Consider the following 57,671-nt stretch of genomic DNA (forward strand, 5'->3'; position numbering starts at 1 on the left):
GCTGTTCGGCCAGCTTTAAATTCGTGCGCAGCCTGCTCCGGTTTTCGTCGTTCAATTCCTTGGTATTCGGCGTTTCAACAAAGAGCGCGGTAAACGCCGCGTGAAAAGCGTTGGCCATACGGGCAGCCGTCCGGATCACCTTTGCGTTTGAAGGGGAACTGGAAAGGCAGATAAGGATATGCTCGCCCGTATAATATTCACCGCTTTTTGCCGGCAGCCGGTTCTGTTCCGCCACCCGGTTCACCCGGTCGGCGGTGCGGCGCAGGGCAATTTCACGAAGCGCGACCAGATTATCCCGCGCAAAAAAGTTTCCGAGCGCCCTTTGTGCCTGGGTTCGCTCATAAATTTTTCCTTCATTCAGGCGGGTAATCAGTTCATCGGGTTCAATATCAACCAGTTCCACATGTTCCGCATTGTCAAAAATGCGGTCCGGAATCCTTTCCTTTACGACAACCTGCGTAATGGAGGCGACAATATCGTTCAGGCTTTCCAGGTGCTGAATGTTTATGGTTGTGTAAACGTCGATGCCTGCCATTAAAAGCTCTTCCACGTCATTGTACCGTTTGGTATTGCGGCAGCCGACGGCGTTTGTGTGGGCCAGCTCGTCGACAATCATCAACTGGGGCTTTCTTGCAAGCGCGGCGTCCAGATCAAACTCGTTCAGGATAATTCCCTTATAATCCACTTTAAGGGGCCGGAGAATCTCCAGTCCCTTTAATAAAGCAGACGTGTCGGGTCGCTGATGGGGCTCCACATAGCCGACGACCACGTCAATTCCTAATTTTTTTGCGGTATGCGCGGCGTCAAGCATGGCGTATGTTTTTCCGACGCCCGCGGCATAACCGAGAAAGATTTTCAGCTTGCCTTTTTCCTTCTTTTTCTCGGTATGGCTTATTTTGGCAAGCAGTTCGTCCGGATTGGGCCGATTTCCCTCCATGCCTTACCCTCCGTTCATTTCAGGATCCCGTCCAGCGCAAGATTTACCTGCAAAACGTTGACGGTATCTTCTCCGAATATTCCGAATAGTTTCCTGTTGGTATATTGTAGCACGATTTCATGTACCTTGTCAGCAGAAATTCCGCGCGCTTTTGCAATACGGCTGATTTGGTAATCGGCGGCGGCGGGGGATATGTGCGGGTCCAGCCCGCTTCCGGAACAGGTTACCAGATCTTCCGGGATCGGCGTGTTTGCTTTATCGGGGTCCGCCGCTTTTATTTTTGCAACGCGGCCAGCGATAAGCTTTTTGTATTCGTCGCTCGCGGGGCTCAGGTTGGAGGGAGTGGCGTAGAGCAAAGTTTTTCCATCCTTGCTTTGAAACGTTTTTGTATCGAGATTCATCACGCGTCCCCACATATACTGATTTCCGGTGAACTGCTGCGCCAGCAGTTCGCTGCCGTATTTTGTCCCGTTTATTTCAATAATACTGCCGTTTGCCTGTTTCGGAAAGAGCAGCTGGGAGATGCCCGTTACAAACAGCGGGTAAATAACGCCGCAGAGCAGGGTAATCAGCAGAAGAAAAGCAAGCGCCTTCGGCGCAAGGGATTTCACCATTTTTGTCATGTTCAGCCGTCCTTTCCGTTATACAATACCAATTGCGACGATCAGAAGATCAATCAGCTTTACCGCGATAAACGGTGCGGCAATGCCGCCTAGGCCGTACACCAGCAGATTGCGCGAAAGAAGCTGGCTCGCCGTTACTTCCCGGTATTTTACGCCCCGCAAAGCCAGAGGAATCAGGGCTACGATAATCAGGGCATTATAAATGATTGCCGAAAAGATCGCGCTGTCCGCGCTGTGCAGTCCCATGATATTCAGCGCCGCCAAGCCCGGGTAAACGCTCATAAACAATGCCGGAATAATGGCAAAATATTTTGCAAGGTCGTTCGCAATGCTGAAGGTGGTGAGCGAGCCTCGGGTCATCAAAAGCTGCTTGCCGATGCGGACGATGTCAATCAGCTTGGTGGGGGAGGAATCCAGGTCAACCATGTTTCCCGCTTCTTTTGCCGCCTGTGTTCCGGTGTTCATCGCAACCGCCACGTCCGCCTGCGCAAGCGCCGGGGCGTCGTTCGTGCCGTCGCCGGTCATGGCGACCAGATGGCCCTGCTGCTGGAATTCGCGGATCATTTTTAATTTCCCTTCCGGAGTGGCTTCCGCCAAAAAGTCGTCCACGCCCGCTTCCGCGGCGATGGCGGCGGCAGTAAGCGGGTTATCGCCTGTAATCATAATGGTTTTGATTCCCATTTTGCGAAGGTCGGCGAATTTTTCCTTAACGCCGTCTTTAATGATATCTTTTAAGTGGATAACTCCCAATACTTTGCCGTTCTTTGCAACCACAAGGGGCGTTCCGCCGTGATTGGAAATCCGTTTAACGGCATCTTCGCAGCTTGCGCTGTAAACGCCGCCCTTTTCAAGAATATATTCTTTTACCGCTTCGGCGGCGCCCTTGCGGATTTCGTTTCCCATAAAATCCACGCCGCTCATTCTTGTTTTTGCGGTGAAGGGAATGAACTGCGCGTTCATCCCGCTTAAATTCCGGCCGCGGATTCCAAACTGTTGTTTTGCGAGAACCACCACGCTTCTGCCTTCCGGCGTCTCGTCGGCAAGGGAGGAAAGCTGCGCGGCATCCGCAAGTTCTTTGATATCGACTCCGTCGACGGGTACGAATTCACAGGCTTGACGGTTTCCAAGCGTTATGGTTCCTGTTTTATCCAGCATTAAGATATCTACGTCGCCCGCCGCCTCAATCGCCCTGCCGCTCATCGCCAGCACGTTCGCCTGATTCAGACGGCTCATGCCGGCAATGCCGATGGAGGAGAGCAGTGCGCCGATGGTGGTGGGGGCGAGGCAGACAAGCAGCGCCACAAGGGACGTAACGGAAGTCTGGTTCGCTTTTCCTGCCTGCGAGGCGGCAAAGGCGGAATAAGGATACAGCGCAAGGGTAACTAATAAAAAGATAATGGTGAGTGCCACCAAAAAAATCTGCAAAGCAATTTCATTCGGTGTTTTTTTACGCGAAGCGCCTTCCACCATGGCGATCATTTTATCGAGAAAGCTTTCGCCCGCCTCGCTGGTTACCTGAATGACAAGCCAGTCGGAAATGACGGTCGTTCCGCCCGTTACCGCGCTGCGGTCGCCGCCGCTTTCCCGGATAACCGGGGCGGATTCGCCGGTAATGGCGCTTTCGTCAACGGAAGCCGCGCCGTCCAGAACCTCGCCGTCGGCGGGAATCTGTTCCCCCGCGTTAACGATAACCAGATCGCCTTTTTTCAGCTGGGCGGAAGAAATTTTTGTAATTTGATTGCGCTCCGTTAAAGACGGAATCCGGTTTGCCTCAACGTCCTTTTTCGCCGCGCGAAGCGCGTCCGCCTGCGCTTTTCCGCGTCCTTCGGCGATTGCTTCCGCAAAATTTCCGAACAGTACGGTAAACCATAAGATTAGGGCAATGCCAAAGATAAACGCGGGCTTTGCGTCGCGGATGCCGAAAAGAGAGAGGATAAAAAGCCCCGTTGTGAGGATCGCGGAGATATATACCAAAAACATAACCGGGTTTTGCAGCTGCGTTTTCGGATTCAGCTTTACAAAAGAATCTTTAATCGCACGCGACAGCATTTGTTTGTTTGCAAAACCATCGTTCTTTTTTTTATTAGTAGACATGATTCATTCCTCCTATCCCAGCATCTGGAAGTACTCTGCAATCGGACCGAGCGCCAGTGCGGGGAAAAAGCTGAGCGCGCCAATCAGAAGTACCACGAAAATCAAAAGACCCACGAACATGGCGTTGTGCGTCGGTAAAGTACCGGCGCTGACGGCAACCCTTTTCTTCTGCACAAGGGAGCCTGCAATTGCCAGCGTTGCCAGCATGGGAACAAAGCGGACAAAAAGCATAATCAGACCGATGGATACGTTTCCGAATACCGTGTTGGCGTTAAATCCGGCGAAAGCGGAACCGTTGTTCCCGCCCGCGGAAGAATAGGCGTACAGAATTTCTGAAAATCCGTGCGCGCCTTTGTTGCTAAGGCTTTGAACGGTCTGGGGCAGTGCCGCCGCAAGCCCGCTTCCGATCAAAATGGCAACCGGTGTTGCAAGGCAGACCAGAACCGCCATGCGCATTTCATACGGCTCTATTTTTTTGCCCAGATATTCCGGTGTGCGGCCGACCATCAGACCGGCGATAAAAACAGCCAGAATGGCAAAACCGATCATACCGTAAAGGCCGCATCCGACTCCGCCGAACACAACTTCGCCAAGCTGCATTAAGAGCATGGGGATCATACCGCCCAGCGGCGTATAGCTGTCATGCATGGAGTTTACGGAGCCGTTCGAAGCGGCGGTTGTAAAGGCCGCCCAGGTGCTGGAGGCGGCAATGCCGAAGCGCGTTTCCTTTCCTTCCATGTTGCCGCCCGCCTGCCCGACGGAGGAGACGTTAACGGCGCCGTTCTGCGCAAGCTGCGGCGACGCGCCGGATTCACTCGCGGCGATAACGGCAAGCGCGGAACAAAGAAGAATAAACATGGCAAGGAAAATCGCAACCCCCTGCCGTTTGTCTTTTACGTTCCGGCCAAAGGTAAAGCATAAAGCCGCCGGTATCAGTAAGATGGAGAGCATTTCAATGAGGTTGGAAAACGGCGTCGGGTTTTCCAGCGGATGCGCGGAGTTCGTTCCCATGTAGCCGCCCCCGTTGGTACCCAGCTGTTTAATGGCAATCTGGCTTGCGGCCGGGCCCTGCGGCACAACCTCCTGCGTGATTTTCGTGCCGTCCTGCAAAGTAACCGGCTGTACGAGCGTAACGGTTTGGTAAGAGGAAAAGTTCTGTATAACGCCCTGTGAGACCAGCGCGATGGAAATCACCAAAGAGAGGGGAAGCAAAATATAAAGAATCGTTCTGGTGGTATCCACCCAGAAGCTGCCGAGCCCGGTTTCTTTTACTTTGATAAAACCGCGGATCAGGGCAAACAAAACGGCAATACCGACAGCCGCCGAGGCAAAATTCTGAACGGTAAGTCCCAGCATTTGGGTGAAATAGCTCAATGTGCTTTCACCGGAATACGACTGCCAGTTGGTGTTCGTAACAAAGCTGGAAGTGTTATTAAAGGCAAGATGCCAGGAAGTGCCCGGCAAGGATTCCGGGTTAAGGGGCAGAACGCCCTGAAGCAGATGTAAAAGGAATAAAACAAGAAAGCTGAAAACACTGAATAAAATGACGCTGATTGAATATTTTTTTGCCGTCATCTGTTCTTCTTTCTCAATTTTCAGCATACGGTAGGTTGCGTTTTCAATTGGCAGAATGACTTTGGATAAAAAAACGGGTTCTCCGTTCATCACCTTTCCGATGTATGTACCTAACGGTACGGCAAGCAGAATCAAAACGGCAAGATACAGAATGCATTCCATAGCCGTGTTCATTTTTCGTCCCTCCTGAATAAAATCGTAAATAAATAGATAAGCAGCAAAATGGCTGTTACTCCTATGATTCCAATAACAAGCCGCATTTATGATCATCCTTTCTCAATATGTGACACCCATTTTAACACAGCGAAAATAAGGATGGTGTTAGAGGATTTCAAAGCGTATTAAGATTGCATTAAGAAGGAAAACATAGAAAAGACAATCGCATTTTTTATTTGCCGGAATATCATAGTGTTAGAAATGGGGGATGGCATGCAAAAGGTAATGATTCGCTTTTTTAATAAAGAGCTTGGCTATGAGGCGGCTAAATTTTTAAAGAATCTGGGCTATCAGGTGAGCACGATCGGGAAGACGTACTGGATCGATGAATACCCGATTATTTCATGCCTGATCCTCGAAGTCGACTACGAATAGCGGCTGCCCGAACCATCGTGGAAAATGTTAACAAATGGCGTTTGCGCTTGCTTCTTGCCACTTTTTGGGTTATAATCGAACCAGCATTTTTAATAAATGGATTTGTCAGGAAATGAACGAAAACGAATGATTATAAATGGAGTGGTATGGATTGAAATATAAGACAAAGAAAATTGTTACGGCAGCGATTTCTTTTGTTTGTACCGCTGCGGTTACGGTGAGCCTTGTACCCACGATTGCGGTGACGGCTGCGGTAACGGCAAAGACAACCGATTTTTTAAACCTTCGTGAAGGTGCGGGTTCGGATAAAAAAGTAATTTTAACCCTCGGCAAAGACGTTTCGGTTACAATACTGGATAATTCCAACGCAGCGTGGGCGAAGGTGCAAACCGTAAGCGGCAAGCAGGGGTATTGCAGCAAGCAATATTTAAGCGTGTCGGGTTCCGGGGCGATTGAAACCCCTTCTTTTTCAGGAACGGCTTCTACCGCGGTTACAACAGACCGCGTAAATCTCCGTGCGGGAGCGGGGACCTCCAGTAAAATTCTTGCAACGCTTTCCAAGGGAACAAGCTTAAAGGTAATGGACGCCTCCAATCCCGCGTGGGTCAAAGTGCAGACCCCGGACGGCAGGCAGGGGTATTGCAGTAAACAATATATACATATGTCGGATTCCTCTTCCGGCTCCTCTTCTTCCGGAACGACGGCGAAACCCGGTTCCTCTTCCGCAACAGCGGTCACGACGGATTATCTGAATTTACGTCAGGGCGCCGGTACGAATTTTAAGGTGCTGGTGACGATCAGCAAGGGAGTAACGCTTACCGTTTTGGATAATTCCAACGCATCGTGGACGAAGGTGCAGACTTCGGACGGCAAGCAGGGCTATTGCAGTAAGCAGTATTTGAAATTTACAGGCAACAGCTCGTCCGGTACTCCATCCAATTCCGGTTCTTCCTCGAATTCCGGTGCTTCCAATACGACTACAGCCAAGACGACCTCAAACCTGAATGTGCGCAGCGGCGCGGGAACCGGTTTCAGTATCGTTACGACGCTGTCCAGCGGCGCATCCGTCACGGTTATGGACAGTTCCAATGCCCGGTGGGCAAAAATTAAAACCAGTGATGGCAAAACAGGATATTGCAGCAAGGAATTTCTCAAAATTACCGAAACACCCGGCTCCAATACGAATACCAATACAAACCCGGACACGGGTACCAATACGGATACGGAAACAGACACCGATACGGGAAACGATACCTCAACCGATACCGGTACCGACCAAAACAGCGGGTCGGATTCCCATACGATTACGGGCGCCGGCGTTACGGCGGACATGCTTCGGCTGCGCCAGACCCCGGATACGAACGGAAAGATTCTTGCCAATCTGCCGAGGGGAACCAGTCTGAAGGTTCTCGACACGTCGAATTCTTCCTGGACAAAGGTGCAAACCTCCAGCGGGCAGACCGGTTACGTCAGCTCGGAATTTATTCAGATTCATTATTCGGACGAGGCGTCCAATGCCTCCGCGCTTTCCCTGTCAACTTCCTCCCAGAGCATTCCGGCGGGGAAGACGCTCTACATAAAAGCGAATATTTCGCCGAGCGGAACCTATATCAACTGGACAAGCAGCAACAACAATGTTGCAACCGTTTCCAACGGATATGTTTATGCCGTTTCCAACGGAACAGCCGTGATTACGGCCAGCGCGGGTTCTTACAAAGCAACCTGCAATATTACCGTTACCAATTCGGAACCGGTTAAAACGGCTTTTGCTTCGCCGAATATCGCCAGTACGGGCGCAGCCGTCACGCTGACAGCCGTTACCGATACCAGCCGGGACGGTGTTCAGTTTGTCATCCGTAATCCGGATGGCACAACCCATACGGTCAGCGCGGATTCCTGCACGAATGAATCCTGCCAGAACACCGCCACGAAGAAATGGACGGCAACGACTGCCTTCGACTCCGCGGGAACCTATACGTTTACCGCACTGTCGTCACGCAACGGCAGCATGAGCTCAACAGGCTTCACTTCCAATGCGTATGTATCCTGTCAGCAGGATTTTTCAACCACTACGAGCGAGCAGCGCCGCGCCAGCGATCAGATTATATCCCTGATTGCCAAGTGGGAGGGCTACAGTTCCACGGTTTACGCGGATCAGCTTACCGCCAATCAGGTGCCTACCATCGGCTACGGCTGTACTTTCGGAGCGAATGCAATTTTTTACAACAATATGACCCAGACGGAAGCATGGTCGCTTTTGGTCAATAAAATCAATAACTCCTCTTATACATCCGAATTAAATAAAATGATTCAGAATTACCATTTCCTGATGAGCCAGAATCAGGCTGACTGTCTGATCAGTTTCGCCTATAATGTGGGCGCGGGCTATTTCAACAGCAGTTCCCAGATGGATTTCCGCACGATCATGCAGAACGCGGTCGTACCGCCCATGATTTCCGGTTCGCTGGCGGCGACCGTAACGAGGGATACCATCGTGCGCGGAGACCCGAGCATCACCGGCTCCGAGGTCTGCGGCATCTCGAACGGAACCTCGGTGGATGTTACCGACACCGGTTTTTCGAATCCGAAAGACGGCTGGTATAAGGTAAGGACTTCCGACGGTAATGAAGGGTGGATTAACTCCGGCTATGTGAGCCTTTCCAATTCCGATTCCCTGACGCATGACCTGAACTATACGAACGCCTATGCAATGGGTACGGAAATGATCCGCTGGAGCCAGGCGGGCGGCAAATTCTATACCGGCCTGTTCTACCGGAGGCTTGGCGAAGTCAATATCTACAATTACGGCGATTATGACGCCGTGCGGTATAACAAATACAACTACACCTACCCCAGCGGCGCGGCCGGTCTGAACTAAATAAAATCGAATCAAAAACGCGCCCTCTGTCACGTACAGAGGGCGTTCCGTATATTCGATAAAATTCTATTGATCTCCGAAATCAAGCCGCCGCCCAAAAGGGGAGAATGGAAATATTTCTCTCTCATTTTACAAAAAAATTAAAAAATTTTAAAAAAATATCATAAATATATTTATTTACTATTAAGTATTCGAAAAATAGGCCGAAATATGTAGTGTAAGCAAAAAACACTTACCTGCAAACTTTGTTTTCGTTTCTGCCGCGATAGGGCCCATCGGGCGGGGATGAAAATGTAGCAAGCCATCGCAGAGAACATGGACGTTCTTTAAAAACAGGCGTGGCGGGTTACCGCACGTACTTAAAAATTTCAGGAGGAAAAAATTATGCGTATTCAACACAATATTGCTGCTTTAAATGCAAACAGACAATTAGGTATCAACAATAATAACGTGAGCAAGAACCTCGAGAAACTGTCTTCCGGTTACAAAATCAACCGTGCAGGCGACGACGCTGCAGGCCTTGCAATTTCCGAAAAAATGCGCGGCCAGATTCGCGGACTTGATCAGGCTACCAACAACGCGAACGACGGTATTTCGCTCGTACAGACCGCTGAGGGCGCACTGAACGAGACCGCTTCCATTCTGCAGAGAATGAAGGAACTGGCAACACAGTCTTCCAACGGTACATACCAGAACGCAGTTGACCGTGAAAACATCAGCAAGGAAGTTGATTCTCTCCAGAAAGAAATTGACAGAATTTCCACTTCCACAAACTTCAATAAGATTAATCTGTTGGATGGTACGCTGGGTAAAGAAACCATTGAGTCTTCTTCTGCTAACGCTACAGTTGAAACCGTTGCAGCCGCAAAAGGAACATTTACAACTGCTGCAGCCGCTGCAGCCGGAGATGCTAATCCCATAAATTACAGCGTTACCTATCTCGATGCCAGTGGCAAAAAGCAGACTACAGTCGTTAGCTATAAAGATACTGCTGGCACTCCTGACGCAAAAACCACTGGAGCAGCAATTGCCGCTGCATTGAATGCTAACAGCGATATCTCTGCTAATTTTGACGTAAAGGCAGACGCTGGCACCGGTGCTCTTACTTTTACGGCAAAAACAGCTGGCAAAGACGGAGCCAGTGTTCTGTCTGCTAAAAATGCCGCTACCGATATTGCCATTACAGATGCGGGCACTGCTAAAGATGAATCCTCCACAATTACTTTTGCAGCTAAAGGTACTGCGGGCGACACGATTACAGTTGGCGGTCGTACCTATGAACTTCAGGCAGCTGGAGATATTTCCAAGGTCAAGGCTGGTCACATTGCTGTCGTGATTGGAGCTGATCAAACTGCAACGGCGGATAATTTTGCAGCTACTTTGGTGAATAATGGCGTTACGTCTGCAAGTGCTGCAGCTGGTAAAGTTACCATTTCCGACTTGAAGGAAGTCGGTGGAAAAGGCCTTACGCTTCAAATTGGGGCTACCTCAGCTTCCGATCAGCAAGTATCATTAAATATTGGTGATATGAGTTCCAAGGGCTTGGGTATCAATGCTATTTCTGTTGCAACACAGGATGATGCAACAAAGGCTCTTCAGACAGTTGCCGACGCAATCGACAAGGTTTCCGGCACAAGAGCTGATCTCGGCGCACTGCAGAACAGACTTGAGCACACCGTTAACAACCTCGGTGTAACAAGTGAAAACCTGACCTCCGCTGAGAGCCGTATCCGCGACGTTGACATGGCGAAGGAAATGATGGAAATGACCAAGAACAACGTTCTTGCTCAGGCCGCACAGTCCATGCTTGCCCAGGCAAATCAGCAGCCGCAGAACGTTCTGAAACTCTTACAGTAATCTGTTTACTGTTTAAACTGCATTTAGAAATCCCCTGCCGGTTTATCCGGCAGGGGATTTTCTTTCGTAAGATTTCGATGTTTCCGATTGGATTGAAAAGGCCAATAAGCGTCTCTCTATCAGGGTACGAACAGAAATGTCCGATACTCTTTATTTTAACAGCTTTTTCAGTTTGTCTAACGTTTGTTTTTGCGGAATAACGCTTGCTTCTTCGTTCAGACTGCGTGTTTCCACAAGTTCCTTACGGATAATCGGAATTTCCTTTGGCGCGCTGATGCAGATTTTCGCACGGTCGCCGCTGATTTCAGACAACATGATTTCAATATTGTCCCCGATGAGAATGGATTCGGAGACTTTTCGGCTGATCACTAACACCGGAAATTCCTCCTATTCTTTCTCCTGAAACAATTTATACCGTATCGGATAATCCGAATTTTCCAGAATAATCTGCTTCGCTTTTTTGCTGTTCACGTCAATTACAATCGGTGCTTTCAGGTTGATTACCGAATCCTTTAAATCCGGTTTAATGACGGCCACAACCAGCACGCAAAGATTTTCCGCATCCGTCTCGCCGAAATAGCGCAGATCGTCCGGGGTAAGCTCCGGGCTGTAGTTGCTCACGATCGGATAGGGATCAATTACAACAAAAGACGGAATCTCAGAATTTGCGGCCTGCAGATTCCAAATGATGCCATCATCGTCCTCGTGGTAAAGAAGGTAGTCTTTAATTTCTTCAAAACCGGGGATACCTTCCTCAAAATGTATAATATTTTGCTTTGTTTGCTTTTCCAATTGATTATCCATATGAACCTCCTGCTTGCAGTTAGAGTGATTGTAAAAAAAGCAGCCTCCGGTATGGTGGCTGCGTTATTTGTTCAGGCCGTGGCGTCCAGTTTGGGCGGTTTATAATCCGGGCTTGCCGAAGGCGGAACATATTGAGGCTTGCCAAGATACGTAAACTCAACATGGGCATAGCCTTTGATAACATATTCGATACTGGCAGGGATAAACTTCAGCTTCGTCTTATTCTCCGATAGCCAGTCGTAAGTCTGCCGATCGGATTCATACTGGCTTGAAACCTGCTGCGAATCCCAATTGAAGTCACAAGGGCAAGAGGGAATACCGATTGCACTTTGCAGGGTCGGCTGCGCATGCTGCATCGCAAGGCTGACCAGAGAACTGGTTTTTTCCTGCGCACTCATGAGCAAACTTCCTTTCTTTGTATAATCCGCAGTATCTGTCATAGAGGAAAGTATTTTATATTCAGTTGTACTGTTTGCGTATGGGTAAGAATCCGCTTTCGTATTTGCCTGAACCTTATTATGATATCCGAAAGTATTTATAAAGAGATGGTCGGTATAGGGTATTAAATAATTGGAGTCCATCGGGTCCCGCCGCGAAGGCTGAAAGGACGTATCCACTTCAAGCTTCGCATGATGGACAATCGTTTCAATGGAAATAGGAACGATTTTCATGTCCAGTAATTGTTCCATCTTGATTCACCTCTTGCAGGTACTTATTTCATAAAATCAAGGAATGTCGGCAGCAGCATCTGGTTGCCGATTTTTAAAGCAGCGTTGTAAGCATATGCCTGCATCGTGTAATTCAAATAGGCCGTTTCAAAATCAACGTGTTCGACTGCATCGTCCTCATCCGATAATTTATCGCCTACAGCTACCAGATTTGATTGTGTCGCTTTTAAAAAGCTGAAATTTGCATCGGTTTGTGTCATTTTTGCGGTAACCATATTTTGCTGGCTTTGTAAATAATTGATAGGCTCCTGCAAATCATTAAAGGAATAAGAATTTTTATCTTCCAGTCTGTCGGCAATTTTCCCGATCAGATTGTAAAGGTTATTGGGCATTCCTGTGGCAGTACCGTCCGACGTACCGAAACCAACGATAGAAATACCGGGAATGGCGGTATTAAAAACGCTTTGCTCGTTTATTGCATTTCCGTCCGCACCTACCGTCGTTTTTTCACTTAAGCCTAGCCCAATATTACAGTATACCTGCTCATTCGCAAGCTTTTTTAATCCTGCGAGGCCAATGGTGTCCGTCGCGGTATTCGTCTGCGCATTAATATCGACCGGGCGATTCTGGTCACCGGAAAGAGCGACTTTCGAAAGATCAAAGGTAACGGAATTATCGGTGCTTTTAAGGGGCTGACTCGCTTTTAATGCGGCGAGCACATCGCTGTTTTTTGCACCGGTTGGAAGGTTTACGGTGAGTACTTTATTGGTTACGTCGGCGGATACGGCAGGGGTTGCCCCGTCGGCGGTATTCACCTGAATTTTATAACCGTTAAATTGACTGTCCCCTAAAGTAATCTGTGCTCCGTTGTAGCTTAAAGTGGAACCCGCCTCGATTTTTCCCGTGTTCACATCAATGCCGCGGTAAAGCAGATTATGATTCGCCCCAATGCTGAAGGGAGGGTTTGATGTATCGGCGCCCCCGAAAACATATTTGTCGCCGAATTTTGAATTTAACTGGGATAAAAGAGTCTGCTGAATTCCGCGCAGCTTTTTTGAGATCGTGTCAAGAATGTCAGCATCCTTGTTTGAACCGTTGAGCGCCCGGAGGCATTCTCCGGATGTTGCATCCGTAACCGTTGAATTCATAGATAAAATGATACTGTGCGAAAAGTCAAACAAATCCGCAGCGGACGCTACTTCGCTTTGGTAACTTTGATTTTCGGCGTATTGCTGCCGGAGACGGGTGGCTTTCGCGGCGGAAAACGGATCTTCCGATGCCTTGTCGTATCTGCGGGTAGTTTGTTCCCTGTCGCTTGCGGTCATCCAGTCCTGAAAAGATTTGTTCAGCCCGTTTGCGTATTGTCTCATTGCCATGCTCATTGTAACTCTCATGGTTCATTACCTCCTTCTATTGAATTATCTGCCTACGATACCCATGTTATTGATAATTGTATCCAGCGCCTGATCCATTGTGGTCATAAATCGGGAGGATGCGGTCAGCGCCTGGTTATACATAATCAGATTAATGCCTTCTTCATTAACATCCACGGAAGAAACAGCAGAACGTTTCGTATCAATTTCATTCAGCGTAGAATTGAATGTGGTGTCTTTACGGTCCACATCATTTTTTTGAAGCGCCAAAATAGAGACCGATATATTGGATATATAGGATTGGATGGAAGCATTAAAAAGGGTGGTTCCCCCAACATTATCATCGTTCGTGGTAAAAGTTTTCGTGTCGGAAAGTTTTTTTACCATGGATAATATATTTTCATTGTGGTTTGGATCATCCGGCCCGCTGGAAGAAGTTTGTTTGGTCGCTGTTATGTAGCGGTCCGTCGCCTTCGCCCACGCCTCGGAAAGACTGATGTTCGCCGCTGTGATGCCGGTGGTCGTAGTGCCGTCCGACTGGGTAAATAAAGGTTTATTGATGTCGCTCGTGGTACTGTTCGCGGCGTTCATGGTATCGGCGAAATAAGAAGCTAATTTATCAAGCACTTTTTGATAATAGCCGATGCCGCGTTCGCTTCCGCCGGCAGCGTCGAATTCTCCATTTTCGTTCAGCATGGTGAGATATCCCGCAAAAGAACCTTCGGTAATATCCTTATTGCTGAGAATGTTCGTGCCGTCGTATGTTACATCTTTTCCTTTGGAATCCGTCAGCGTCAGGTTAATTGTGCCGTCCGCAGCTGTGGCGGTGCCGAAAGTGTTGTGGCTGTCGTCCGATACCAGATTGAATTTTTTGCCGTCGGAAACCAGATCAATATGCAGCTCAGAGACGGAGCGTCCGGAGCCAACATCGACCGATTGAGAGGATACCTCAATGTTTACATACTGGGATAACTCATCAATCGCGGAATTGCGTTTATCCATTAATTCCAAAGCGGGGCTGCCGGAAACATCTGCGGCCTTGATTTCTTTATTCAGGTTTGCGATGGTATCCAATAAACCGTTCACCTTGGGAATGGCGGTATCCTTAAATTGCTTGGTCTGCGTGTCACGGATTCCGGATAATTGCGCGGCGGCATTGCGAAACGCCGATACCAGAAGACGGGCCGATCCCTTTACGCTGTCTTCATTATAACTGGTCGTGGTTGAGGCCAGAGAATTCAGCTGTTTTATAAAGTCCTGAAACTGAACGGTAATTCCGTCTTTTTTCGTTTCATCGTAAATGTTTTCCAAATCATTCAAAATATCGGAAACGGTTCCTGTGTTTCCTGCTTCGGCGTTTTTCATTCGATACTGGATATCCAGATAGGGATCACGTAATTGACTTACACCGTCGCAGTTGACGCCCCAGCCGATTCCGATTTCGCTGCTTGCATAACGCATGTTGCTTCCGCAGGGGCCGACTGTGGAGGTATCCACACGCTGTCTTGTATAGCCGGGAGTATTTACATTTGTCATATTCTGGCCGGTGATCTGTAAATTCGAGCGGGCGGCCTGAATTCCGCTTCTGGCAACATAATATCCTGAAAAAGTTGATGACATCTTAAAAGCTCCTCCTTAAATCTTCATCGAAAGGACGCTGGGAGGGGTGTTTCCCTCCTGTGCTTTTGCATTGTATACATTTTGCAGTTCCGGATTGTTTTTGATCTTATTGAGATCCACCGTAATGTTATGTAATTTAATTTCCGTAAGATAATTGCAGCGATGGTTCATTTCCCTTAAATCCAGCAATACATCGGAGAGTTCATCGTATATCGATTTCATTTTTGCTCGGTACGGTTCTTCAAACAGGGGAATCAGCTCGCGAAAAGTGGTTTTCGGGTCGCCTGTTTGTCCGACCAGCTTTTCGCGTTCTATTTCCAAACCCTTTAATTTCAATAAATAAGCTTGTTCCTTCTTAACCCGCTCATCCAGGGTTTGGAGGTTATTTTGGGACATATCTTCGAATTTTTCCGTTTCGAGTACAAGAAAGTCCTTATAAAATAGAAGATAATTCTGAAAAAAATGCAGAAGCTCTTCTGAAAGTTGTTTATTTATCATAAATTTTCACCCGCCAATTGCAATTAATCATTAAAAACCTATATTTGGTATGCTATAATTATTTATTACCATTTATCAGCATTATTTTTGCCAATTCGGCAGGATTTATAGTATACTGATTATTGTTCAATTGCATTTTCAGATTTTCAAGATATTCCTGCTCTTTATCCGCCTTTAAATCCGAAATAATTTTATCCCGCGTTTCGGATAAAGAAGGGCAACTTTCCGCATTGCGCTTGGAAAGATTTATGGTATCCACCTTATAGGCGTTTGAAGCTTTGTTTAAATCATTGCTGAAGGACGAACTTGCATTATTCTGCACGGAATCTGCTTTCTCCAGTTTTCTGCCGGAATATGGGTTGGATATATAATTTAATTTAGAATCAATATTCTTAATAACCATATCTAACTCACCTCGATTTATATATCGGCAATTCGAAAAAAATCTTTAGGTCATGATTTTCAATTTAACTTAAATCCATAATTTTAAAAAAAAAATTTGTACAAATATGGGTTTTTTTATTGACATTTGACTTAATTTGTATAATAATTATGTAAATATTACTAAACAATATATAAATATTGACCTATTTTTTTATAGGTCACAAAAACTTTTTAGTATATTTATTATAACTAAAAAGACAAATGAAATGAGATTAATTGATTTCTACTGGAAAGAAGGTGTTAAAGTGGATTGGTTTAACAATGTATCCACAAGCTTATTAAGCAAAGACCTGGACGGCCTTTGGGTAAGGCAAAAGGAAATTTCCAATAATCTGTCCAATCTTGAGACCCCGGGGTTTAAAAGCCGCACGGTGAACTTTGAAGATCAGCTGCGAAATCTTATGTCGGATTCCTATACAACCGACAGCGAGCAGGTAAACGACATCAGCAGCGTGCAGCCGCGGACAACGATATCCGAAGAACAATCACTGAGATTAGACGGGAATAATGTCGATGTGGAAAAAGAAAATATTGAATTAGCCCGAACGCAGCTCAATTATGAGTACTCCTTAAGAGAACTTTCGGACTATTTTGCGCGCCTTAAAACAGCGATCGATGCTAAATAATAAGCCTGCTTATTATTTAGCAATCAAATACAGGGAGGAATATGCATGTCTTTTCTAAGTTCATTGGACATCAGCGGGTCCGGCCTTACCGCAAGCAGGCTGAGGATGGATGTTATTTCTGAAAATATTGCCAATTCTACCACCACCCGGACGGAGAACGGGGGGCCTTACCGCAGAAAACTGGTTGTTTACGAACCCGCGCAGCAATCGTCTTTTCAGCATATACTTACGTCAAAGCTGCAAGAGGGCGGGGAGCAAATGGGGGTAAAGGTTTCGAAAATCGCAGAGGACCCGAGTGATTTTACTCCCGTATACGACCCGAGTAACCCGGATGCAAACGCGCAGGGCTATGTAATGATGCCGAATGTCGATCCAATTAAGGAGACCATTGATATGATGTCGGTTACGAGGGCTTATGATGCAAATTTGACCGCCTTTAATGCTGTAAAGGGCATGGCTGTTAAAGCATTGGAATTAGGGAGGTAACAGGAATTGACGATTACACCGATTGAAAGTTTAAAATCGATTGCAAATTTAAATGATCTCAGTAAGATATCCACTTCCCAGTCGTCCGGCATACCGTTTCAGTCGCTTTTTCAGGACGCTGTTCAAAATGTTAAAGATACGGACGCAAATTTAAATCAGGAACTTGTCAAGCTGACAACCGGACAATCGGATAATTTGCACGATGCTGTGATCGCATCAACAAAAGCCAGCCTTTCCGTCCAAATGCTTGTTCAACTTCGCAATAAAGCTTTAGATGCTTATAATGAGGTTATGAGAATGAGCGTATAAGCGCGAGCATAAAGAAAAAGGATGATTGCAGGTTGAATGAATGAATATTCAAATTAACAAATACATAGAACCGATTAAGAACTATTGGGGTTCTTTAACAAAAAAGAAAAAAATAATAGCATTCAGTATTTTGGGCGGAATTGTTCTTATTTCGGTTATTGCCGGAATTCTGTTGAATACACAGCCCTATGTCGTTCTTTATCCGGGTTTGGACCATTCGGAAGCAGTCGAGGTTATGAACGAACTCAAGGATCGGAACGTAAGCTATAAGGAAGACAATGGTACGATCTATGTGCCGAAAGATCAGGAAAATGCGCTTCGGATGGACCTTTCCAATGAGGGACATCCAAAAACGGCGCCGAATTATGATTTCTTTACGAAAAATGTCGGAATCATGTCAACTGATTTTGAAAAGAAAACCATTGAGCAATATCAGCTGAACCAGCGTTTGGAAGCGGTTATCAAAACCATTGACAGCATTAAAAACGCAAATGTAACGATTAGTATCCCCGACAGCAGCGGATACGCTTTGGACGATAATGCGGAAACACCGACGGCTTCCGTCACGGTTACCCTGGATTATGGAAAATCCTTATCGTCTTCACAGGTAAATGGAATTAAGCAGCTGGTTTCAAAAAGTGTGCCGAACATGAAAGCGGACGACGTTGCCGTAATAGACACGGCGACGGGAAATGAATTAAGCAGCAATTCGGAAAATGGAACGCAAATCAATATATCCCAGTTTAAACTCCAAATTGAAAAAGAATATGAACAAGATATTGAAAAAAATATACTGAAGGTTTTAACCCCGCTTTTCGGAACGAATAATGTGAAAGTTACCGCAAAAAGCATAATGGACGTCGATAAGAAGGTACAGGAAATTATTACCTATAATCCTTCAAAAGACAGTTCCGGGAACACAACGGGAAAAGGTGTGCTCAGCGATTCCCATACTACAAAGGAGCAGGAAGCAAACGGGAAAACGACCGGCGGAACCGCCGGGGCCGAATCCAATACCGAAACGACTACTTATCCGGGCGTTACCGTTAACGGAAATGTGATCTATACAAAGGACGACCAGACTTACAAATATCTGGTCAGTCAGGTGAAACAGCAGATTCAGGGCGACGCCGCCAGCGTTCAGGATATGACCATTTCCGTCGTAATCAATAAAGAAGGGATGGCGGATGTTCAAAAGCAGCAAATTGCCCAGCTGGTTGCAAATGCAGCGGCTGTTAAGCCGGAGAAGGTTGCCATTTATAACAGCGCATTCTCAAATCCGGCGCAGCCTACCCAGACACAGCCGTCCGGAACGCTGCCTTTGAGTACGATTGTGATAATCGGAGGAGTCGTGCTCCTTACACTGATCATCGTAGGACTGATTATTTTCTTCGTGGCACGCAGCCGGAAAAAGAAAGAATTAGCCGCCCTTGCATTGGCGGAAGGAGAGAATCCTGAAGATAATACGCCTCTGAAAGACCGTCTGGCAGAAGAAACTTCCGAGGAAAAGACGGAAAAGGAGGAAATCTTTGTGCCTGCAATCGAAGATGCGCGTGCACAGAATGCAACGAAGGAAGAAGCGCTGACCAAGGAAATACAGGAATTTACTTCTCAAAATCCTGAAATTGCGGCTCAACTGATTCGATCCTGGCTGAGAGGAGACGAAAGCGATGGCAAGTAATCAACTGACCGGGCAGCAGAAAGCCGCCGCAGTCATTATATCCATTGGTGCGGAGAACGCCTCCCAGATTTATAAGTATTTAAAGGAAGACGAAGTTGAGCAATTAACCTATGAAATTGCAAGAATGTCGCATATGTCCACGGGACAGCAGGAGGACATTCTGGAAAACTTCTACCAGGTATGCCTGACGCAGAAGGTTATTACGGAAGGCGGCATGGAGTACGCAAAAAACGTTCTTGAAAAGGCGTATGGCGCACAGACGGCGGCGTCTCTTCTGGAACGTGTTACGAAATCGCTGCGCACCAAGGCGTTCGAATTCATCCGCAAAACGGATTATAAGAACCTCATGACAATGATTCAAAACGAGCATCCGCAGACCATCGCGCTGATTTTATCTTACGCAAGGGCGGATCAGGCAGCCATGATCATTGCGGAGCTGCCGAAGGAAATCCGGCTCGAGGTAGTGGAACGTATTGCGAATATGGACCGGACTTCTCCTGAAATTATCCATATCGTTGAAAGTAATTTGGAAAACAAATTCTCATCCCTCATGTCCCTGGACTTCATGGAATTCGGCGGCGTAAACTATATTGCCGATATCATGAACAATATGGACCGCGCGAACGAGAAATATATCTTCGACGAACTGGCTCACAAGGATGCGGAGCTTTGCGACGAGATCAAAAAGCGGATGTTTGTCTTCGAGGATATCACCTGCCTGGACGATATGTCCATTCAGCGTTTCCTGCGCGAAGTCGATTCCAAGGATCTGGTGTTCGCACTCAAAGGAGCAAACAAGGAAGTCTCCGATGTTATCTTCAAAAATATGTCCAACCGTACTACGGAAACAATCAAATCCGATCTCGAATTTACGCACAATGTCCGTCTTAGAGATGTCGAAGAAGCGCAGCAGCGCATTGTGGGCGTTATCCGGCGTCTCGAAAGCGAGGGCGAGCTAGTCATCACGAAGGGCGGAAAGGATGAGGTTATTGCCTAAAATCATTAAAGCGTCCGAATATGTCACCATCAAAAACGGCAATGCCTTTCCTTCCAATAACCCTTCTCTCAGTCCTTCGGTAAAGAAATCAGATGAAAGAATGCAATCGGACCCCGAAGAAGAGCACCGGGCGATCTTGAATCAGGCTTTCCAAAAAGCGCAGCAGATCATGGAAGCGGCGCAGAATTACAGTGCGAATAAGGTAAAGGAATCCACGCAGCGTATGAATGGGGAAGCCGCTCTGGTAATGGCGCAAAGCCGGGAAGAAGGATACCGGAAAGGGTTTGCCCAAGGGAAGAAAGACGGCAACGAGCAGGGGTACCGGGAAGGGTATCAGGATGGCTTTCAAAAAGCGGAGGATGAAAATAAGGCAACCTTGGACGAGCTTGCCGGTATGCTTGAAACCGTGGAAAGGATGAAAACGGAAATCCTTCAGCGATTTGAGGATGACATCAAACAACTGTCTTTCGCGATTGCGGAGAAGGTCATTCAAAAAGAAATAAGCCTGGACGCAAAAGCGATGCAGTCGATTATTGTTAAGGCGATGGATTCCTACCGGAATCAGGAGTGGGTTCGCATCAATGTTTCTCCCAATACGAAGTCCCTGCTGGCCGACAATTCCCTTTTAAAGGCGCTGCAGGAGGTTTCGGACAATGTCAAAATTGAAGCGTTTGCGGAAATGAATGACGGTGACTGCAAAATTGAAATGCAGAACCAGTTGATCGACGCGGGCGTGGACACGCAGTTAAACAATATTAAAAATGAGTTACAGATATAACCCAATTCAAAAGTGGAGCGTGAGACGTTGAATTTTAAAGAAGCCTATGAAGTTTTGGAAAAATTAAATCCGCTCTGTTACATGGGTAAGGTTAAAAATATTGTCGGAATGATGATTGAAACAGCAGGATTAAAAGCAAATGTCGGCGATATTTGTTATATTCAGAATTCCGACAATGATAAAACAATCATGGCCGAAGCGGTCGGATTTAAAAACAGCGAAGTTCTTCTGATGGCTTACGGCGACATTAAGGGAATCGGCCCGGGAAGCCTTGTCCGTTCAACCGGACGGAAGCTAAGGGTTCCCGTGGGTGATTTTCTTGTGGGCAGGACGATTGACGCAACCGGAATGCCGATCGACGGTCTGGGAAGCTTTCAGGCAAAGCAATATTATAATGTAGATGCCACCTACACCAACCCGCTGGAGCGGCCCAGAATCAGCCAGCGCCTGACCTTTGGCATTAAGGCGATCGACGGGATGCTTACCATCGGCAAAGGGCAGAGAATGGGCATATTCGCCGGGAGCGGTGTGGGAAAGAGCACCCTTATGGGCATGATTGCAAAAAATGTAAAAACAGATATAAACGTGATCGCGCTTGTCGGAGAAAGAGGCCGTGAAGTTACCGAGTTTATTGAAAAAGACTTGGGAAGGGAAGGGCTGGCGCGTTCGGTATTGGTTGTTGCAACCTCCGATCAGCCGGCGATGTACCGCGCGAAATGCGCTACGGTCGCTACGGCGATTGCCGAGTATTTCAAAGATCAGGGAAAAGATGTCCTTCTTATGATGGATTCCCTTACCCGGTTTGCAATGGCGGAAAGAGAAATCGGACTGGCCGCCGGGGAACCCCCCATCGCGAGGGGATATACGCCGTCCATCTACGCGGAGCTGCCGAAGCTTCTGGAACGAAGCGGGAATTTCAAGGAAGGCTCCATAACCGGGATTTACACCGTGCTGGTGGAAGGCGACGACACGAATGAACCGATATCCGATACCGTCCGGGGAATCATTGACGGCCACATCGTTCTGTCGCGTTCACTGGCCCATAAAAATCATTACCCAGCGATCGACACAAATGCGAGCATTTCCAGACTGATGAACGATATCGTTACGGAAGAGCATAAACTTTCGGCTGCAAAAATTCGTGATATTCTCTCAGTTTATAATCAGAATGCAGATTTAATTTCCATTGGAGCGTATAAACCGGGTATGAATCACAAGCTGGATGAAGCGATAAAAAAGATCGATTCCGTCAATGCGTTTCTGTGTCAGAGAACCGATGAAAGCTTTTCTTTTGAAGAAACTCTGAATCTTATGGAAGGTTTATAAGGATGAAAAAATTTATTTTTACCCTTGAAAAAGTCCTTAGCTTCAAGCAGCAGACGCTGGATATACAAAAGAATGAGCTTTTGCAGCTGCAAATGAAGCGGATGGAAATTGAAAAGGAAATAAACTCCCTGAACGATCTGTTTGCGGCAACCAATCGAAAAATGCAGGAAGAATTGCAAACCGGAATGAATGCAAGTGACATTACAATTTATAAGACGTATTTCAATATTCTGAATCAGAAGATATTGAAATTAGTGGAAGATAAAAGTAAGCTGCAGGAGATTATAGCGCAGAAAAAGACCGAAATTATAGCCATTAACAGTGATATTTCCGGGCTCGAAAAATTGCGTGATAAACAGCTTGCGGCGTATTTGGAGATTTGCAGGAAAAGTGAAGAGCTTGCAATTGACGAATATGTCAATCAGACACGCAGCGCCGTATTTTAAGTGCTTATAAATTATTTTAATTTATAAAATAGCAAATGAAGGAGGTGAGAAGATGATACAGCAAATATCGAATAACGCGGTTCCGCAGAAAACGCAGACTCCCCAGGCGAAAAAGGACAGTACCGGCGGCGTTTTTGAAAGTATGGTTCAAAAGTCCGAAAAAACGGCGACCAAAGACCGTACAAAGCAGACGGTTACGGCTTCCGCTGAAGGGGAAAAGAGCCCGGATAAAACCGATGAAACAAACCCTCAACTGATTCAGCCAAACCTGGCCCAGTTCGCGCAGATGTTTCAAGCGCCCGTTCCCATAGCCGTTTCGGATATGGTGCAGGTACAAGGCGAAACGCAGGCGGTAAATCCTTTATTGGCCGTTACCGGTTTGCCGGCAGACCCCAAACAGGTGTCCTTGCTGCCGTCCGCTGAAGCACAGGTTGGAAATTCAACGCCGGAAAAGATTATAGCCGGGAATGGGCTTCTTCCGAATCCTGTAAAACCGGAAGTCCCAACCGCGCAGTTAACGGATTCCAATCCAACAGCGGTTAAAACGGAAGCTTCTGTGCAGCAGGCAAATTTCGCTTTGCAGGAAAAACCGGCCGCTGCGGCAGATCAATCCGGGGACAGCTTGCCTGTTCAAACGCAGCCCGCCGCGGTTCAGACGGAACTTCCGAAACAGGATGTTCCGGTGATTCCAAAGCAAGATTCCTCTCCGGTTCTTGCGAAGCCGGATACGGTATCCGCGAACGTTCCGTTACAAGCGGAAAAGCAAGTTTCAGCGGAATTATCCCCCAACCGGAATGCTGAGGACAGAAAAGAGACCATACCGATGGAAGCGGCATCCCAGAGCCAGAATGATGCGCGTCTTTCCAGTCTTTATGAAAACGGAAATGTCGTCATTAAGATTTCCGATGCAAAGGCTTCGGGGAAAGCCATAGGGAATCAGCTCACGGATAAAGTCCTTTATCATTACAATAAGGGCAATCAGCAGTTCCAAATGGAACTTTCCCCGCAAAATTTAGGGAAAGTTTCCGTTAAGCTGGCGATACAGGACGGCGTGCTGAATGTTACCATACAGGCGGCAAATCCGAAAACGCAGAGCTTGCTGATGGAAAACAGCGCGGATATTAAAACAATTCTGCAAACTTCCATCAACCAGCCGGTACAGATTCATGAAACGGCACAGGATCACGCATGGTATCAGCAGAACCAGCAGAATCAGCAAAACCAGCCGCAGCAGGACCGAAATCAAAGGCAGAACATTCGGCTTCCATTGGATGATCAGAATGGCAGTACCGATGATTTTTTAACGGTGATGCGGCAGCTTAGGCAGCAGGTTTCCGCAATGTAAAGAAAGGAGGAATAACTTGAATTCGATTTATCCGTACAGTCTTAGCGGTGTTGCCGGCGTGCCCGCCAAATCCTCATCCGGTGATTCCAATGTGAAAACAGGCAAGTCATCGCTGGATATGACCGACTTTATGAAACTTCTGGCGGCGCAGATGGCGAATCAGGATGTGACAAATCCTACCGATAATAACCAGTTCATCAGTCAGATGGCGCAGTTTGCTTCCTTACAGGCTATACAGGGGCTGTCACAGCTTTCTACAGAGCAGTATGGAGCTTCCTATGTTGGGAAAAAGGTCATTGTTGCCAGTTATGATACAAACGGCAAGCTCGTTCAGGATACAGGCATTGTAGATTGTGTCGATTTTTCTTCCGGCGCACCCTGTATATCTGTGAATGGCAAATTCTACTATTTGTCTTCTGTTATGCAGGTTAGCACGGATACGTATCAGCCTCCGGAAACGCCGAAGCCAGAACCACAGACACCTCCGCCGGTTAATACGTAAACGCCATCCATTGTCATGAGGCAAACGGTCTTGTTGCAGTTAGGAGTTCAGTCATGGATGATATTCAATTTAAAAAAAGCTACTCCGCGTTTATCAATCCGAATTATGCCGTAACGCCGGCCCAAAAGGGTCAGGCGAGCGAAAAACCCAATCCCGCCGAAAGCGAATTCGGGAAAATATTTCAGAAAACCCTTGAACAAAACCAGCAGCTTACGTTTTCCAAACACGCGCTGCAGCGCATGGATTCCCGGAATATTCCGGTATCCGGGCAGTTGGTTTCCCAAATTAACAGCGCGGTGGAAAAGGCAAAGGCAAAAGGGATTAAGGACGCGCTGATCTTAAACGGACAGACGGCCTTTATTGTGAATATTCCCAGCAGCACAGTTGTTACAACCATGAGCGGTCAGGAGATGACCGACAACATTTTTACAAATATTGACGGAGCCGTAATTTTATAACCGGACCTCTTGAGGAAGTTATTGGGCCTTGAACGACAGAGAGGCTCATACGGTTCCAATAAAAAGGAGAGAAATAATTATGAGTACAGCAATGTATTGCGGTATCGCAGGTACGAAAGCCTACCAGACCGGTATGGACGTTATCGGCAACAACATTTCAAACGTGAACACCTACGGTTTTAAAGCTTCCAGAGTAATGTACCGCGACTTATTTTACCAAACGCTTCAGAATTCCACGAGTGCATCAGGTGGTTTCGGCGGGTCAAATCCCTCGCAGGTCGGCTACGGTGCAACTGCGTCAACCGTTGATGTATTGAATACCCGTTCCGGCCGTGCGCCTACCGGCAGCTCAAACGACTGTTATATCGACGGTGAAGGTTATTTTGTAGTTGATGACGGAACTACAGGCAAACTATATACCCGCGTTGGTTCATTTTCTTTTGACGGTTCCGGAAATTTGGTAGACGGGAATGGAAGACTGGTATACGGAGTGGATACAAGTGGAGCTTTAGCGCTTGTTAAGGTTGAGAAGTATAATGATTATAAAGATATTAAAATTGGCAGTGACGGAACAATAACTGGAACTCCGAAAGCGGGGGGTGATATTGCAACACTTGGGTCAATTGCAGTAGCTAATATCCCAAACCCTTCCGGCCTTACGCAGATGGGCGGTTCTTACTATAGAGCTGATGGCAATGCGCAATCTGCTACTATTAAAGTTAGTTACAGTAAGGCAGGCGCGAACGGTACCGGCCAGTTGATAACAAGTGCGCTGGAAACTTCCAACACCGACCTTGCCAACGAGCTGACCCAGATGATTATCAACGAAAGAGGATTCCAGGCAAACACGAAAATCATCACCGTCAGCGACGAAATGATGGAAACTCTTGTAAATATGAAGCGATAATTATTCGAAATAGCTGCCGTTTCTGAAGCCAAAAACGGTTTCAGAAACGGTTAGCACTGAAAAGGAGGATTGAATATGATAAACGTTACCAATCTGAACGGCACTTCTTTTGTGGTGAATTCAAACCTCATTGAAACGATTGAATGTATTCCGGAAACAAAAATAACCTTAACGACAGGCAAATATTATTTAGTTTCGGAGAACAGTGAAGAAATTATAAAAAAAATCATTCTTTATAATCGTGAAATCTTTAAAAATACTGTTAAGTTAAAGAACTGAAAAACCGTATTATGATCGCAAGGAAGTGTTTGTGTGGATTTAACAAGCATTGTGGGGTTTATAGCCGGTCTGGCGCTGGTTATCTTCGGAATTGTATTTGACCCTTCCACCGGAGTTGTATGGTCTACTATCCGGAATTTTATTGATTATCCGAGTATGGCGATTACTTTTGGCGGTACGATTGCAGCAACCATCATGGCTTTTCCGCTTTCCTACTTCAAGGAAATTCCGAAGCATATGAAGGTTATTGTTCAGGGAAACAAGTACCAGCCACAAAAGTATATCGATACGATCGTAGACTTTGCACAGGAGGCCAGAAGAAAGGGACTGCTTTCTCTGGAAGATAAAGCCAGCTTATTACAAGATCTGTTTATGAGAGACAGCATTATGCTGATTGTAGATGCGATAGACCCTACGAAGGTAAAAGAAATTCTGGAAGATAAACTGAATGGATTGGAAGACCGGCATTCGCATGTTTGGCAGTTCTACGAGAAATTTTCTACTTTTGCACCTGCGTTCGGTATGATCGGTACTCTGATCGGTTTGATTAACATGCTTGCCAATATGGATATGAATTCCAACGATGGCGCAACCAAAATGGCGCAGGGCATGTCGACGGCATTGGTAACCACCTTCTATGGCTCTATGCTTGCAAACCTGGTGCTGACTCCGCTGGCACATAAATTACATATGCTTCATGATGAAGAAATGGTTTGTAAAGAAATTGTTGTCGAGGGCGTCATCGCCATACAGGCGGGAGACAATCCAAAACATATCGAAGAAAGGCTGAATGCATACGTAAATGAAAACAGAAGGCTCCAAAAGGTTGGACACAACGCTGCAAGCACTTCCGGCGATAAAGGAAGGCGTTAATTCGAAATAATCCGGGGGAATCTTCCCGTTGACATAAATTGGAGGGGTGATATAATGGCGAGAAAGCGGTCGAATTCCGGAAGCGGAGGCCCGAACTGGCTTGATACCTATTCCGATATGGTGACGCTTTTGCTTACCTTTTTTGTTATGCTGTTTGCCATGTCCACCATGGACGCCAGCAAATGGCAGAAGCTTGCAGAAGCATTTTCCGCTAATAAACAGACGAATGCGGCTACGCAGAAAGGTGGAAACGGGGGTGCTCAGAATTCATCAAGCATCAGTCTGCCTTCCGTTTTAGACACCGAATCGTCCAGCAGCAGTAAGGGAGGAGGCAGTTCAAGCAACGGCAAAGTTACGGATTTTGACAGCCTGTATCAATATTTAAATGATTACGTGAATAAAAATGGTTTACAGGATTCCGTACATGTTCATAAAGGGGACAATTACACCTTTCTGACGTTTCAAAACAGTATCTTTTTTACGGGAGACAGCGCTGAACTGCGCGACGAAGGGAAAAAAATTCTGGACTTTGTAAGCGACGGAATTAAATATATTCCCGATCAAATCGGTGAGATACGTTTTTACGGCCATACGGCCCGTGCGGGGAACTCTACTTCCGCTACCGCGCAGGCGTTTGACCGGGCACTTTCTTCGGACAGAGCCAAAAATGTTCTGCTGTATGTTCAGCTGAAAAACGTTATCGATCCGGCGAAAATGGTTTCTGAAGGGTATGGAGAATACAGGCCGATTGTTCCTCATGACGGAACAGAAGCCGCCCGGGCAAAAAACAGAAGAGTGGAAATTTATATTTCAAAATCCGGGCAGAGCAGTTCTGTTTTGGATCAGGTTTATAAAGATATCAATAAAGATGTGGATAAGGAAAAAAAGTAACCGAATGAGAACCATTGAACTATGCGCAATCCGGCGTTTTGTTTTCCGCATAGAATAGGACGCCTTTTAAATTTTAATATGCGGGAGTAGGAGGTCCTATGGCAGAAGTATTGTCTCAAAAGCAAATTGATGAGTTATTGGGGAGCCTGCAAAGCGGACATGTAGACTTTAATGAAATCGAAGAACAAACCACAGGTCCTAAAATAAAAGAATATGACTTTATGTCCCCCAAGAAGTTTACAAGGGAGCAGTTGAAGCTGCTGGACAATGTTTTTGACAGTGTTTCAAGAATGTTCAGTCTTCAGCTTGCGGGAATGCTTCGCTCTACCTGTCAAATGGAAATTTTGCAGGTGGAAGAGGAAGAGTTCCGCGAGTTCAACAACGCCCTTGGCGACTCCATACTGGTCGCTATCATTGGAATGCATAGCGAAGAAAACAAAATCGATGACAAACCCGTTTTAATTGAACTGTCCCGTCAGATTTCTTTCTCCATAATGGATCGTTTGCTGGGTGGAAACGGCATGGGGTATGATATCGAGAGAGATTATACCGACATTGAGCTTTCTTTATTGGAATATGTTTTTAAGCAGGTATTGCCCCTGATGGATAATGCATGGAGCAACTATATGGAAATCCATCACACATTGGATATGATTGAAACGAACTCCAGACTGATGCAGCTGGTACAGCCCGACGAAGCAGTCGCGATTATCGCAATTGAAATTACGATTGAAAATCTAAAAGGAAATATGAATATTTGCCTTCCGGCCTCCTCTCTTGACGAGGTGTTCCGTGTTTTCAATTCCAAATACGTGAAATTGCCCAAAAAAGAAGATCCTGTGTTGGAGGAGCAGCGTAAGCTTGGAATTATGCGCAGCCTGAAAAGTTCTCCGCTTAATATTAGCGCGATGTTAGGTAAAACAGAAATCAGCCTGAAAGATTTGCTCAGCTTGCAGGCAGGAGATATTATTCCACTCAATACGCAAGTGGATAAAGATTCAATTGTCCTGGAAGTAGAGAGCTTGCCGTGGTTCACAGGCGTTATAGGAACAAAGCAGAAAAAATACGCCGTTAAAATCAACAAATCTCTACAATAAATGAAGAAAGGTGATTTCTATGGAGCCGAATAATGAAGAAATATTTTCTGCTATGGACATTGACGCTATAGGAGAAATACTGAATATCAGTTTGGGTTCTTCAGCAACCTCCGTTTCGGAAATGCTGGAACAGCGTGTAAATATTACAACACCCCGCGTTGAAGTGATGCCGTCGAAGGATGTTCATTTTGAATCAATGGAACCGGCTATTGCGGTAGAAATAAATTACGTAAGCGGATTAGACGGTAAGAATATTTTGATTTTAAAAGAATCCGATGTAAAAGTGATCGTCGGTTTGCTGCTTCATACGGATTATTCCGAACAGGAATTCGTAATGGATGAAATGAGTATCGGAGCAATCTGTGAGGTAATGAACCTGATGATGGGTGCTTCCGCAACGGCGCTTTCTCAGTTTTTGAACATGGCGATTAATATATCGCCCCCGACTTCTTTCCAGATCAGTAATTCCGAGCAGTTTAAAAGCAAGTATTTTGAAACGGAAGAAACCGTTGTTACGGTGCATTTCAATCTGATGATCGGCGATGTGGTAAACAGTGAGTTTATCAGCCTGATGAAGATCAGCCTGGCAAAAGAACTGATCCGGTCCTTTAATTTTGGCACACCCGCCGAAGCGGAACCGCCGAAAGCAGAACCGGCGCCGCCAAAACCACAGCCGGCTCCGCCGAAGCCGCCGCAGCCCGCACCTTCCAGGCCGCAGCCGGTACAGCCAAAACCGCAGCCGGCCCCGGCAGTGAGCAGGCCGGCCCCTGCAATGGAAACAGCGATGAGTCCCGAACCACCGCAGCAAAATTATAACGTGGGACGCGTAGCGTATCAAAGTTTTGATGCGGAAGATACCATATTAACGAACGATCAAAATAATAACCTGAATATGATTATGTCCGTTCCGCTGCAAATTACGGTTGAAATCGGCCGTACTAAAAAGCCGATTAAAGATATTCTGGATTTTACATCAGGAACTATTGTAGAATTGGATAAACAAGCCGGTTCGCAGGTCGACGTCTTCGTAAACGGCAAACCGATTGCAAAGGGTGATGTTGTCGTTGTAGACGACTTTTATGGTGTGCGAATTACAGAAGTATTAAGCAACAACGAAATCATGAAATTAATTTAAATAGCACTGTAAGGTGCAAATTAGGAGGAACAGAAATGAGTAAGAAGATTATGTTGGTCGACGATGCGGCGTTTATGCGAATGATGATTAAGAATACCCTTCAGCAAAATGGTTATACGGACATTCTGGAAGCCGAAAACGGGGAAAAGGCGATTGCCCTTTATTCCGCGGAAAAGCCCGACTTAATTCTGATGGATATTACAATGCCTGTTATGGATGGGCTTGAAGCATTAAAAAATCTGAAGGAAATGGATGAATCCGTTAAAGTGGTTATGTGTTCCGCTATGGGCCAGGAAGCGATGGTTGTGGAAGCCCTGAAACTTGGCGCAAAAGATTTTATCGTAAAGCCCTTTAAACCGGACCGTATCATGAAGACCGTAAACGGAATCCTGGGCTGATGAGATTGGTCGTTGGGGAGGAAATGCGTTGAGATTTCATTTGGCGGCCCTGCCGCTTCTTGGCTTTACTTCAGATATATTGCCGCTCTTCTTTTCGTTGGCCGCGATTGTTTTGGTTCTATATCTTTGTTACCGGTTCAGCCAGTTTATGGCCAAACGTGTGAACACTATATCGAATTCAAACAATATGAAAGTAATAGAACGCGTAGCTTTATCACAGGACAAGGGCCTTGCAATTATTGAAGTTTGTAAAAAATTATACCTTATCGGTTTTTCGAACAGTTCGGTTGAAATTCTGAAGGAACTGGATGAGTCGGAAATGAATGCTGCAGAAGCTGTCCCCAAAGATCGTTTTCTGGACGCTTTAAATTCAACGTTAAAATCAGGATGGGATGTGAAATTGAGTGACGCAATTTTCAGTAAAGCCAGAAGAACGGACGGTACCGAAGACAAAAACGAAAAAAAATAAGATCGGTAAAAAAGCTCTGCTTCTGGTTACACTGTCCCTCGTGATGATTCTTCTTCTGCCTTTGCAGGCTTCCGCGGCTTCCGTCGGTATCAATGTGAACGGCAAGAGTATGGATACCCTTGAGATCATCGAGATGTTCACGCTTTTGGCGCTGATCCCGTCCATTCTCATTATGACGACCTGCTTCACCCGGATCATTATCGTGCTTTCCTTTTTAAGAAACGCGCTTGGATTGCAGCAAACGCCGCCGAATCAGGTTCTGATCGGAATTGCGCTGTTTTTGTCGCTTTTCATTATGACGCCGGTTCTCAATGATGTGAATACGCAGGCGTATCAGCCTTATAAAGAACAGAAAATAACGCAGGAGCAATTCTTACATAAGGCCGCCGTTCCGATGAAGACGTTTATGCTGAAAAACACGAAGAAGGAAGATTTAAATTTATTTGTAAATCTTTCAAAGGCCAAGCCGGTAAAATCCGTGAATGAATTATCCATTACGGTTGTCATTCCCGCTTTTATGACAAGTGAGCTCAAAAGAGCGTTCCAGATTGGCTTTTTGATCTTTATCCCATTTTTAATTATCGATATGATCGTATCCAGCACCCTGATGTCGATGGGTATGATTATGCTTCCCCCGTCCATGATTTCTCTTCCGTTCAAGCTGTTGCTTTTCGTACTGGTAGACGGCTGGGGGTTATTGTTTAAAACCCTGGCTTCAAGCTTTAATATTTAGTCGAGACAGGAAAGGATTAGGCTGCTTATGACAATATCGCAGATCAACGAGGTTTTACAGGCGGCGATGGTTGTTGCGCTGAAAGTAGCTGCACCCATTTTGATCGTCAGTATTTTATTGGGCCTGATTGTTTCGATCTTTCAGGCTGCAACCCAAATTCACGAGCAGACCCTTACCTTTGTACCGAAGTTAGTGGCAATTGGCGTAATTTTGGTTATTTTGGGACCATGGATGTTTGAAACAATGAATGATTTTACCTTATATATCTTTCGCATGATTGCAAAATTAAATTAAAAGATTAAAATAGTTGGAAGGTGTGATCATAAGCTTCTTATGAATATGGACTATGATTTTACCCTCCTGCTTTTTATATTTATGAGGATGTCGGGCTGTATCCTGTTTAACCCGATACTGGGCAGAAGAAACTTACCGGTCATCCTTAAAGTCGGGCTTACCCTTATGCTCTCGGTTTTTTCCTATCATCTTATTCCTGCGCAGACCATTCATATTTCCTCTTTCCTTGTGCTCTGCATCAGCCTGTTAAGGGAACTGTTGATTGGGTATATCGTGGGATATATCATCCAGTTGTTTTTATCTGTAATCATGATCGGCGGCGAAAATATGGATATGCAGATCGGTATATCCATGTCGAAAATTTACGATCCGCAAAGCAATGTTTCCATGCCGCTGTCCGCGTCTTTCATGAATCTGATGTTTATTCTGATCTTCTTTGCAGTGAACGGGCATCTGACCCTGATCCAGATTTTTATGAAGTTAAGCGTGATGATTCCCTATGATCAGTTTCAGTTAAAACCGGAAACGACACAGTATTTAGTCAGCTTATTTTCCCTCATCCTGATTTACGCGGTTAAGCTGGCGCTTCCGGTTCTGGCGGCGGAGTTCATTGCGGAAATCGCCGTCGGGCTGATTATGCGGGCCGTACCGCAGATTGATGTTTTTGTAATTAACATACAGCTGAAAGTAATTCTGGGCTTTGTCATTATTTTAATAATGGTGCCGCCTCTTTCTACCTTCCTTGAAAGATTGATTACTTTGATGTTCGATAATATCAGTCAGGTCTTTGCAATGCTGAAATAGTCTTCGGATCGGCTTGCATCCGATTTAAGGGGGGGATGACATGGCAGACAGCAGCAAGACAGAAAAAGCCACCCCGAAAAAACGAGAAGACGAACAAAAAAAGGGTAATATTTTTCAAAGCAACGATGTGGTCAGCGCGCTTTCCATTCTCGCCCTTTTTACGATTTTAAAAATTATCTTTCCGTTTATTTATCATTATCTTTCCAACCTTATCTTTAAGTACATCACTTACGTAAAAACCGTCCCTGTGCTTTCTGAATCCTTTACAACCGATATCATGCGGGATATTCTGATTTCCGTCCTTTTATTGGCGGGCCCGGTTATGCTGACTTCCATCGCGGTAAGCATTATTGCGACTGCCATGCAGACGAAACTAAAGATCTCCAAGGAAAATATAAAGTTTAAATTTTCCAGAATCAGCCCGATTCAGGGGATGAAAAGGCTGTTTTCCCTTCGTTCCATAGCGGAACTGGTGAAAGCGCTCATAAAGATTTCTGTTATTTTTTATGTTTTATATTCCGCGTTCATCAAAATAACAGCATCCTTTACGCAATTAATGTTTGAAGATGTTTTTCAGGCGGTTTCTTTTATTCTGAACTCGCTGATGGATATTGTTATACAGCTTTCCATTGCTTTTATTTTTATAGCGGCTCTGGATTACCTGTACCAATGGTGGGAATACGAAAGAAACATCCGCATGTCAAAACAGGAAATTAAGGAGGAATATAAACAACTCGAAGGGGACCCGTTTATTAAGGGACAAATCAAGGAAAGACAACGAAAAATATCCATGCAGAGAATGATGCAGCAGGTACCCACCGCGGATGTTATCGTTCGAAATCCAACCCACTTTGCAGTTGCTCTGAAATATGATATTCATAAAAATAACGCGCCGATTGTTGTCGCGAAAGGGCAGGATTATATGGCGCTGAGAATTATAGACATTGCTGAAAAATACAACATTCCCATGACAGAAAACCGGCCGCTTGCCCGGGCTTTGTATGAGACCGTAGAAGTGGACAGGGAAATTCCGGAGCAGTTTTACATGATTATTGCCGAGGTTATGGCGTGGGTTTATTCACTGAAGAAGGAGACGAAGCGATATTGAAGATCCGTAATAACATAGTGGCAATCTTTGTAATCCTCATTATCGGATTTATCATCATTCCGCTGCCTCCTTTTTTATTGGACATGATGTTTATTATAAACATATCCCTTTCCGTTATGATCCTTCTGATGACCATGTATGTTAAAAACGCATTGCAGTTTTCTATTTTCCCTTCCATGCTGTTAATGACCACCATTTTTCGGCTGGCATTGAACATTTCATCAACACGGCTCATTCTTACCCAATCCGGAAAAGCAGGCCAGGTTATTGAAACTTTCGGAAAATTTGTTTTAAGAGGAAACGTTGTTGTCGGTTTTATTATCTTCATTATCATTGTTATCGTAAACTTCATGGTTATTACAAAAGGCTCCGAACGTGTTTCGGAAGTATCCGCAAGGTTTAAGCTGGATGCTATGCCCGGTAAGCAGATGGCAATCGACGCCGATCTGAACTCAGGCATTATCGACGAATCCACGGCGCGTCAGCGCAGAGAAGACATCCAGCGCGAAGCGGAATTTTACGGTTCCATGGACGGTGCCACCAAGTTCGTTAAAGGCGATGCCATTGCCTGTATCATTATCACGTTTATCAATTTCATCGGCGGAACCATTATCGGCATGGTGCAGGGCGGAAGCTCCTTCGCCGATGTTCTGAATGTTTATTCGATTGCAACCGTCGGTGACGGTTTGGTCTCGCAATTGCCGGCGCTGATGATTTCAACCGCAACCGGTATGATCGTTACGCGCGCCGCGTCGGATTCCAGCCTGAGCCTGGATGTTTCCAAACAGTTTTCGTCTTATCCGATTGTCATGATTATCGCGGCATTTACCTTGATTTGCTTTTGCTTTATTCCGGGAATGCCGGTTGTGCAAATCCTGATTTTAGCAATCGCCCTTTTAGCGGCAGGTTTCAGTCTGAAGAAGAAGAACGAAACTGCCGCTGTGGCGGGGCAGAAAAACCAGGTGCCGGAAACGGCCGCCGCGGAACAGGATGAAACCAGCTATTATAAAAATATTGACAATATTTATGATCTTCTGCAAATTGACGCGATTGAAATGGAATTCGGCTACAGCCTGATTCCCCTGGTCGATGAAAACAGCGGAAGCAGCTTTATCGAAAGACTGGTTACCTTCCGGAAACAGTTTGCTTTGGAAATGGGTATGGTTATCCCGGCGGTTCGCCTGCGCGACAACGGAATGCTGAACCCGAACCAGTATGTTATTAAGATTAAAGGGGAGGAAGTCAGCCGGGGAGAAATTCTGGTGGATTATTATCTGGCACTCGACCCCGGAAATCTTACGGGCGTTATCGACGGAATTGAAACCATCGAGCCGGCCTACGGAATCCCGAGTAAATGGATTACCAAGGACAAAAAGGAAATTGCCGAAATTTACGGCTATACCGTAATCGATCCGCTTTCCGTGGTCGTTACCCATTTATCCGAAACCGTTCGCAGACATGCCTATGAGCTGCTTTCCAGACAGGATTTAAATCAGCTGCTGGAAACCGTCAAAAAGACCGGTTCCACCCTTGTGGACGATGTCATACCCAACTTGATTTCCTTTTCCGGCCTTCAAAAAATCCTTTGCAACCTGTTAAAAGAGGGCATCCCGATTCGGGACATGGAAACCATACTCGAGACGATTTCGGACTATGCCGTCAATGTACATGATCCGGAGATTTTAACCGAATATGTCCGTCAGTCCCTGAAACGGACGATTACCCGCAAATGGTCGGACGGCGGCCAGATCAGGGTTATTACGCTGGACAGCGAAGTGGAGAGACTGATTGTAAATTCCATCAGCAAAAACGATCAGGGAACCTATCTTTCCCTTGACCCGCAGACAACGCAGAAAATTGTGTCCAAGCTGCTTGACTGTATCACCAAGGTAAAAGAAGTGATCAATGTACCGATTATTCTTACTTCGCCTGTTGTGCGAATTTATTTCAGCAAAATGCTTGCGCAGTTCTATCCCAACGCGGTTGTTTTGTCGTTCAATGAGCTGAATTCCGACGTGCAGATTCAAGCGGTTGCCAATGTAGTGCTTGAATAACAGGCCGCAAGAAATTTAAGTTTGAAGGGAGGGGCGGCTGAATTGAAAAATATAGAAACAGAACAGATTTCAACAGTGGAATTATGGGCGCAGTACCATCAGACAAAAGATCAAGGTGTCCGAAATCTGCTTGTCATACAATACAGTTACATCGTAAAATGCATCGCGCTCAAAACGGTCGGTCGCTACCAATATTTTAATTATATGGACGATATCGTCAACGAAGGTCTTATCGCGCTGCTGGATGCGGTAGAAAAATTTGACGAGGAAAAGAAGGTTAAGTTTGAAACCTATGCTTCCATCAAAGTGCGCGGTGCCATGATCGACTACATACGGAAACAGGATTGCTTTCCAAGAAGGCTGAAACGCATTGCCAAGGATATCAGTGAGGCGGAAAATGATTTAAGCCATCATTTAGGCCGCGGACCCACCGATAAAGAAATGGCGGAGTATTTGAAAGTCAGCCTGACGGATTTTGAAAAGATGCAGGCGGAAACCTGTGTGCTGAATATGCTTTCCTTTGAAGAGATGATCTATGAAAAGGGCGTTGAAAATATTCAGGTAAGCCAGTCCAGTGATTCCATTCACGGGCCGGAGCAGGTGGTGGCCGAAAAGGAGCTTCAGGACATTCTTGCGGACGATATTAAACTGCTGAATGATAAGGAGCAGATCGTTATTTCGCTGTATTATAAGGAACAGTTGAAAATTAAAGAAATATCGGGTGTAATGGGAATCAGCGAGTCCAGGGTTTCACAGATTCACTCCAGCGCACTTCGCAAATTAAAGAAGTATTTAGCGGAATACCTAAACCAGTAAGGAGGAAAAAAGATGGACAGAGGATTTTACGCCCTCGGCTCCGGCATGCTGACGCAGAGCAGGGTTTTAACCGGAATCAGTAATAACCTGGCGAATCTGGAAACTCCCGGATACAAAAAGAAAAAAGTTTCTGTTTCCACATTTGGAAAAATGATGATTAACCGAGTCGATACACAGAAAACAGAGATCGGAGATATGAGCCTGATAACGGTGGCGGACAAAACGAACACCATCCATACGGAAGGTGTTTTAAGCAATACCAACCGGTCACTGGACTTTGCGATTAAAGGCGAGGGCTTTTTTGCGGTTCAGGGGGAAAACGGCACGGTATACACCCGCAACGGCAGCTTTAACGTCGACAAGGACGGTTACCTGGCTCTGAAAGATGTCGGCCGGGTTTTAGGAAGTAACGGCCCGATTAAAGTGGGAACCGACCAATTGGCAGCGGATGAGCAGGGAAATCTGATGGTAAACGGGAAGAACGTCGGCAGGATTGCGGTTTATAATTTTGCCGATTACAATACTTTGCGGGCCAGCGGGGAAGGAATGTTTTCTTCCAACGGCGGGGCGCCCACTCTTATACAAAACCCCAGTATCCTTTGGAAAATGGTAGAAGGTTCCAATGTGAATGCGGCGGAAGAGATGACGAGTGCACTTTCCGCGCAGCGGAATCTTCAGAATTGCTCCCAGGCGTTAAAAATGTATGATCAGGTGCTTACCAATTCGGTGACTAATATTGCAAAATTATAAGGCAGAGGTGAACGATCGTGATTAATTCTTTCTATACGGCGGCAACCGGCACCATCAATTTGCAAAACGGCATGGACGTTACGGCAAATAATGTTGCGAACCTTTCAACGGTCGGCTACAAGGCGTCCGGTTCGACCTTTTCCGATCTCCTGTATACCAATATCCGCGACGGCAATGAAAATTTGAAATGCGGGCACGGCACCAAGCTTCAAAAGACAGATACGCAGTTTGAACAGGGTTCTCTTAGAGAAACCGGCCGTGCTTTGGATTATGCGCTGATCGATCCAAACGCCTTTTTTGCCGTTCAGACAAAAGACGGGGTGCAGTATACCCGCAGCGGAAATTTCCATATCTCCTTGGAAAACGAAAAAGGTTATCTCGTTGATTCTGTCGGGAATCATGTGCTGGATGCCAGCGGTAAGCCGGTATCCGCAACAAGCGAAAAGGACAGCCCGAGCGTCGGCGTTTATTCCTTTTTAAACGAAGACGGGCTTATACGTACGGGTAATACTTGTTTTATAGAAACCGCAGAATCCGGAAAAGCCAATGTAGTGACAAATCCGGAAATTAAAAATGGATTTCTGGAAGAATCCTCCGTTAACAGCGCAGATCAAATGGCTTCTATGATGGGGTATCAGAGGGCATTCCAATTTAATTCGAAAATCGTACAAATGTCGGATGAGATTATGCAGACCGTAAATTCTTTAAGATAAAAAATAGATGGAACATTGAGGAGCGATAAAAATGAGTTTGGATTCGCAGCTGGCTGGAGAAGAAGCGCAAATAGAAGAGCCAAAGCCTCAGTTTGATCTTACCGTTTCGGTGGACAGTATGCTGGCCTTTTTAAGAGTAAAGCCGGCCAACGCCGATCAGGTCGTTACATACGATGAGGTTGTCGATTACCTCACGCAAAAAGGAATTACGTATGGCATCTGTGAGGATGACATACGCGATTTTTGCGAAACAAAAAAGTTTTACACGGAGCTTCTTTGCGCAAAAGGAGACCTTCCGGTAGACGGTGAGGACGGATCCATTACCTATAACTTCAGTACGAATACGGATTTTCGCCCAAAGGAAAGGGCGGACGGCACCGTAGATTTCCGAGATCTGGATATGGTTAAAAATATTGCGAAGGGGGAAGAGCTTTGCCGGATTACCCCTCCGGTACCCGGAAAAGACGGAACGGATGTTTTTAATCGGACGGTTCCTTTTAAACCGGGGCGTTCCCCCTTGCTTCCGGGAGGAATTAATACCGCTGTCTCCGAAGACGGGCTTGCGTTGATCGCCGAAGTGGACGGTTGCATTAATTTTACATCTTCCAGAATTGATGTAAGTGAAGTCTTTATTGTACGGGGCGACGTGAACAGCGCTTCCGGAAATATCAATTCAATTGGCTCTATCATTGTCCAGGGCGACGTCCGGGAAGGATTTTCCGTGAAAGCGGGAAAAGACATCTCCATTCACGGAATGACAGAGGGAGCCATTATCGAGGCGGAAGGAAACATCACCATTTCCAACGGAATGAATGGGATGGGGAAGGGCTCTTTAAAAGCGGGCGGGAACATTGTCGGTAAATATTTTGAAAATTCTGTTTTAACTGCGAACGGGGATATTTACGCAGATGTACTGATGAATTGCAGGGCGACGGCAGGCGGGTCGATCATTTTAAAAGGCAACAAAGCCTCTTTAATCGGTGGAAAATATGAAGCCGGTCAAAAAATCGTTGCTCACAATATCGGAACAGGAACTTCCAAGGCGACGAAAGTTTCCATCCAATCGCCAAAACTCAATGATCTGCTCGTTATCGGTTCGGAAGAAGAAAGTATGGAAGCACTGGAGCAGCAGTTGACCAATGCCAAAAACGACTTGGAGGATTTTCAAAGCAAATTTGCAGATTTAAGGGCGCAGATCAGAGCGGATAATCAGATGGAACCGGAAAAGCAAAGCCAGATGATCAAGGCGGCAATTATTAAGAAAGCCAAAATGGCGGACGAAGTACAGGGCATTAAGGATAAATTGAAAATAGCAAGTGAAAAGAAAAACAGCCTTTCCGAGTTTAAAATTGTCGGTTCCAGCGTTGTTTATATCGGCACGAAAATGTCGATTGGTCCTTTTAATCTTACATTGATGAATGATTACAGCAATATGAAATTTTATGCGAATGCAGATGAAATCGTATTTAGCCCCGTTTTGCCATCCGATTTTTAAACGACAGCTTCCCAATGCAGCCGAAAGGCCGGAAGCTTGTTCTGATTTATAGCCGAAATGCGGCGGAATGGAGAATAAGATGTCAATTTTAAATTTGGAACAACTCAATGAGATGCATATCGATGTTTTGAAAGAAATAGGAAATATCGGGGCCGGAAACGCCGCTACTTCTCTTTCACAGATGCTGAATACGGAAGTGGATATGACGACGCCGGTTGTTAAGATATTGGATATCAGCGATGCTGCCAACCTGCTGGGCGGCCCGGAAAACGTGGTTATAGGCATTTTGTCCAAGCTGGGCGGCGACATCGAAGGAATTATGATGTTCATTATTGAACAGGATTTTGCGAAAACCGTGCTGACGTCCCTGCTTGGCGTTCAGGAGGTCAGCTGCGATAAATTGTCGGATATGGAGCTGTCGGCTATTTCCGAACTCGGAAATATTATGATCGCCGCGTATACCGGTTCGATCGGCACGCTGTCACAGATGAATTTAAAAACAACGGTGCCCGCGATTACCGTCGATATGGTCGGCGCTATTTTAAGTGTCCCGGCTATCGAAATGGGTTCCGTTTCCGATAAAATCATCTTTATCGAGGATGATTTCCTGAGTGGAAAGAAAGACGTTACAGCGAATATGCTGCTGGTGCCTTCTATCGATTCCTTAAATAGATTAATGGAGAAATTGGGTATTGCATTATGAGTAGTGTTTTTACAATTGGGATATCGGATATGAAGATCGTAAAATATGATGATTCGCTGGTAACTTATGCGCTTGGTTCCTGCGTAGGCATATGCTTATATGATCCGGCTATGAAAATCGGCGGCTTAGGGCATATCATGCTGCCGAATTTTCCTTTAAGTAATCCAAAAGAAAATCGAAACCGCTTTGCCGATACATGTATTCCCGACATGATACAACAGATGGAAAGAATGGGGTGCAGCCGAAGGAGGATCATCGCGAAAATAGCGGGCGGTGCAAAAATGTTCGATGTGGCAGGCGATTCCTCTTTCGGCAATATAGGTCAGCGCAATATTGCATCTGTTAAAAATTCTCTGGCGCAGCTTCAAATTCGAATCTGCGCGGAGGATACGGGTTTAAATTACGGCCGAACGGTTTATTTTTATACAGAGGACGGGCGGATGGTGGTCAAATCCTTTTCAAAAGGAGTTAAAACGTTTTAAAAGGATTACAAGTAAAGGCATTCTTTCAATTTTAGAATTGAAAGAACGCCTTTACTTGTGTTTTGTATGCTTAATTTATATTTCTATAGATGTTTTGGCCCTTCTCGTCCTTGCGAAGCTGATTGATTTTCTCTTGCAGCTCCGTACACTGCTTTTGCAGGGTTTCACGGGCAATCTGATCTAACGCGCCCGCTTTTTGCAGGATATCCGCACAGTCGCGGGAGAGCTTCAAAATTTTCCGTTCCTCATCACTGCCGCATTGATCGTCCTGAATCGCATCCGGTTGTAACAGACGGGCCAAATGCTCCTGCTGTTCAGCCGGCAGATTTTTCGCCAGCTTCTGAATCAGGCTGTTGCATTTCTTTACCCTGTCGATGTAAATACCGCGCAATTCGAGGAACTGATCCAGCTCAACTTCCTGCTGCGTGCAGCGAACTTCAATCTGCTTTGTCAGATTCCAGATCTTTGTCAGCAAAAGAACCTTTTGCTCGAGACAGGCAATGATTTCATCCATAAGTTATAAGCCTCCGAAAGGGCGGAATTCTCTTCCGGCCCTTTATTTTTTCATATGGCAGAGCTTTTCCGCTTCCGCCCATGTATCCCTCATATTTTCCACCAAGGGAACAAGTTCATCTAAGCAAGAGGGATCACGTTTCACTTCGGCTTTTATAATTTGCTGGTTGAAAAAATAGTATAAGTCATATAAATCTTTTGAGATACTATAATTCCAATCCAATATGGATGAAAGATAACTGAAAATTCGCTTGCATTTATCCGTGCATTTCTCAGCGGTTTCATAATTTTTGTCTTTCAGCATCATGGAACCGTAGTGAAGATTCTTCAACGCCTCGTTGAACAGCGTTATAAGCTGCTCGCCTTTCGACATTGTATTAATGGATTGTTCTTTGTATTGCATAATAGGATCAATTGGCATTTTTAGGCTCCTCCTGAAGTTAAATTATCCGGAACATCATGAGGAAGTACCGAAATTCGTGAATATGCCCGACTGGGCATTCATTTGGCTGATGTACTGCTCCAGCTTGGTGAACTTTGAATAGTAACGATCCTGCTCATCCTTCAGCCGGGTCTGCAAATCCTTAATTGTTTTGGTATAATCGCTGATTTTCTGCGTCAGTGTACTGTTGTCGTATGTTGTGCTGTTGTCGAGGCCTGCTTTTGCAACCAGCAGTCCGCTTCCTCCGGTGGTTTTAATGTTATCATTAATAACACTCTGCATCTTGTACGCGACACCGTCGGAATCGGTAAACAGAGCGGCAACCTTATCGGGATCATTCGTCAGGGCGTTTTTCAGCTTCGTTTCGTCAACCGTTATCTGCCCGTTTCCGGAATAGTCATTTGCTTTCGTAGCAATACCGATTTCAAAGAGGGCCCCCTTAACGGAGTCTACCTGGTCGGTCATCGCTTTGCGAAGGTTCAGGCAAAGATTGCTCAGAAGGGGATCGCTGTTTAATATGCCAACCTTGGCCTTCTTTTCATATTCCGTAATCTGCGTTTCCGTCATTTGCGCTTTTTGATCGTCCGTCAGCGGCAGATACTTGTCGTTAGCGCTTTGGCGCTCATTGATTTTGGTGGTGCAAAGAGTAATGATGCTGTTGTAGTCATCAACAAAACTCTTAATCTTATCGTATAATTTATCCGTCTGGCTGTCTGCGGTAAACTTTATGGGTTTATCTGCTGAAACAGTCGTGTCCGTTGTAGAGAGCAATTCAAAATTGACCCCGTCAAGCGTAAATTTATTTTCCGATCTGGTGATTTCAATTGCGTTGTTCGCATTTCCGTCCAAGCTGACGGTCATCTTGGCATCCTGCCCTTTTGTCAGGCTATATGCAGAGCTGTTTTCGATATAATTCCCGTTCGTATCCTTTGTAGGCACAGTACCAAAGAGAGTGTCAGCAAGGTTACATTTGTCGTCTATATTTTTAATATCCACACGGCTGGCACTACCGCCGTTCTTTGCTGCAACGCTGAAAGAGTCATTTACACTGGAATATGTAATATTCACGTTCGCATGCTGATCATTATTGATCGTCTTGAGAACCGTATCAATGGTATCCGTCTTTTTAAAGGTAAACTTCTGATCGTTAATGATAATGCCATATGTACCGTCAGCCGATGCTTGCAGCGGAGTGCTGAGGTTAGATTGGATATCTTCCAACGTTTTATTGGTGTTTATACGGTTGGTTTCACCGGCATATACCTTCAGAGCGCCGTTGGTGCCAAGAACGCCGGATTTGTCACAGGTATCCAGCGAAAGGACCGAAGTTCCAACAGCGACACCATTTTGTGTTGTATCCTTGTATGTTTCAAAAGACAATTTCCCGGAATTTATGGATACGTTTACTTTGCTAACAATGGCTCCACTCGCATCTTTTGCTGTTCCGAATTCCGCTGTCAGCTTTTTCTGTAAATATGCCTGAAGTTTTTCCGGAGTAGAATAGTCGTTGTCCGCAGAGTTCAAATCGCTTGCATCTAAGGTGATATATTTTTTCACACCGTCAAGAGAAAAAGTAAGAGTGGAACCTGCAAGCGTATCGCCCAAATAGCTGCTTACCAGCTTGCTGCGGTCGACTGTACCGGAATTTGATATGGTTCCATCCGTCTGCTTCAGGCCAAGACCCTGAAGCAGATTCTGGCTCCCGCCGGTAATGGAAAGCGCGTCGGATACACCATCTTTTGTCTTAAAAGTTACTGCACCAGTGTTATCTACAGTAACATCCAATTTATCATGTAAATCAGATAATTTTCCGCTTGCATCGGTATTACTCCGAATCGCTTCGCTTAATATTGCCTGAAGGGACTTTGCTGCTGTTGCGGGGTCGGAAGAAATTTGGGTGTCTTTAGGAATGGTAAGCGTGTAACTGGTAGTTCCTATTTTAATATCCAGCGTTGAACCCGCGGTCAGCGTGTTTTTAAAAAAGCAGTCTGTGTTTGCTTCAACAGGACTACTAATCGTATTGCCGGAATCACCCTTGTTCAGATTTAAACCGGAAAGAAGCGATTCCGTTCCGTCCGTAATACTAATCTTGCTGTCTGCGGTAAGGGTTACTTTATTGCTGTCTACACTGAATTGGACTTTGCCGGCCAGCCCGTCGGTTTTTGCAATCGCATCGTTTAAGGCGTCCGTAATTTTACTGACACTGTCGCCTGAATTGAAAACAACACTGCTGTCTAAAGTCAGTTTATAATCTTTGCCGCCATAATTGATCGTCATCGTGCTTCCTGCGATGTTGTTGGGGGACCAAGAAGTACTTAAGGCTCCTGTAGTAATCGCTTCATTGGAAGCTTTATGCATGGAAGTAAAACTCGCCTGCTGTGCCAGCTGAGATATTTTGGTTACCACCATATTTTTCGCAGCGTTTGCATTTCCGGTCACATTCAGGAAAGGGGATGAATTTTTAATGGCTGTGGAAGTAAAGAAACCGGGATTTAAAATGCTGCTGCCGCTTGTAGTCGTTGAAAAATATTTTGTCTGAAACTCCGTAAGCGCTTTTATTACTTCACGATAGGACGATTGCTGCCATTGCGCAATTTGTTTGCTCTGGGCTTGTTTATCTATTTTATTTTGTGTTCCAGCTGAAAGCTGTTTAACCAGAGAATCCGTATCCAATCCGGAAACAAGACCACTCAAACGCTTATTTGAAGACGTTGTGGTAGCGCTTGTAGACGTTGAACCTGTCTTAGAGACAATCATGGCTATGTACCTCCCTGACGAATAATATACTCGTTATAATGAAGCTCTTAATCATATATCGTACTGAAATGACAAAAAATTAAGTAAGTTATATTAAAAAACAATAAAACTGGAATAATTTATAGAATATGCTTTGACGAAATATGGATTTGTATGGTATGATATACAATAATAACTGCGAACGTATGAATGATTATATTTAAATTGGATGTAAAGGGGATGGTATGTGATATGGCCTTTGTTCCAATCAATAAGTTAAAACCCGGTATGATTTTAGACAGAGATATCTATCTATTTAATAATGTAACATCAAGAATTATCATGCTGCGATCCGGGCAGACATTATCAGAAGCTTATATTGAAAGGCTGCATGAGTTTGATATTCTTGGAGCGTATATTCATACCAATGAAGAAAAAGAAAAGATCCGCAACCCTTCACAGAGTATTCGGTATCCGATTAAAAAGGAGCTAAGGCAGGAAGCGCTTTTAAGCGTACAGCAGGTTTATAAAATGTTTAACCAGGGCGCTCAAAAAATAAATGTGAGCAGCATTAACCAGACCATGAACATCTCCAAAAAATTGGTGAATTCTTTAAAATGTAATGTGGAAGCGAAAATTAGCATCGCAAATTTGAAATTATACGATGATTATACATATAACCATTCCCTCGGGGTTTCCATTTTGTCCATTGCAATCGGGTTGGAACTGGGGCTGAAAACACAGGACTTGTACGACCTTGGGCTATGCGCCCTTTTACACGATATTGGAAAGATGGCGGTTCCGATATCGATTATCGCCAAACCGGCCAAGCTGACAGAGGAAGAATTCAATATTGTTAAGCAGCATCCCGGAAAGGGTGCGCTGTTTTTTATCCAGCATCATTTGGCAAATAAGTCCATTTGTGAAGGAATCCTTACCCATCATGAAAAATATGACGGCACAGGGTATCCGAGAGGGCTGTCCGGAGAAGATATCCCCCTGTTTGGACGGATTATTTCCGTTGCGGATGTTTACGACGCATTGACTTCCGTCCGGCCGTATCGAAAGCCGTCGACGCCCGCGGAAGCCATAGAATATCTTATGGGGTCAAGCGGTATTGCGTTTGATCTCGCAATTGTCAAAGCTTTTTTAAATAAAGTTGCACCGTACCCAATCGGCTCCTGTGTGAAGCTGAGCAATGGCGAAGTCGCAATTATCGTAAAGCAGAATGATAATAATCCTACCCGTCCGATTGTGCGCCTTCTGAAACAGCCGGACGTTTTAATGGATTTATGTTTCCAGCGCGATACGCAGAATATTGTAATTGAAGATATCTGCAGTATCACCACGGAACTATAATAATGATGAAATGATGAATCGTAAGTGCGCCAGTTCGTGTAAAAAACTTGAATGGGCAATTTCCATCCAAGGCATTTACAAGGTCTGGAGTTAATGTGGAACAAATTTTTTGTAAGCTCAATACGTCCACGTTCATATGTGGTAATCATGGTAGCTCATGATGTTGCCTCCGTCGGAATGTTGCTTCGCAGCTTCATTCTACACGAAGGTTTCATTTTGAGCTATATTTTTGCTCATTTTATCTTGCACACTTCATTTTACAATCTGTAAAATATAAATATCAATATCTCTTCTAAAAAAACAGGTATACAATTCCCAAATAATATGCTAATATATAATTATTTGAAGGAAAAGAAAAAGAGGGTGAAAAGTTGAGCGCCATAAAAGTAAATTTGGACGGGCTCGACTCCAGCGCTATACAAATCAGAACAGTCGCCTTGACATTGGGCGATTTAAAATCATCGATGAACAGGGTGTTCTGCAGTATAGACCCGAAAATAAAGCGCAGAAGAAATATTAGCGGGTCGATTGCAGATATTCAAAAAGAGATGGAAATGCTGTATACTGAAATGAACGAGTTGGGCAGCTTCATTTCTTCTTCAAAAAGTCAGTATGCCAATACGGAAGCACGGCTTTTCCAGATGTCAAGCGATTATACAAACCGGTTCCACGAGATGATGGAATCCGCAAATGCCGAAGAAAACTGGCTGGAGCTCATCGGATACGCTGTAATCGGGAACGCAAAGGGTTTGGAAAGTTTTCTGAAACAAGCCGGAGACCTTATTGTAAACGTTGGTTCTAAAGTTATAAGCGGCGTTGAAGGCGTGGCTGTATCGTCCGTATGCAATTGTGTAGAAGGTTTTGCGAATGCCGGCTTCGGAGTTGCTGAATTTTTTCATTTGGTCCCGGATACGTCTGCAAGGTATGAATTCAAACATGACCTTGATGCGCTTCAAGCAGCGATAGCGGATCAATATGTATTGGATAAACAGTGGTATTATGGCGGGCGGGCTGTTGGAGATATCACGAGTTCCATCGTGGGTACAAAAATTGCTGCGAACGGTTTAATAGCAGTTGCCGCTGGACTCGTTGGAGAGGGAGTGGGCGCTGGTTTTACTGTCACTGGTGCAGGCGCAGTAGCAGGTGTTCCGGCAATGGTCGTTTCCGGCGCTGCTGCAGCAGTGGGAGCACTTGAAGTCGCTGCAGGGCTATCCGTATCCGCTGTTTCGATTAAAAACTTTAGAGATGACTTTTCCAAGTTTCAGAAGGAAGGGCAGGCAAATGGAGCTTCTAAATCTGAAAATACAAGGCACGGAGATCAACGTTTAAAGGAGAGAGGATTTACTGATGAGAAAGTAAATGATCTCATTAATAATTATTCTCAGAAAGTTTATCAAGAAGGAGGAAAAACGGTTTATGCAAAGAAAAATGGAAATTATTATGATGTTATAATTACAAATGCAGACGGTGAAATAATAACTGCAGTCGGTGGAAATAGTAAATCTTTAAGAACATGGAAGGATGTTACTAGAATGTTAAATAATAATGGCGGATATAGTACATTGCCATATTAGAGAGGAGAAAGTCATTGGCATTTATTACAAATATAGAAAAAAATTTAAAATTAGAAATAAGTTTAAAAAAGAATAGTATGTTTGATTACAATCCGCAAAGAAGTGACCATGAAAATTGGATTCCATTTATCCTTTGTTTAACTTTGCCCCAAAGATGTAGTATGATTGATGAAAGTGCTAACGCTACAATGACAATTTATGAAATTAAAAATTTAATTCATGGAGTTGAAGGTGTACTAGAACATTTGGACTGTCCAGAAAATTATGTTTATAATTTTTATAACAGTGAAGGATTTTTTGGATTAGAGCTAGAAGTAATTCCTGAAGATAATGTTGTTGAGATTAAATTATGGATAAATGTGGGAAATCAAACAAAAGGTGAAATTTTTGGATATGATGAGGGGGTGAGATTTGTTTCAGGCAAGAAAGAGTTAATTGATTTTCTGGTAGGAATTAAGCAAGAAATATTTTGGGATTAGTAACTTTTGAAAACTTTAAATGCGTAATGGCATACATGTACCTAACTATAAATTCAGATATTAGTAATCAGCAGTAACCAGCGAAAACAAATGAAAAAGGATGGGAAAGTTCAATCTCTCCCATCCTTTTTTAAGTAGGTTAATTCTGTTCGGCAGTTTCTGCCATTGTGCTGCTGACAAGCTCTATCTCGTTTTCATTCAGGATTTTGCTGGTATCCAAAAGCATAACTACCTTGTTTTCCACCTTGCCGATTCCGGTTAAATATGCATTCGTACGGTCCTTGGACATTTTCGGCGGGGGAGAGATATTGTCATCACCGATATTTGTAACCTCGTCAACCGAATCCACGATAAAACCAATATGGGTTTCATCGATTTTTGTTACAATGATGCAGGTGTGCTCGTCGTATTCCACTTCTTCTTTGCCAAAACGTAAGCGTACGTCGATAACAGGAATAATGTCGCCCCTCAGATTAATGACCCCTTTCGCATAATGAGGCGAATCGGGGACGGGTGTGATTTCCTGTTTGCCGATGATCTGGACTACATCGGCAATCGGAACGCCGAAGAGCTGTTTGTCGGTCCAGAACGTCAGGTATTTTCCTTTCATTTCATTCGTATCATTTTCTTCAACGATTAATCCTTTATCATTCTCCATTTTTATCACCCTATCATAAAAATTTTCGATATAATACTGTGAAGATTAAAGCAGACCCCTGGAAGATTTGATTTGCTCTCTTTGCAATTCAAAGAGATAGCGGCAAAGCAAGTCGAACTGATGCGTTGTATTATCAAGAAAGGAGCACCCGTAACCGTTCAGATGGGGGACTTCCTTTTCGCGCTCAACCTTGCAGCTGAATGGAATCTCATTCCCGTAAAGAGGAAAGGTAACGATGAAGGGCTGGTCAATTTCCAGCTTCCTCTCCGTGTTGATAAATAAGCCGCTTAAGCTTAAATCCGTAATCGTTACTTCAAATTCCGGCGTATCGATTTCCTCGGTTGTTTCGGTCGGCAATAAACAGGCCTTCGCTTTTTTGGTAACCTTTAACCGGAAGAAGCTTCTTCTCTCAAAATCAATCAAATTCTGGATATTGGTAATTTGCATTAATTCGGAAGTGGAAAGAAAAACCCGCCCGACCAAAACTTTAAAACCTACAGTATTATTATAAACGTTTATTTTTACCGGTGTGTTGCAATGAACAATCGGAAGCACATCGAAGTCATTGCAGATCTGAATGGCTCCATGCAGAATGTCGCTGATTGACCCGGTAGTAAGCAATTCATTTGAAATCGTCTTTATTTCACACGGCGAATGAAGATACTGCGTAGGTATGGGGAACATATTGAAAATACCTCCAAAAAACTAGTGTCCGATGATGCGCATAAAAACGTTAATTTTCCGGTATCTGATCATCGTCTTCGTCAGCGAGGATTCTTTCAATATCCAGTATCATGACGGCATTCTCGTTCAGTGTTGCAATCCCTTTTACAAAACTATTGGTTGTATCTTTCGACAGCCTGGGGGTGTCGCTGATTTGATTTTTCGCGATATTCGTTACATCGTTGACGCTGTCGACAATCAGCCCCACGCTTAAATCGTTGACTTCCGCCACAATGATGCTCGTATGATCGTCATATTCCCGCTTTTCTTTATTGAACTTCAATCTTACGTCTACCAATGGAACGATTTTCCCTCTTAAATTAATCACGCCGATGATAAAGGGCGGTATTTTCGGAACAAACGTGATCGGCTGCATGCGGATAATTTCAACTACCTCGCTGCTTGGGATAGCAAACAGCTGTCCATCAATAAAAAAAGTTAAATATTTTTCCATAGATACAGTTTCAACTTGTGTGTTATTTTTAACTAAAATGTCTTCTGCCATATATCATTCACCATTTCTACCGTTGCCGTTTCGGTAAGATATTTTGCTCCGACAATACCGGCCTTATTTTGTCGGCGCCAGAAAACGAAAAAAACCGCTATAAATATATATCGGCTTTTTTTCAAATAATTAAAGGAAGTTCAAAATAAAAATTTCTTTTATTTTGAATTTTCATCTGTTTTTAATATAGGAATATCCTTTTTCTCCGTTTTGTCAATGGAATAATCTAAAAAATAAACATAGATATCCACAATCGCCTGATAAAGCTCCGGCGGAATTTCCGCTCCGACTTTCAACTGGGAAAGCAGGGAAGCCAGCGAATCGTCATGATAAACAGGCACGTCGCTGTCCTGCGCGACTTCAATAATTTTTTCCGCAATATAGCCGGAGCCGGAAGCGACCACAACAGGCGCACTGTGGGAAGAATCCTGCGCATATTTCAGGGCCGCGGCATGATTATGATCAAACTGTGACATCGATGACATTCTTCCTTTCGTAAACCTTCCTTAAAATCTGCTTTTCCGTACCGGCGCTTTTGCCTGTAACGAGTTCAATGCTCTGCGCCGTCAGGCCGTTCCGGGTAAAGATATCTCCTATTTTTTCGCTGATGGCCCGCCTGTCTTTTTCCAGCGAGGGGGGGCAGTTCAGCTGAATGTCCGCCTTGCCGTTGCTGAAGGAAACAGCGGCTTCAAAATACCCCAGCTTTTTAATATCAAAAGTCAGGTAAAGATGAATGGGCGCGCCGCCTGCTTCCGCATTTCCTTTGCCGGATTTCTTCTTTTCATTTTCTTTTTCAATCCAGATCTCCGTGAACATAAACTGTCCGTTGTAATTGATCGGTAGAAAAATATGGTTGAAAGGCATGTAAACGCTGTTATCCAGCAGAAGGGAGGTCAAAGTATCCCTGTAAAGGGATTGGGTTACGCCGGAACTGCTTTGCTTCATATTTTCCGACAGTACTTTCATTAAGGAATCGAAAAGCGGATTTGCCGGTTTCTGCGAAGCCTCTGTTACCGTTTTCAGGAACATGGACTTCAATTCATTCATTTTCGGTTCCGGCAGATTCAATTCATATTTGCAATAATCCAGCAGAGCCGTGAAAGTTTCCACCACTTCCTGATGAGAGCTTATGTTCAGGCGGGCGAGATTATGTACCAGCAGCGTAATGGTGTCTCTTGCCGTTCCGTAGTCATTTGAAGCCGTTATATACTTGCTTAAAAGCGGAATAATTTTTTCCTTTAAAACGGAGAGGTTTAAATCCAGACCTTTTACAGGCTGGTCCGTTATGACTTCTTCTGTCAGCTCCTTAAGCTGTTTGCTGTACGAATTCGGGATTTGATGGGAAAGGGTGTCCAGCTCCTTTGCGATTGTCTGTGTGGTGTCGGCGGTAGAGAAATATCCGTCATACGCTTTCAGAAAATCGGAGATGGCTTGCTCCAGATTCCGGTCGCCCGGGTATTCGTTTAATGTATTCCGAAGAACGTCAAAAATGGAGCCGGTGAATTTTGTCCGGTTATTGCTCTGAAAAGTCAGGTTCTTCAGAATATCCGCGGATTCCATTTTCATAGCCGCGGTAAGCTCTTTCATGAAAAGGGCGGCGGATCGGTTATCATGAACATTTTCCGGCCGGCTGAAGGCTTCAAAGGTGAATTTTTGCAGCGTTTCAGACAAAGCGGGCGTTTGGTTCAGCTGCTCTAAAAATTTACTGAAAACCGAATTGCGATTTAACAGAAATTCAAAGCGCGCGTTTGTGTCGCCCTGCTTATCGGTATTGGGCTGAACAACCTTCGAAGGGTCGATTGGCGTCATTGGCCCCGGTTGTTTTGTGATGGGAATTTTATTTATGTTTTCATTATTTGTTACAGGCGGGGTAATTCTTAGGTTGTCGGGCATAAAAACACCTCAAAAATAAAATTTGGCATTAATTTTATTAAATTTGTTACGATATATAAATTATAAAGTATATTTAGGCGGTGAAATTATCATGGATAACAATATGGAATCTATGTTGGAAGTTTATTTATTTGAAGCAAACGACTTGCTCGAGCATCTCGACGAAATTTTAATTAACTGCGAAAAGGCGAATTCCTTCGATACAGACAGCATCAACGAAATTTTTCGGATCATGCATACCATTAAGGGTTCCTCTGCTATGATGCAGTTCAACAGCCTTACCACGATTTCTCATAAGGTGGAGGATTTGTTCTACTATGTACGTGAAAACGGAATCAACGAGAAATACAATGAAGAGCTTTTTGACCTGATGTTCCGGTCGAGTGATTTCATTAAAGATGAAATCGCAAAGGTGGAAAACAATGAGCCGCTTACTACAGATATCGGCACTTTTGAGCAGGAAATTAATGATTTTCTTAAAAAGATTTCAGAAGGCGAATCAAACGAAGGCGGGGCTGCGCCGGCAAAGAAGCCGGAAGCAAAACAGGCTGAACCGCAGGCCCAGGCCAAGCCGGCATCCGCGCCGGAGCCGGAACTTCCGAAACAGACGCAGGCTGCCGCGGAGCCCGGCAAATTTGATCCGGAATATCCGTATTCCGTCCGTGTCTATTTTGATGAAGAAACGGAAATGGAGAACCTCCGTGCCGTTATCCTGATCAACGCAATAAAAGATATTTACCAGTACGTGAAATACCTGCCGGAGGATATTGAAACGAATCCGGCCAGCGCAGACGAAATCATCAAAAACGGCTTCCTGATTTTCTTCCGCGACGAGCAGGGGTTAAAGAGCGTTTTAAAAATTATAGAAAATTTTGTTTATACGAAAAATTATACTGTAATTGGAAAGCAGGATAATCCAACAGAAGAAAAATCCGGTGAGAAAAACGGGAGCGAACAGGATACGCAAAACACGCCGCAGACGCAAAACACAGCGCATCCGGTTATTAAGCAGAATCTTATCAATGTGAATCTTTCGAAACTCGACAATCTGATGGATCTCATGGGCGAAATCGTTATAACGGAATCCATGGTTACCACCTCGCCGGCCGGACAGAGCGCCGCAGTGGATAATAATTTCACTAAAGCTTCCAGGCAGCTTCGAAAACTCACGGACGAGCTTCAGGAAATCGTTATGTCGATCCGCATGGTTCCGATTTCGGGCGTATTCCAAAAGATGAACCGTATTGTTCGCGATATGAGCAAGAAACTGGATAAGGATGTCCAGCTAGTTATGGTCGGTGAGGAAACCGAGGTTGACAAAACGATTATCGACAATATCGGCGACCCGATTATGCACGTCGTGCGCAACTCGATGGACCACGGCATTGAAACCAAGGAAGAGCGCGCCCAAACGAAGAAATCGCCGAAGGGGACCATAACGCTGTCGGCTCAGAACACAGGCGGGGAAATTTTAATTTCCATAACGGACGACGGAAAGGGAATTGACCGGAAGGCTGTTCTTCAAAAGGCGAAGAAGCAGGGCCTGCTGAAAAAGCCGGAATCGGAATATTCCTCAAGAGAAGTCAATAACCTCCTTCTGATGCCCGGTTTTTCAACCAACGAAGTCGTAACGGAATATTCCGGCAGAGGGGTCGGCATGGATGTTGTTAAGAAAAATGTCGAAAAGGTCGGAGGAGACGTTTCCATTGAAAGCGAGTTCGGGAAGGGCACCAAGATTCTCTTTAAAATCCCACTTACACTCGCAATTGTAAACGGTATGAAGATATCCGTCGGCGAGACGGTGTTTACCATCCCGATCAATAATATCCGGCAGTCGTTTAAAGTTGATCAGAGTGCCATCCATTATGACACGGATATGAATGAGATTATCATGGTTCGAAACCAGTATTATCCGGTCGTTCGCCTGCATAAGGAGTTCGGGATTGCGTCGGAGATTACGGATATCAGCAGCGGAATCGTCATATTAGTGGAAACCCATGAAAAAGCATACTGCATTTTTGCAGACGCTCTTCTGGGCGAGCAGCAGGTTGTTGTAAAATCCCTTCCGTTATACCTTAATAAATATAATGTTAAGGAAACCGGAATTACCGGTTGCGCAATCCTCGGCGACGGCAGCATCAGCCTGATTCTCGATATCCTCAACCTTTACAATAACAATTAATCATCCTTGCCGCGAAGGATAAAACACGGAGGAAAACGATGATACGTCTGACGGATAAAGAATTTAACGATATCGTAACGTTCATAAAAGACAATTACGGAATTAACCTGACTAAAAAAAGGCAGTTAATCGAATCCAGAATGCAGGTTGTTTTAACAAACAGAGGCTTAACGAATTTTACCGATTATTTTAATCTCGTGAAACAGAACAAATCGGATGAAATTACGGCAATGCTGAATAAGCTGACGACAAATCATACATATTTCTACAGGGAGCCCGCCCATTTCGAATTCATGAAAAATGTTTTCCTCCCGATGCAGGAAAAAACAAATACCCGAAAAGAGCTTCGTATCTGGAGCGCCGGCTGCTCTTCCGGGGAAGAAGCCTACACGACCATTATGACAATGATGGAATATTTTGGCTTAAAAAGAACAAGCTGGGATTATCGGATTCTTGCAACGGATATTTCCTTAAAAGCAATGGAAGCGGCAAAAAACGGGCTTTACGGCGCGGAATCTTTAAAAGAGCTTCCCAAAACGTGGGAAATGAGGTATTTTAATAAGCAGGGGAACGATTATTATGAATTGAAGGATGAAGTTCGGAATCAGGTGATTTTCAAACGCCTGAACCTTATGGAGCCATTTCCATACCAAAAGCCTTTTGATTTGATTTTTTGCAGGAATGTAATGATCTATTTTGATCAGCCTACGAAAAACGCATTGATTAATAAATTCTATGATGCCTTGAAGCCGGGCGGCTATCTGTTTATTGGGCATTCTGAAACGGTCCAGAGGGACACATCCGAGTTCATATATGTTGAACCATCAATCTATCGGAAAGGATAAGTTTTAGATGGCGATAAATAAAAGAGTAAGAGTTTTAATTGTGGATGATTCGCTTTTTTTTCGCACGGCATTGCAGAAAGCGCTTCTGAACAATCCGCATATCGAAATTATCGGAACCGCAGGCAGTGCGGCTGAAGCCGAAAAAAAAATAAAAGAACTGTCTCCGGATGTCGTTACAATGGATGTGGAAATGCCGGATATGAGAGGAACAGACTTTCTAAAAAAGCTGATCCCCACGAATCCGGTGCCGGTCGTTCTTGTAAGCTCGCTTGATATTGGAATTTTTGAGGCGTTAAGCGCAGGCGCGGTCGATTTTGTTCAAAAACCGAATTTGAAAAGCAGCGATGATTTTACGGTTTTTTGTAAGGAACTCAGCACGAAAATAAAAATAGCTTCCTCTGCAAAGGTAAAGAAAGCCCCGGCAGCGCCGGTCATTTCTTTGCCTTTACCGACGCTCTCCAAAAGTGCGATGAGCGAACACATCATTGCAATCGGAGCGTCCACGGGGGGAACAGAGGCTACCGTTGAAATTTTAAAACAGCTCCCGGCGGATATTCCCGGTATTCTGATTGTACAGCATATGCCGGTTGGCTTTACGAAAATGTATGCGGACAGACTCAATAAATTATGTAAATTTGCCGTCGCGGAAGCGCAGAACGGTGATCGGGTGAAACAGGGACAGGCGCTGGTTGCCGCCGGCGACAAGCACATGACTTTGGAAAAGGACTACAAGGGTTACTACGTAAAGTGCGCCGCAGGCGAAAAAGTCAGCGGCCATTGTCCTTCGGTGGACGTAATGTTTCGCTCCGTTGCCAAAACCGCGGGAAAGGACGCCATGGGCGTTATTCTGACCGGTATGGGCCGGGACGGCGCAAGCGGCCTGCTTGAAATGCGCAATAACGGTTCGTTTACCATCGGCCAGGATAAACAGACCTGTGTCGTTTATGGCATGCCTATGGTTGCTTACGATATTGGCGCCGTTGTAAAACAGGCGCCAATTCATGCAATTGCGGGAATTATTATTCAAAAATTAAATAAATGACTAAAAATAAGGGGAATTTTGGTTTATTTTGATTAATCTTTTTCAAATGCTGTCGATATACCTATTATAGAAAAGTGCTTGAATTTTGCACAGCATGCGAAAGGATGCGTACCTTTTCTTGTACTGTATTGTTAGTTACAACCGGGAAGGAACGTGGGATGAATGAACAAAAAGGGAAAAAAGAAAAGTTTAAAAAGAGCGCTGCTCTTCGGAATGGTAGGGCTTACCGCATCGATCAGTATCGTTTGCAGTGTAGCAAACGGGTTCATGATCTATCAGAACTGTAAAAACAATATGGTTTCCATGGTGCAGTCGAATGCCACTTCCTATGATGAAGCCGTTAAAAATGCAATCGATGTATTCAAAATAAAAGCGGAAGCCATTGCCAGTGAAAGTAAGCTCACGGATGCAACGGACCCGGCCGCTCAAAAGGCGCTGTTTGAAAAACTCAGCCAGCAGTATGGCTTTAAAGACATTAATGTAGCGGATGAAAAGGGGAAAACGACCAATAATACCGATATCAGCGACCGCGATTATTTCCAAAAAGCCATGACCGGTCAGACCTGTATTTCCAGTACCGTTGTGCGAAAAACCGATTCCAGCGTTGTTATGTTTATAGCAGCCAAAATTAACAACGGCACAAATTTTAATGGGGTCGTCTATGCCTGCTTGTCAAGCGATACCTTTACAAAAATGATTGATAACGTGACCGTTGGTAAAAAAGGATACGGATTTATAGTCGATAAAAACGGAACCATTATCGCGCATAAAGACCGAAACAATGTTAACAACTTTGTCAATTATCTTAATCAGGCGCAGAAAGATCATTCTTATGACAGTATTGCCTCCGTTGTCAAGAACATGACGGCGGGTAAAACAGGAAGCGAATCGGCGACCATCAACGGCGTTCGTCAGCAGATTGCTTATTGCCCGATTCCCAATACGGACGGCTGGTCTTTGGGTGTAAGTGCGGATTACAGCGAGATGATGCATTCTTATTATGCGTCCATTTTTATTACCGGTATCTTGCTGTTGCTGTTCATCCTTTCTACCTGTTTCTTTGCTGTTCGGATTGCAAATCCGATTACAAAACCGATCGAGAGCCTTGTGCATCGCATTGAGCTGCTTGCGGAAGGCGATCTGCATTCCGAAGTCCCCGTTATCCGCAGCCGCAATGAAATCGGCATTTTAGCGGATACTTTTTCGAAAACAATTGATATCCTTACGAGATATATCGGCGAAATTGCCGTTGTACTGGACAGCCTTTCGCACGGCGATTGCACGGTGAAAACCGAGGAGGATTATAAAGGCGACTTTGTTTCCATTAAAGATTCGCTGAACGCAACCATAGTGAATCTGAACCGTATGTTTGCGAATATTGACCAGTCTGCGGACCAGGTGGCCTGCGGTTCGGATCAGGTTTCGAGCGCCGCGCAGGCGTTGTCGCAGGGAGCTACGGAACAGGCCAGTTCGATTCAGGAGCTTTCCGCGTCAATTACCGAAATTGCCGGAGAAGTCAATAAGAGCGCCGATCATTCACAGCAGGCAAGCCAATATTCTCTTGAAGCCTCCGATGAGGTGGAGCGCGGAAATGAACATATGAGGCAATTGGTGGACGCAATGGCGGAAATCAACGAATCCTCCCAGCAGATTGAAAAGATTATCAAGACGATCGAGGATATCGCCTTCCAGACCAACATCCTTGCTCTGAACGCTGCGGTTGAAGCGGCAAGGGCCGGTTCGGCGGGAAAAGGATTCGCTGTTGTCGCCGATGAAGTCCGCAATCTTGCAAGCAAGAGCAGC

At 45.0% G+C, this 57,671-nt stretch carries 59 protein-coding genes (2 of these 59 cut by a window edge); 40 read left to right on the forward strand and 19 right to left on the reverse strand.

The features are described 5' to 3' along the window. The 4 genes in view from OUY18_RS01905 to kdpA are tightly spaced (at most 18 nt apart) and all read right to left on the reverse strand, a layout consistent with a single transcriptional unit that may run on beyond the window. Positions 1-937 carry the beginning of a sensor histidine kinase gene (locus OUY18_RS01905; RefSeq protein WP_268057020.1) on the reverse strand. It extends 1,769 nt beyond the left edge of the window, so 937 of the gene's 2,706 nt are visible here — the first part of the coding sequence; it begins with the start codon at positions 935-937; its stop codon lies off the left edge, out of view. Positions 938-951: 14 nt separating this feature from the next. Next, positions 952-1,560: a potassium-transporting ATPase subunit KdpC gene (kdpC, locus tag OUY18_RS01910; protein WP_268057021.1), complete on the reverse strand. Its 609-nt coding sequence runs from the start codon at positions 1,558-1,560 to the stop codon at positions 952-954. A gap of 18 nt (positions 1,561-1,578) precedes the next feature. After that, a complete protein-coding gene (gene kdpB / locus OUY18_RS01915) occupies positions 1,579-3,654 on the reverse strand; it encodes a potassium-transporting ATPase subunit KdpB (protein WP_268057022.1) in 2,076 nt (691 codons plus the stop codon). Positions 3,655-3,666: 12 nt separating this feature from the next. Continuing rightward, on the reverse strand, positions 3,667-5,403 hold the full coding sequence (gene kdpA / locus OUY18_RS01920; RefSeq protein WP_268057023.1) for a potassium-transporting ATPase subunit KdpA: 1,737 nt from the start codon (positions 5,401-5,403) through the stop codon (positions 3,667-3,669). A 255-nt stretch (positions 5,404-5,658) separates the two neighbouring features. Here kdpA and OUY18_RS01925 point away from each other — a divergent pair, with 255 nt between their 5' ends. From OUY18_RS01925 to OUY18_RS01935, 3 genes are all read left to right on the forward strand, one after another. Beyond that, entirely contained in the window at positions 5,659-5,820 is a 162-nt protein-coding gene (locus OUY18_RS01925) for a hypothetical protein (protein WP_268057024.1), read from the forward strand. 151 nt (positions 5,821-5,971) lie between these two features. Continuing rightward, entirely contained in the window at positions 5,972-8,698 is a 2,727-nt protein-coding gene (locus OUY18_RS01930) for an SH3 domain-containing protein (RefSeq protein WP_268057025.1), read from the forward strand. Positions 8,699-9,082: 384 nt separating this feature from the next. Continuing rightward, complete coding sequence (locus OUY18_RS01935; RefSeq protein WP_268057026.1) at positions 9,083-10,555, forward strand: flagellin; 1,473 nt, start codon at positions 9,083-9,085, stop codon at positions 10,553-10,555. 150 nt (positions 10,556-10,705) lie between these two features. Here the strand turns inward: OUY18_RS01935 and OUY18_RS01940 are convergent, their stop codons facing one another. The 7 genes from OUY18_RS01940 to OUY18_RS01970 all read right to left on the reverse strand — a co-directional run bounded on the left by OUY18_RS01940 (position 10,706) and on the right by OUY18_RS01970 (position 15,921). Then, positions 10,706-10,930: a carbon storage regulator gene (locus OUY18_RS01940; protein WP_268057027.1), complete on the reverse strand. Its 225-nt coding sequence runs from the start codon at positions 10,928-10,930 to the stop codon at positions 10,706-10,708. Positions 10,931-10,942: 12 nt separating this feature from the next. Further along, positions 10,943-11,359 (reverse strand): flagellar assembly protein FliW, encoded by a 417-nt coding sequence (fliW, locus tag OUY18_RS01945; protein ID WP_268057028.1) that lies wholly within the window; start codon positions 11,357-11,359, stop codon positions 10,943-10,945. Between the two features lie 71 nt (positions 11,360-11,430). Continuing rightward, positions 11,431-12,048 carry a DUF6470 family protein gene (locus OUY18_RS01950; RefSeq protein ID WP_268057029.1) on the reverse strand — a complete coding sequence of 206 codons (618 nt, stop codon included), beginning with the start codon at positions 12,046-12,048 and terminating at the stop codon, positions 11,431-11,433. A 23-nt stretch (positions 12,049-12,071) separates the two neighbouring features. Further along, positions 12,072-13,421: a hypothetical protein gene (locus OUY18_RS01955; RefSeq protein WP_268057030.1), complete on the reverse strand. Its 1,350-nt coding sequence runs from the start codon at positions 13,419-13,421 to the stop codon at positions 12,072-12,074. Positions 13,422-13,445: 24 nt separating this feature from the next. After that, positions 13,446-15,020 (reverse strand): flagellar hook-associated protein FlgK, encoded by a 1,575-nt coding sequence (gene flgK / locus OUY18_RS01960; protein WP_268057031.1) that lies wholly within the window; start codon positions 15,018-15,020, stop codon positions 13,446-13,448. A 15-nt stretch (positions 15,021-15,035) separates the two neighbouring features. Beyond that, positions 15,036-15,518, reverse strand: a complete 483-nt coding sequence (gene flgN / locus OUY18_RS01965; protein ID WP_268057032.1) for a flagellar export chaperone FlgN — start codon at positions 15,516-15,518, stop codon at positions 15,036-15,038. A 58-nt stretch (positions 15,519-15,576) separates the two neighbouring features. Then, positions 15,577-15,921, reverse strand: a complete 345-nt coding sequence (locus OUY18_RS01970) for a hypothetical protein (protein WP_268057033.1) — start codon at positions 15,919-15,921, stop codon at positions 15,577-15,579. A gap of 286 nt (positions 15,922-16,207) precedes the next feature. Between OUY18_RS01970 and flgB the strand changes: the two genes are divergently transcribed. From flgB to OUY18_RS02120, 30 genes are all read left to right on the forward strand, one after another. Further along, on the forward strand, positions 16,208-16,588 hold the full coding sequence (gene flgB / locus OUY18_RS01975; RefSeq protein ID WP_268057034.1) for a flagellar basal body rod protein FlgB: 381 nt from the start codon (positions 16,208-16,210) through the stop codon (positions 16,586-16,588). A 45-nt stretch (positions 16,589-16,633) separates the two neighbouring features. Continuing rightward, entirely contained in the window at positions 16,634-17,074 is a 441-nt protein-coding gene (gene flgC / locus OUY18_RS01980; RefSeq protein ID WP_268057035.1) for a flagellar basal body rod protein FlgC, read from the forward strand. Positions 17,075-17,080: 6 nt separating this feature from the next. Then, positions 17,081-17,383, forward strand: coding sequence for a flagellar hook-basal body complex protein FliE (fliE, locus tag OUY18_RS01985; RefSeq protein ID WP_268057036.1), 303 nt, complete (start codon positions 17,081-17,083; stop codon positions 17,381-17,383). A gap of 40 nt (positions 17,384-17,423) precedes the next feature. Continuing rightward, positions 17,424-19,064: a flagellar basal-body MS-ring/collar protein FliF gene (gene fliF, locus OUY18_RS01990; protein ID WP_268057037.1), complete on the forward strand. Its 1,641-nt coding sequence runs from the start codon at positions 17,424-17,426 to the stop codon at positions 19,062-19,064. Next, complete coding sequence (fliG, locus tag OUY18_RS01995) at positions 19,054-20,061, forward strand: flagellar motor switch protein FliG (RefSeq protein WP_268057038.1); 1,008 nt, start codon at positions 19,054-19,056, stop codon at positions 20,059-20,061. Before fliF ends, fliG begins: the two co-directional genes overlap by 11 nt. Then, on the forward strand, positions 20,054-20,839 hold the full coding sequence (locus OUY18_RS02000; protein WP_268057039.1) for a FliH/SctL family protein: 786 nt from the start codon (positions 20,054-20,056) through the stop codon (positions 20,837-20,839). The genes fliG and OUY18_RS02000 overlap by 8 nt, the downstream gene beginning before the upstream one ends. 27 nt (positions 20,840-20,866) lie before the next feature. After that, positions 20,867-22,165 carry a flagellar protein export ATPase FliI gene (fliI, locus tag OUY18_RS02005; protein WP_268057040.1) on the forward strand — a complete coding sequence of 433 codons (1,299 nt, stop codon included), beginning with the start codon at positions 20,867-20,869 and terminating at the stop codon, positions 22,163-22,165. 2 nt (positions 22,166-22,167) lie between these two features. Beyond that, entirely contained in the window at positions 22,168-22,611 is a 444-nt protein-coding gene (gene fliJ, locus OUY18_RS02010) for a flagellar export protein FliJ (protein ID WP_268057041.1), read from the forward strand. Positions 22,612-22,663: 52 nt separating this feature from the next. Further along, the gene (locus OUY18_RS02015; RefSeq protein WP_268057042.1) at positions 22,664-23,956 is read left to right on the forward strand and encodes a flagellar hook-length control protein FliK; all 1,293 of its coding nucleotides are present in this window, start codon (positions 22,664-22,666) and stop codon (positions 23,954-23,956) included. A 16-nt stretch (positions 23,957-23,972) separates the two neighbouring features. Next, a complete protein-coding gene (locus tag OUY18_RS02020) occupies positions 23,973-24,458 on the forward strand; it encodes a flagellar hook assembly protein FlgD (RefSeq protein WP_268057043.1) in 486 nt (161 codons plus the stop codon). A 53-nt stretch (positions 24,459-24,511) separates the two neighbouring features. Continuing rightward, the gene (locus tag OUY18_RS02025; protein ID WP_268057044.1) at positions 24,512-24,916 is read left to right on the forward strand and encodes a TIGR02530 family flagellar biosynthesis protein; all 405 of its coding nucleotides are present in this window, start codon (positions 24,512-24,514) and stop codon (positions 24,914-24,916) included. Between the two features lie 79 nt (positions 24,917-24,995). After that, positions 24,996-25,823 (forward strand): flagellar hook-basal body complex protein, encoded by an 828-nt coding sequence (locus tag OUY18_RS02030; RefSeq protein WP_268057045.1) that lies wholly within the window; start codon positions 24,996-24,998, stop codon positions 25,821-25,823. A gap of 75 nt (positions 25,824-25,898) precedes the next feature. Continuing rightward, a complete protein-coding gene (locus tag OUY18_RS02035) occupies positions 25,899-26,102 on the forward strand; it encodes a flagellar FlbD family protein (protein WP_268057046.1) in 204 nt (67 codons plus the stop codon). A 33-nt stretch (positions 26,103-26,135) separates the two neighbouring features. Further along, positions 26,136-26,975 (forward strand): motility protein A, encoded by an 840-nt coding sequence (locus OUY18_RS02040; RefSeq protein ID WP_268057047.1) that lies wholly within the window; start codon positions 26,136-26,138, stop codon positions 26,973-26,975. Positions 26,976-27,029: 54 nt separating this feature from the next. Then, positions 27,030-27,866: an OmpA/MotB family protein gene (locus tag OUY18_RS02045; RefSeq protein WP_268057048.1), complete on the forward strand. Its 837-nt coding sequence runs from the start codon at positions 27,030-27,032 to the stop codon at positions 27,864-27,866. A 98-nt stretch (positions 27,867-27,964) separates the two neighbouring features. Further along, entirely contained in the window at positions 27,965-28,963 is a 999-nt protein-coding gene (gene fliM / locus OUY18_RS02050; RefSeq protein ID WP_268057049.1) for a flagellar motor switch protein FliM, read from the forward strand. Between the two features lie 19 nt (positions 28,964-28,982). Further along, the gene (fliY, locus tag OUY18_RS02055; protein WP_268057050.1) at positions 28,983-30,098 is read left to right on the forward strand and encodes a flagellar motor switch phosphatase FliY; all 1,116 of its coding nucleotides are present in this window, start codon (positions 28,983-28,985) and stop codon (positions 30,096-30,098) included. Positions 30,099-30,133: 35 nt separating this feature from the next. Further along, positions 30,134-30,496: a response regulator gene (locus OUY18_RS02060; RefSeq protein WP_268057051.1), complete on the forward strand. Its 363-nt coding sequence runs from the start codon at positions 30,134-30,136 to the stop codon at positions 30,494-30,496. 28 nt (positions 30,497-30,524) lie between these two features. Then, positions 30,525-30,965, forward strand: coding sequence for a FliO/MopB family protein (locus OUY18_RS02065; RefSeq protein WP_268057052.1), 441 nt, complete (start codon positions 30,525-30,527; stop codon positions 30,963-30,965). A 43-nt stretch (positions 30,966-31,008) separates the two neighbouring features. Then, complete coding sequence (gene fliP / locus OUY18_RS02070; protein ID WP_268057260.1) at positions 31,009-31,698, forward strand: flagellar type III secretion system pore protein FliP; 690 nt, start codon at positions 31,009-31,011, stop codon at positions 31,696-31,698. Positions 31,699-31,725: 27 nt separating this feature from the next. After that, entirely contained in the window at positions 31,726-31,992 is a 267-nt protein-coding gene (gene fliQ, locus OUY18_RS02075) for a flagellar biosynthesis protein FliQ (RefSeq protein WP_268057053.1), read from the forward strand. A gap of 45 nt (positions 31,993-32,037) precedes the next feature. Continuing rightward, positions 32,038-32,796, forward strand: coding sequence for a flagellar biosynthetic protein FliR (locus OUY18_RS02080; protein ID WP_268057261.1), 759 nt, complete (start codon positions 32,038-32,040; stop codon positions 32,794-32,796). Between the two features lie 40 nt (positions 32,797-32,836). Then, on the forward strand, positions 32,837-33,904 hold the full coding sequence (gene flhB / locus OUY18_RS02085) for a flagellar biosynthesis protein FlhB (RefSeq protein ID WP_268057054.1): 1,068 nt from the start codon (positions 32,837-32,839) through the stop codon (positions 33,902-33,904). After that, entirely contained in the window at positions 33,901-35,958 is a 2,058-nt protein-coding gene (gene flhA, locus OUY18_RS02090; protein WP_268057055.1) for a flagellar biosynthesis protein FlhA, read from the forward strand. The genes flhB and flhA overlap by 4 nt, the downstream gene beginning before the upstream one ends. A gap of 42 nt (positions 35,959-36,000) precedes the next feature. Beyond that, positions 36,001-36,774, forward strand: a complete 774-nt coding sequence (locus OUY18_RS02095; protein ID WP_268057056.1) for a sigma-70 family RNA polymerase sigma factor — start codon at positions 36,001-36,003, stop codon at positions 36,772-36,774. A 12-nt stretch (positions 36,775-36,786) separates the two neighbouring features. Further along, the gene (locus OUY18_RS02100; protein WP_268057057.1) at positions 36,787-37,524 is read left to right on the forward strand and encodes a flagellar hook-basal body protein; all 738 of its coding nucleotides are present in this window, start codon (positions 36,787-36,789) and stop codon (positions 37,522-37,524) included. A gap of 17 nt (positions 37,525-37,541) precedes the next feature. After that, positions 37,542-38,237 (forward strand): flagellar hook-basal body protein, encoded by a 696-nt coding sequence (locus tag OUY18_RS02105; protein ID WP_268057058.1) that lies wholly within the window; start codon positions 37,542-37,544, stop codon positions 38,235-38,237. A 31-nt stretch (positions 38,238-38,268) separates the two neighbouring features. Next, entirely contained in the window at positions 38,269-39,732 is a 1,464-nt protein-coding gene (locus tag OUY18_RS02110; RefSeq protein WP_268057059.1) for a DUF342 domain-containing protein, read from the forward strand. 79 nt (positions 39,733-39,811) lie between these two features. Beyond that, on the forward strand, positions 39,812-40,435 hold the full coding sequence (locus OUY18_RS02115) for a chemotaxis protein CheC (RefSeq protein ID WP_268057060.1): 624 nt from the start codon (positions 39,812-39,814) through the stop codon (positions 40,433-40,435). A 29-nt stretch (positions 40,436-40,464) separates the two neighbouring features. Beyond that, positions 40,465-40,917, forward strand: a complete 453-nt coding sequence (locus OUY18_RS02120) for a chemotaxis protein CheD (protein WP_268057061.1) — start codon at positions 40,465-40,467, stop codon at positions 40,915-40,917. 70 nt (positions 40,918-40,987) lie between these two features. Here OUY18_RS02120 and OUY18_RS02125 read toward each other — a convergent pair whose 3' ends face one another. The 3 genes from OUY18_RS02125 to fliD are packed head-to-tail and all read right to left on the reverse strand — an operon-like array spanning position 40,988 to position 44,629. Beyond that, on the reverse strand, positions 40,988-41,431 hold the full coding sequence (locus OUY18_RS02125; RefSeq protein WP_268057062.1) for a hypothetical protein: 444 nt from the start codon (positions 41,429-41,431) through the stop codon (positions 40,988-40,990). A gap of 42 nt (positions 41,432-41,473) precedes the next feature. Continuing rightward, the gene (gene fliS, locus OUY18_RS02130) at positions 41,474-41,851 is read right to left on the reverse strand and encodes a flagellar export chaperone FliS (protein ID WP_268057063.1); all 378 of its coding nucleotides are present in this window, start codon (positions 41,849-41,851) and stop codon (positions 41,474-41,476) included. A gap of 36 nt (positions 41,852-41,887) precedes the next feature. Then, positions 41,888-44,629: a flagellar filament capping protein FliD gene (fliD, locus tag OUY18_RS02135; RefSeq protein WP_268057064.1), complete on the reverse strand. Its 2,742-nt coding sequence runs from the start codon at positions 44,627-44,629 to the stop codon at positions 41,888-41,890. Positions 44,630-44,860: 231 nt separating this feature from the next. Here fliD and OUY18_RS02140 point away from each other — a divergent pair, with 231 nt between their 5' ends. The 3 genes from OUY18_RS02140 to OUY18_RS02150 all read left to right on the forward strand — a co-directional run bounded on the left by OUY18_RS02140 (position 44,861) and on the right by OUY18_RS02150 (position 48,020). Then, positions 44,861-45,967, forward strand: coding sequence for an HD-GYP domain-containing protein (locus OUY18_RS02140; RefSeq protein ID WP_268057065.1), 1,107 nt, complete (start codon positions 44,861-44,863; stop codon positions 45,965-45,967). A 371-nt stretch (positions 45,968-46,338) separates the two neighbouring features. Further along, entirely contained in the window at positions 46,339-47,541 is a 1,203-nt protein-coding gene (locus OUY18_RS02145; RefSeq protein WP_268057066.1) for a hypothetical protein, read from the forward strand. A 14-nt stretch (positions 47,542-47,555) separates the two neighbouring features. Next, complete coding sequence (locus OUY18_RS02150) at positions 47,556-48,020, forward strand: hypothetical protein (protein WP_268057067.1); 465 nt, start codon at positions 47,556-47,558, stop codon at positions 48,018-48,020. Between the two features lie 139 nt (positions 48,021-48,159). On the opposite strand, the gene OUY18_RS02155 is transcribed toward OUY18_RS02150, so the two are convergent. From OUY18_RS02155 to OUY18_RS02175, 5 genes are all read right to left on the reverse strand, one after another. Continuing rightward, positions 48,160-48,678, reverse strand: coding sequence for a chemotaxis protein CheW (locus OUY18_RS02155; protein ID WP_268057068.1), 519 nt, complete (start codon positions 48,676-48,678; stop codon positions 48,160-48,162). A gap of 45 nt (positions 48,679-48,723) precedes the next feature. Next, positions 48,724-49,362, reverse strand: a complete 639-nt coding sequence (locus OUY18_RS02160) for a PilZ domain-containing protein (RefSeq protein ID WP_268057069.1) — start codon at positions 49,360-49,362, stop codon at positions 48,724-48,726. Between the two features lie 49 nt (positions 49,363-49,411). Beyond that, a complete protein-coding gene (locus OUY18_RS02165) occupies positions 49,412-49,855 on the reverse strand; it encodes a chemotaxis protein CheW (protein WP_268057070.1) in 444 nt (147 codons plus the stop codon). A 209-nt stretch (positions 49,856-50,064) separates the two neighbouring features. Further along, positions 50,065-50,382, reverse strand: coding sequence for an EscU/YscU/HrcU family type III secretion system export apparatus switch protein (locus OUY18_RS02170; protein ID WP_268057071.1), 318 nt, complete (start codon positions 50,380-50,382; stop codon positions 50,065-50,067). After that, the gene (locus OUY18_RS02175; RefSeq protein ID WP_268057072.1) at positions 50,369-51,799 is read right to left on the reverse strand and encodes a hypothetical protein; all 1,431 of its coding nucleotides are present in this window, start codon (positions 51,797-51,799) and stop codon (positions 50,369-50,371) included. The genes OUY18_RS02170 and OUY18_RS02175 overlap by 14 nt, the downstream gene beginning before the upstream one ends. Before the next feature lie 91 nt (positions 51,800-51,890). Here OUY18_RS02175 and OUY18_RS02180 point away from each other — a divergent pair, with 91 nt between their 5' ends. The 4 genes from OUY18_RS02180 to OUY18_RS02195 all read left to right on the forward strand — a co-directional run. Further along, a complete protein-coding gene (locus OUY18_RS02180; protein WP_268057073.1) occupies positions 51,891-53,981 on the forward strand; it encodes a chemotaxis protein CheA in 2,091 nt (696 codons plus the stop codon). 38 nt (positions 53,982-54,019) lie between these two features. Next, positions 54,020-54,826, forward strand: a complete 807-nt coding sequence (locus OUY18_RS02185; RefSeq protein WP_268057074.1) for a CheR family methyltransferase — start codon at positions 54,020-54,022, stop codon at positions 54,824-54,826. 7 nt (positions 54,827-54,833) lie between these two features. Further along, on the forward strand, positions 54,834-55,868 hold the full coding sequence (locus OUY18_RS02190) for a protein-glutamate methylesterase/protein-glutamine glutaminase (protein ID WP_268057075.1): 1,035 nt from the start codon (positions 54,834-54,836) through the stop codon (positions 55,866-55,868). Positions 55,869-56,030: 162 nt separating this feature from the next. Continuing rightward, positions 56,031-57,671, forward strand: partial view of a methyl-accepting chemotaxis protein gene (locus tag OUY18_RS02195; protein WP_268057076.1) — the 5' portion only. 423 nt of this gene lie beyond the right edge of the window; 1,641 of the gene's 2,064 nt are visible here — the first part of the coding sequence; the start codon lies at positions 56,031-56,033; the stop codon falls past the right edge of the window.

Source organism: Caproiciproducens galactitolivorans (assembly GCF_026672255.1).
In the GTDB taxonomy this organism is placed as follows: domain Bacteria; phylum Bacillota; class Clostridia; order Oscillospirales; family Acutalibacteraceae; genus Caproiciproducens; species Caproiciproducens galactitolivorans_A.

Excerpts from the sequence above, each read along its gene's own strand:
- kdpC (WP_268057021.1), bottom strand. The coding sequence starts at position 1,560 with ATGACAAAAATGGTGAAATCCCTTGCGCCGAAGGCGCTTGCTTTTCTT.
- kdpB (WP_268057022.1), bottom strand. The coding sequence starts at position 3,654 with ATGTCTACTAATAAAAAAAAGAACGATGGTTTTGCAAACAAACAAATG.
- kdpA (WP_268057023.1), bottom strand. The coding sequence starts at position 5,403 with ATGAACACGGCTATGGAATGCATTCTGTATCTTGCCGTTTTGATTCTG.
- OUY18_RS01925 (WP_268057024.1), top strand. The coding sequence starts at position 5,659 with ATGCAAAAGGTAATGATTCGCTTTTTTAATAAAGAGCTTGGCTATGAG.
- OUY18_RS01935 (WP_268057026.1), top strand. The coding sequence starts at position 9,083 with ATGCGTATTCAACACAATATTGCTGCTTTAAATGCAAACAGACAATTA.
- fliW (WP_268057028.1), bottom strand. The coding sequence starts at position 11,359 with ATGGATAATCAATTGGAAAAGCAAACAAAGCAAAATATTATACATTTT.
- OUY18_RS01950 (WP_268057029.1), bottom strand. The coding sequence starts at position 12,048 with ATGGAACAATTACTGGACATGAAAATCGTTCCTATTTCCATTGAAACG.
- OUY18_RS01955 (WP_268057030.1), bottom strand. The coding sequence starts at position 13,421 with ATGAGAGTTACAATGAGCATGGCAATGAGACAATACGCAAACGGGCTG.
- flgK (WP_268057031.1), bottom strand. The coding sequence starts at position 15,020 with ATGTCATCAACTTTTTCAGGATATTATGTTGCCAGAAGCGGAATTCAG.
- flgN (WP_268057032.1), bottom strand. The coding sequence starts at position 15,518 with ATGATAAATAAACAACTTTCAGAAGAGCTTCTGCATTTTTTTCAGAAT.
- OUY18_RS01970 (WP_268057033.1), bottom strand. The coding sequence starts at position 15,921 with ATGGTTATTAAGAATATTGATTCTAAATTAAATTATATATCCAACCCA.
- flgC (WP_268057035.1), top strand. The coding sequence starts at position 16,634 with ATGTCTTTTCTAAGTTCATTGGACATCAGCGGGTCCGGCCTTACCGCA.
- fliF (WP_268057037.1), top strand. The coding sequence starts at position 17,424 with ATGAATATTCAAATTAACAAATACATAGAACCGATTAAGAACTATTGG.
- fliG (WP_268057038.1), top strand. The coding sequence starts at position 19,054 with ATGGCAAGTAATCAACTGACCGGGCAGCAGAAAGCCGCCGCAGTCATT.
- fliJ (WP_268057041.1), top strand. The coding sequence starts at position 22,168 with ATGAAAAAATTTATTTTTACCCTTGAAAAAGTCCTTAGCTTCAAGCAG.
- OUY18_RS02015 (WP_268057042.1), top strand. The coding sequence starts at position 22,664 with ATGATACAGCAAATATCGAATAACGCGGTTCCGCAGAAAACGCAGACT.
- OUY18_RS02025 (WP_268057044.1), top strand. The coding sequence starts at position 24,512 with ATGGATGATATTCAATTTAAAAAAAGCTACTCCGCGTTTATCAATCCG.
- OUY18_RS02030 (WP_268057045.1), top strand. The coding sequence starts at position 24,996 with ATGAGTACAGCAATGTATTGCGGTATCGCAGGTACGAAAGCCTACCAG.
- OUY18_RS02035 (WP_268057046.1), top strand. The coding sequence starts at position 25,899 with ATGATAAACGTTACCAATCTGAACGGCACTTCTTTTGTGGTGAATTCA.
- OUY18_RS02045 (WP_268057048.1), top strand. The coding sequence starts at position 27,030 with ATGGCGAGAAAGCGGTCGAATTCCGGAAGCGGAGGCCCGAACTGGCTT.
- fliM (WP_268057049.1), top strand. The coding sequence starts at position 27,965 with ATGGCAGAAGTATTGTCTCAAAAGCAAATTGATGAGTTATTGGGGAGC.
- fliY (WP_268057050.1), top strand. The coding sequence starts at position 28,983 with ATGGAGCCGAATAATGAAGAAATATTTTCTGCTATGGACATTGACGCT.
- OUY18_RS02060 (WP_268057051.1), top strand. The coding sequence starts at position 30,134 with ATGAGTAAGAAGATTATGTTGGTCGACGATGCGGCGTTTATGCGAATG.
- fliP (WP_268057260.1), top strand. The coding sequence starts at position 31,009 with ATGATTCTTCTTCTGCCTTTGCAGGCTTCCGCGGCTTCCGTCGGTATC.
- fliQ (WP_268057053.1), top strand. The coding sequence starts at position 31,726 with ATGACAATATCGCAGATCAACGAGGTTTTACAGGCGGCGATGGTTGTT.
- OUY18_RS02080 (WP_268057261.1), top strand. The coding sequence starts at position 32,038 with ATGGACTATGATTTTACCCTCCTGCTTTTTATATTTATGAGGATGTCG.
- flhB (WP_268057054.1), top strand. The coding sequence starts at position 32,837 with ATGGCAGACAGCAGCAAGACAGAAAAAGCCACCCCGAAAAAACGAGAA.
- OUY18_RS02100 (WP_268057057.1), top strand. The coding sequence starts at position 36,787 with ATGGACAGAGGATTTTACGCCCTCGGCTCCGGCATGCTGACGCAGAGC.
- OUY18_RS02110 (WP_268057059.1), top strand. The coding sequence starts at position 38,269 with ATGAGTTTGGATTCGCAGCTGGCTGGAGAAGAAGCGCAAATAGAAGAG.
- OUY18_RS02115 (WP_268057060.1), top strand. The coding sequence starts at position 39,812 with ATGTCAATTTTAAATTTGGAACAACTCAATGAGATGCATATCGATGTT.
- OUY18_RS02120 (WP_268057061.1), top strand. The coding sequence starts at position 40,465 with ATGAAGATCGTAAAATATGATGATTCGCTGGTAACTTATGCGCTTGGT.
- OUY18_RS02125 (WP_268057062.1), bottom strand. The coding sequence starts at position 41,431 with ATGGATGAAATCATTGCCTGTCTCGAGCAAAAGGTTCTTTTGCTGACA.
- fliS (WP_268057063.1), bottom strand. The coding sequence starts at position 41,851 with ATGCCAATTGATCCTATTATGCAATACAAAGAACAATCCATTAATACA.
- fliD (WP_268057064.1), bottom strand. The coding sequence starts at position 44,629 with ATGATTGTCTCTAAGACAGGTTCAACGTCTACAAGCGCTACCACAACG.
- OUY18_RS02140 (WP_268057065.1), top strand. The coding sequence starts at position 44,861 with ATGGCCTTTGTTCCAATCAATAAGTTAAAACCCGGTATGATTTTAGAC.
- OUY18_RS02155 (WP_268057068.1), bottom strand. The coding sequence starts at position 48,678 with ATGGAGAATGATAAAGGATTAATCGTTGAAGAAAATGATACGAATGAA.
- OUY18_RS02160 (WP_268057069.1), bottom strand. The coding sequence starts at position 49,362 with ATGTTCCCCATACCTACGCAGTATCTTCATTCGCCGTGTGAAATAAAG.
- OUY18_RS02165 (WP_268057070.1), bottom strand. The coding sequence starts at position 49,855 with ATGGAAAAATATTTAACTTTTTTTATTGATGGACAGCTGTTTGCTATC.
- OUY18_RS02170 (WP_268057071.1), bottom strand. The coding sequence starts at position 50,382 with ATGTCACAGTTTGATCATAATCATGCCGCGGCCCTGAAATATGCGCAG.
- OUY18_RS02175 (WP_268057072.1), bottom strand. The coding sequence starts at position 51,799 with ATGCCCGACAACCTAAGAATTACCCCGCCTGTAACAAATAATGAAAAC.
- OUY18_RS02180 (WP_268057073.1), top strand. The coding sequence starts at position 51,891 with ATGGATAACAATATGGAATCTATGTTGGAAGTTTATTTATTTGAAGCA.
- OUY18_RS02185 (WP_268057074.1), top strand. The coding sequence starts at position 54,020 with ATGATACGTCTGACGGATAAAGAATTTAACGATATCGTAACGTTCATA.
- OUY18_RS02190 (WP_268057075.1), top strand. The coding sequence starts at position 54,834 with ATGGCGATAAATAAAAGAGTAAGAGTTTTAATTGTGGATGATTCGCTT.